The organism is Klebsiella sp. KTE92, from assembly GCF_000398905.1.
Taxonomy (GTDB): Bacteria; Pseudomonadota; Gammaproteobacteria; order Enterobacterales; family Enterobacteriaceae; genus Klebsiella; species Klebsiella variicola.
Window position 1 is genome coordinate 1,154,979 of sequence record NZ_KB976100.1, and the last position, 56,450, is coordinate 1,211,428.

52 protein-coding genes, 1 tRNA gene and 2 pseudogenes (2 of these 55 cut by a window edge) are annotated in these 56,450 nt (G+C 57.6%); 36 read left to right on the forward strand and 19 right to left on the reverse strand.

Annotation, left to right across the window (positions count from 1 at the left end; genetic code table 11):
- On the forward strand, positions 1-506 hold the 3' end of the coding sequence (cysS, locus tag A1WC_RS19645) for a cysteine--tRNA ligase (protein WP_004143010.1). The gene continues 880 nt to the left of window position 1, outside the view; the window shows 506 of its 1,386 coding nt (coding positions 881-1,386); the start codon falls outside the window, past its left edge; the stop codon is at positions 504-506.
- Between the two features lie 45 nt (positions 507-551).
- On the opposite strand, the gene ybcJ is transcribed toward cysS, so the two are convergent.
- Positions 552-764: a ribosome-associated protein YbcJ gene (gene ybcJ, locus A1WC_RS19640; RefSeq protein WP_004143016.1), complete on the reverse strand. Its 213-nt coding sequence runs from the start codon at positions 762-764 to the stop codon at positions 552-554.
- A gap of 1 nt (position 765) precedes the next feature.
- Entirely contained in the window at positions 766-1,632 is an 867-nt protein-coding gene (folD, locus tag A1WC_RS19635; protein ID WP_004143017.1) for a bifunctional methylenetetrahydrofolate dehydrogenase/methenyltetrahydrofolate cyclohydrolase FolD, read from the reverse strand.
- Positions 1,633-1,971: 339 nt separating this feature from the next.
- Here folD and A1WC_RS19630 point away from each other — a divergent pair.
- From A1WC_RS19630 to A1WC_RS19620, 4 genes are all read left to right on the forward strand, one after another.
- Positions 1,972-2,048 (forward strand) — tRNA-Arg (locus A1WC_RS19630).
- Positions 2,049-2,334: 286 nt separating this feature from the next.
- Positions 2,335-3,447 (forward strand): ShlB/FhaC/HecB family hemolysin secretion/activation protein, encoded by a 1,113-nt coding sequence (locus A1WC_RS28505; RefSeq protein ID WP_016160411.1) that lies wholly within the window; start codon positions 2,335-2,337, stop codon positions 3,445-3,447.
- On the forward strand, positions 3,437-3,682 hold the full coding sequence (locus tag A1WC_RS27410) for a hypothetical protein (protein ID WP_100040860.1): 246 nt from the start codon (positions 3,437-3,439) through the stop codon (positions 3,680-3,682). Before A1WC_RS28505 ends, A1WC_RS27410 begins: the two co-directional genes overlap by 11 nt.
- A gap of 26 nt (positions 3,683-3,708) precedes the next feature.
- The gene (locus tag A1WC_RS19620) at positions 3,709-4,275 is read left to right on the forward strand and encodes a hypothetical protein (protein ID WP_016160412.1); all 567 of its coding nucleotides are present in this window, start codon (positions 3,709-3,711) and stop codon (positions 4,273-4,275) included.
- Between the two features lie 284 nt (positions 4,276-4,559).
- Here the strand turns inward: A1WC_RS19620 and A1WC_RS19615 are convergent, their stop codons facing one another.
- The gene (locus A1WC_RS19615) at positions 4,560-5,099 is read right to left on the reverse strand and encodes a hypothetical protein (protein WP_012968793.1); all 540 of its coding nucleotides are present in this window, start codon (positions 5,097-5,099) and stop codon (positions 4,560-4,562) included.
- A 371-nt stretch (positions 5,100-5,470) separates the two neighbouring features.
- Between A1WC_RS19615 and uraH the strand changes: the two genes are divergently transcribed.
- Positions 5,471-5,872: a hydroxyisourate hydrolase gene (gene uraH, locus A1WC_RS19610; RefSeq protein WP_008805473.1), complete on the forward strand. Its 402-nt coding sequence runs from the start codon at positions 5,471-5,473 to the stop codon at positions 5,870-5,872.
- Between the two features lie 78 nt (positions 5,873-5,950).
- Here the strand turns inward: uraH and A1WC_RS19605 are convergent, their stop codons facing one another.
- Entirely contained in the window at positions 5,951-6,121 is a 171-nt protein-coding gene (locus A1WC_RS19605; RefSeq protein ID WP_002892370.1) for a hypothetical protein, read from the reverse strand.
- Between the two features lie 324 nt (positions 6,122-6,445).
- Here A1WC_RS19605 and A1WC_RS27830 point away from each other — a divergent pair.
- Both A1WC_RS27830 and A1WC_RS19600 read left to right on the forward strand, forming a co-directional pair.
- A pseudogene (locus A1WC_RS27830) lies at positions 6,446-6,586 on the forward strand (hypothetical protein).
- 45 nt (positions 6,587-6,631) lie between these two features.
- Positions 6,632-7,936, forward strand: coding sequence for a citrate synthase (locus A1WC_RS19600; RefSeq protein ID WP_012542569.1), 1,305 nt, complete (start codon positions 6,632-6,634; stop codon positions 7,934-7,936).
- 51 nt (positions 7,937-7,987) lie between these two features.
- Here the strand turns inward: A1WC_RS19600 and A1WC_RS19595 are convergent, their stop codons facing one another.
- Both A1WC_RS19595 and A1WC_RS19590 read right to left on the reverse strand, forming a co-directional pair.
- Positions 7,988-8,293 carry a hypothetical protein gene (locus A1WC_RS19595; protein ID WP_016160414.1) on the reverse strand — a complete coding sequence of 102 codons (306 nt, stop codon included), beginning with the start codon at positions 8,291-8,293 and terminating at the stop codon, positions 7,988-7,990.
- A complete protein-coding gene (locus tag A1WC_RS19590) occupies positions 8,271-8,933 on the reverse strand; it encodes a hypothetical protein (RefSeq protein ID WP_016160415.1) in 663 nt (220 codons plus the stop codon). Before A1WC_RS19590 ends, A1WC_RS19595 begins: the two co-directional genes overlap by 23 nt.
- A 471-nt stretch (positions 8,934-9,404) precedes the next feature.
- On the opposite strand from A1WC_RS19590, the gene A1WC_RS19585 reads away from it, so the two are divergent.
- From A1WC_RS19585 to A1WC_RS19570, 4 genes are read left to right on the forward strand one after another with little or no spacing between them, the layout of a single operon-like run.
- Positions 9,405-9,965: a fimbrial protein gene (locus A1WC_RS19585; protein ID WP_012542568.1), complete on the forward strand. Its 561-nt coding sequence runs from the start codon at positions 9,405-9,407 to the stop codon at positions 9,963-9,965.
- A gap of 58 nt (positions 9,966-10,023) precedes the next feature.
- On the forward strand, positions 10,024-10,719 hold the full coding sequence (locus tag A1WC_RS19580; RefSeq protein ID WP_008805478.1) for a molecular chaperone: 696 nt from the start codon (positions 10,024-10,026) through the stop codon (positions 10,717-10,719).
- Positions 10,720-10,729: 10 nt separating this feature from the next.
- The gene (locus A1WC_RS19575) at positions 10,730-13,165 is read left to right on the forward strand and encodes a fimbria/pilus outer membrane usher protein (RefSeq protein ID WP_016160416.1); all 2,436 of its coding nucleotides are present in this window, start codon (positions 10,730-10,732) and stop codon (positions 13,163-13,165) included.
- Between the two features lies 1 nt (position 13,166).
- Entirely contained in the window at positions 13,167-14,192 is a 1,026-nt protein-coding gene (locus A1WC_RS19570) for a fimbrial protein (protein WP_008805480.1), read from the forward strand.
- 22 nt (positions 14,193-14,214) lie between these two features.
- Here the strand turns inward: A1WC_RS19570 and A1WC_RS19565 are convergent, their stop codons facing one another.
- Complete coding sequence (locus A1WC_RS19565) at positions 14,215-15,081, reverse strand: GNAT family N-acetyltransferase (RefSeq protein WP_016160417.1); 867 nt, start codon at positions 15,079-15,081, stop codon at positions 14,215-14,217.
- A 510-nt stretch (positions 15,082-15,591) separates the two neighbouring features.
- On the opposite strand from A1WC_RS19565, the gene A1WC_RS19560 reads away from it, so the two are divergent.
- The 8 genes from A1WC_RS19560 (at position 15,592) to A1WC_RS19525 (ending at position 26,663) form a co-directional block, all read left to right on the forward strand.
- Entirely contained in the window at positions 15,592-16,512 is a 921-nt protein-coding gene (locus A1WC_RS19560; protein WP_008805482.1) for a Kdo(2)-lipid IV(A) acyltransferase, read from the forward strand.
- Between the two features lie 100 nt (positions 16,513-16,612).
- Entirely contained in the window at positions 16,613-16,885 is a 273-nt protein-coding gene (locus A1WC_RS19555; RefSeq protein ID WP_002892402.1) for a DUF1471 domain-containing protein, read from the forward strand.
- 293 nt (positions 16,886-17,178) lie between these two features.
- Complete coding sequence (gene cadC, locus A1WC_RS19550) at positions 17,179-18,759, forward strand: lysine decarboxylation/transport transcriptional activator CadC (protein WP_016160418.1); 1,581 nt, start codon at positions 17,179-17,181, stop codon at positions 18,757-18,759.
- Positions 18,760-19,124: 365 nt separating this feature from the next.
- Positions 19,125-20,459 carry a cadaverine/lysine antiporter gene (gene cadB, locus A1WC_RS19545; protein WP_008805484.1) on the forward strand — a complete coding sequence of 445 codons (1,335 nt, stop codon included), beginning with the start codon at positions 19,125-19,127 and terminating at the stop codon, positions 20,457-20,459.
- Positions 20,460-20,541: 82 nt separating this feature from the next.
- Positions 20,542-22,689, forward strand: coding sequence for a lysine decarboxylase CadA (gene cadA / locus A1WC_RS19540; protein ID WP_012968785.1), 2,148 nt, complete (start codon positions 20,542-20,544; stop codon positions 22,687-22,689).
- A gap of 60 nt (positions 22,690-22,749) precedes the next feature.
- Positions 22,750-24,225, forward strand: coding sequence for a dipeptide permease DtpD (gene dtpD / locus A1WC_RS19535; RefSeq protein WP_016160419.1), 1,476 nt, complete (start codon positions 22,750-22,752; stop codon positions 24,223-24,225).
- 331 nt (positions 24,226-24,556) lie between these two features.
- The gene (gene lysS / locus A1WC_RS19530; protein WP_004202393.1) at positions 24,557-26,074 is read left to right on the forward strand and encodes a lysine--tRNA ligase; all 1,518 of its coding nucleotides are present in this window, start codon (positions 24,557-24,559) and stop codon (positions 26,072-26,074) included.
- Between the two features lie 157 nt (positions 26,075-26,231).
- Entirely contained in the window at positions 26,232-26,663 is a 432-nt protein-coding gene (locus tag A1WC_RS19525; RefSeq protein ID WP_012968783.1) for a cell envelope integrity TolA C-terminal domain-containing protein, read from the forward strand.
- A gap of 44 nt (positions 26,664-26,707) precedes the next feature.
- Here the strand turns inward: A1WC_RS19525 and A1WC_RS19520 are convergent, their stop codons facing one another.
- Positions 26,708-27,133: a hypothetical protein gene (locus tag A1WC_RS19520; protein ID WP_032691343.1), complete on the reverse strand. Its 426-nt coding sequence runs from the start codon at positions 27,131-27,133 to the stop codon at positions 26,708-26,710.
- Between the two features lie 571 nt (positions 27,134-27,704).
- Between A1WC_RS19520 and iolE the strand changes: the two genes are divergently transcribed.
- The 3 genes from iolE to A1WC_RS19505 are packed head-to-tail and all read left to right on the forward strand — an operon-like array spanning position 27,705 to position 30,835.
- Positions 27,705-28,625: a myo-inosose-2 dehydratase gene (gene iolE / locus A1WC_RS19515; protein WP_008805488.1), complete on the forward strand. Its 921-nt coding sequence runs from the start codon at positions 27,705-27,707 to the stop codon at positions 28,623-28,625.
- Positions 28,622-29,794 (forward strand): Gfo/Idh/MocA family protein, encoded by a 1,173-nt coding sequence (locus A1WC_RS19510; RefSeq protein ID WP_008805489.1) that lies wholly within the window; start codon positions 28,622-28,624, stop codon positions 29,792-29,794. The genes iolE and A1WC_RS19510 overlap by 4 nt, the downstream gene beginning before the upstream one ends.
- Positions 29,795-29,803: 9 nt before the next feature.
- Positions 29,804-30,835, forward strand: coding sequence for a Gfo/Idh/MocA family protein (locus tag A1WC_RS19505; RefSeq protein ID WP_008805490.1), 1,032 nt, complete (start codon positions 29,804-29,806; stop codon positions 30,833-30,835).
- A 243-nt stretch (positions 30,836-31,078) separates the two neighbouring features.
- Here the strand turns inward: A1WC_RS19505 and A1WC_RS19500 are convergent, their stop codons facing one another.
- On the reverse strand, positions 31,079-32,086 hold the full coding sequence (locus A1WC_RS19500; RefSeq protein ID WP_012542555.1) for a Gfo/Idh/MocA family oxidoreductase: 1,008 nt from the start codon (positions 32,084-32,086) through the stop codon (positions 31,079-31,081).
- Between the two features lie 101 nt (positions 32,087-32,187).
- Between A1WC_RS19500 and A1WC_RS19495 the strand changes: the two genes are divergently transcribed.
- The 5 genes and pseudogenes from A1WC_RS19495 to A1WC_RS19475 all read left to right on the forward strand — a co-directional run bounded on the left by A1WC_RS19495 (position 32,188) and on the right by A1WC_RS19475 (position 37,906).
- Positions 32,188-33,207, forward strand: coding sequence for a LacI family DNA-binding transcriptional regulator (locus tag A1WC_RS19495; protein WP_032691136.1), 1,020 nt, complete (start codon positions 32,188-32,190; stop codon positions 33,205-33,207).
- Positions 33,208-33,637: 430 nt separating this feature from the next.
- On the forward strand, positions 33,638-34,561 hold the full coding sequence (locus tag A1WC_RS19490) for a sugar ABC transporter substrate-binding protein (RefSeq protein WP_016160421.1): 924 nt from the start codon (positions 33,638-33,640) through the stop codon (positions 34,559-34,561).
- A gap of 32 nt (positions 34,562-34,593) precedes the next feature.
- Positions 34,594-36,078: a sugar ABC transporter ATP-binding protein gene (locus A1WC_RS19485; protein ID WP_016160422.1), complete on the forward strand. Its 1,485-nt coding sequence runs from the start codon at positions 34,594-34,596 to the stop codon at positions 36,076-36,078.
- 19 nt (positions 36,079-36,097) lie between these two features.
- A complete protein-coding gene (locus tag A1WC_RS19480) occupies positions 36,098-37,120 on the forward strand; it encodes an ABC transporter permease (RefSeq protein ID WP_004152946.1) in 1,023 nt (340 codons plus the stop codon).
- Between the two features lie 176 nt (positions 37,121-37,296).
- Positions 37,297-37,906, forward strand: a pseudogene (locus A1WC_RS19475) (hypothetical protein).
- Between the two features lie 47 nt (positions 37,907-37,953).
- Here the strand turns inward: A1WC_RS19475 and A1WC_RS19470 are convergent.
- From A1WC_RS19470 to A1WC_RS19450, 5 genes are all read right to left on the reverse strand, one after another.
- A complete protein-coding gene (locus A1WC_RS19470) occupies positions 37,954-38,964 on the reverse strand; it encodes a LacI family DNA-binding transcriptional regulator (protein ID WP_162542748.1) in 1,011 nt (336 codons plus the stop codon).
- A 23-nt stretch (positions 38,965-38,987) separates the two neighbouring features.
- The gene (locus A1WC_RS19465; protein WP_012968776.1) at positions 38,988-40,388 is read right to left on the reverse strand and encodes a sucrose-6-phosphate hydrolase; all 1,401 of its coding nucleotides are present in this window, start codon (positions 40,386-40,388) and stop codon (positions 38,988-38,990) included.
- Positions 40,388-41,758, reverse strand: a complete 1,371-nt coding sequence (locus A1WC_RS19460; protein WP_008805497.1) for a sucrose-specific PTS transporter subunit IIBC — start codon at positions 41,756-41,758, stop codon at positions 40,388-40,390. The genes A1WC_RS19465 and A1WC_RS19460 overlap by 1 nt, the downstream gene beginning before the upstream one ends.
- A gap of 104 nt (positions 41,759-41,862) precedes the next feature.
- Entirely contained in the window at positions 41,863-43,380 is a 1,518-nt protein-coding gene (locus tag A1WC_RS19455; RefSeq protein ID WP_012968775.1) for a carbohydrate porin, read from the reverse strand.
- A gap of 166 nt (positions 43,381-43,546) precedes the next feature.
- Entirely contained in the window at positions 43,547-44,470 is a 924-nt protein-coding gene (locus A1WC_RS19450; RefSeq protein ID WP_008805499.1) for an aminoimidazole riboside kinase, read from the reverse strand.
- Between the two features lie 238 nt (positions 44,471-44,708).
- Between A1WC_RS19450 and A1WC_RS19445 the strand changes: the two genes are divergently transcribed.
- The 3 genes from A1WC_RS19445 (at position 44,709) to A1WC_RS19435 (ending at position 46,971) form a co-directional block, all read left to right on the forward strand.
- The gene (locus A1WC_RS19445) at positions 44,709-45,350 is read left to right on the forward strand and encodes a helix-turn-helix domain-containing protein (RefSeq protein WP_072121882.1); all 642 of its coding nucleotides are present in this window, start codon (positions 44,709-44,711) and stop codon (positions 45,348-45,350) included.
- Positions 45,351-45,484: 134 nt separating this feature from the next.
- Entirely contained in the window at positions 45,485-45,829 is a 345-nt protein-coding gene (locus A1WC_RS19440) for a DUF3302 domain-containing protein (RefSeq protein WP_008805501.1), read from the forward strand.
- Positions 45,829-46,971, forward strand: coding sequence for an HlyD family secretion protein (locus A1WC_RS19435; RefSeq protein WP_012542548.1), 1,143 nt, complete (start codon positions 45,829-45,831; stop codon positions 46,969-46,971). Before A1WC_RS19440 ends, A1WC_RS19435 begins: the two co-directional genes overlap by 1 nt.
- Positions 46,972-47,011: 40 nt before the next feature.
- Here the strand turns inward: A1WC_RS19435 and A1WC_RS19430 are convergent, their stop codons facing one another.
- Genes A1WC_RS19430 through A1WC_RS19420 form a run of 3 tightly spaced genes read right to left on the reverse strand, consistent with a single transcriptional unit; the run spans position 47,012 to position 50,013 of the window.
- Positions 47,012-47,809, reverse strand: a complete 798-nt coding sequence (locus A1WC_RS19430; RefSeq protein ID WP_008805503.1) for an ABC transporter ATP-binding protein — start codon at positions 47,807-47,809, stop codon at positions 47,012-47,014.
- The gene (locus A1WC_RS19425) at positions 47,806-48,834 is read right to left on the reverse strand and encodes a FecCD family ABC transporter permease (RefSeq protein ID WP_162494475.1); all 1,029 of its coding nucleotides are present in this window, start codon (positions 48,832-48,834) and stop codon (positions 47,806-47,808) included. The genes A1WC_RS19430 and A1WC_RS19425 overlap by 4 nt, the downstream gene beginning before the upstream one ends.
- A 60-nt stretch (positions 48,835-48,894) precedes the next feature.
- Positions 48,895-50,013 (reverse strand): ABC transporter substrate-binding protein, encoded by a 1,119-nt coding sequence (locus A1WC_RS19420; protein ID WP_012968773.1) that lies wholly within the window; start codon positions 50,011-50,013, stop codon positions 48,895-48,897.
- A gap of 271 nt (positions 50,014-50,284) precedes the next feature.
- Here A1WC_RS19420 and A1WC_RS19415 point away from each other — a divergent pair, with 271 nt between their 5' ends.
- Positions 50,285-50,674 (forward strand): hypothetical protein, encoded by a 390-nt coding sequence (locus tag A1WC_RS19415; protein ID WP_002892699.1) that lies wholly within the window; start codon positions 50,285-50,287, stop codon positions 50,672-50,674.
- Positions 50,675-50,842: 168 nt separating this feature from the next.
- A complete protein-coding gene (locus A1WC_RS19410) occupies positions 50,843-51,298 on the forward strand; it encodes an RcnB family protein (RefSeq protein ID WP_016160424.1) in 456 nt (151 codons plus the stop codon).
- Positions 51,299-51,362: 64 nt separating this feature from the next.
- Here the strand turns inward: A1WC_RS19410 and A1WC_RS28415 are convergent, their stop codons facing one another.
- Positions 51,363-51,950 carry a YSC84-related protein gene (locus A1WC_RS28415; protein WP_008805508.1) on the reverse strand — a complete coding sequence of 196 codons (588 nt, stop codon included), beginning with the start codon at positions 51,948-51,950 and terminating at the stop codon, positions 51,363-51,365.
- Positions 51,951-52,184: 234 nt separating this feature from the next.
- Between A1WC_RS28415 and A1WC_RS19400 the strand changes: the two genes are divergently transcribed.
- From A1WC_RS19400 to A1WC_RS19390, 3 genes are all read left to right on the forward strand, one after another.
- A complete protein-coding gene (locus A1WC_RS19400) occupies positions 52,185-53,363 on the forward strand; it encodes a M20 aminoacylase family protein (protein ID WP_012542544.1) in 1,179 nt (392 codons plus the stop codon).
- A gap of 19 nt (positions 53,364-53,382) precedes the next feature.
- A complete protein-coding gene (locus A1WC_RS19395) occupies positions 53,383-54,159 on the forward strand; it encodes an ABC transporter substrate-binding protein (RefSeq protein WP_002892707.1) in 777 nt (258 codons plus the stop codon).
- Between the two features lie 127 nt (positions 54,160-54,286).
- On the forward strand, positions 54,287-55,240 hold the full coding sequence (locus tag A1WC_RS19390; protein WP_008805510.1) for an aldo/keto reductase: 954 nt from the start codon (positions 54,287-54,289) through the stop codon (positions 55,238-55,240).
- A 551-nt stretch (positions 55,241-55,791) separates the two neighbouring features.
- On the opposite strand, the gene A1WC_RS19385 is transcribed toward A1WC_RS19390, so the two are convergent.
- Positions 55,792-56,450, reverse strand: the 3' portion of a protein-coding gene (locus A1WC_RS19385) for a MoaF C-terminal domain-containing protein (RefSeq protein WP_008805511.1). It continues 133 nt past the right edge of the window; the window shows 659 of its 792 coding nt (coding positions 134-792); its start codon lies beyond the right edge, outside the window; it ends in the stop codon at positions 55,792-55,794.

Sequence of the window (56,450 nt, forward strand, 5' to 3'; positions counted from 1 at the left end):
TGTCCGGCCACTATCGCAGCCAGCTGAACTACAGCGAAGAGAACCTCAAGCAGGCGCGTTCGGCGCTGGAGCGTCTGTACACTGCGCTGCGCGGGACGGACAAATCCGTCGACGCGGCGGGGGGCGAAGCCTTCGAAGCACGCTTTATCGAGGCGATGGACGACGACTTCAACACCCCGGAAGCCTACTCAGTGCTGTTCGATATGGCGCGTGAAGTGAACCGTCTGAAAACCGAGGACGCGGCCGCGGCGAACGCCATGGCGGCCCACCTGCGTAAGCTTGCTGCGGTGCTGGGTCTGCTGGAGCAGGAGCCGGAGGCGTTCCTGCAGAGCGGCGCGCAGGTTGACGACGCGGAAGTGGCGGAGATCGAATCGCTCATCCAGCAGCGTCTGGACGCGCGTAAAGCGAAAGACTGGGCGGCGGCGGATGCGGCGCGCGACCGTCTCAACGAGATGGGCATTGTGCTGGAAGATGGCCCGCAGGGCACCACCTGGCGCCGGAAGTAAGCCATAAAAAAACGCCCGCAAAAGCGGGCGTTTTTCTTTTCGTTGTCAGGCCGTGACGGTGACGCTCTGGCCTTCAAAGCTCACCGTCTGACCGGCGACGATTTTGCAGCGTTTGCGGGTTTCCACCGCGCCGTCAACTTTCACCAGCCCGTCAGCGATAGCGATTTTCGCCTGGGCGCCGCTTTCGCTCCAGCCTTCCAGCTTCAGCAGATCGCACAGCTCAACGTGCGGGTGTTTACCTAAGGAAAATGTCGCCATCTCAGGCCTCCTCAACGTCGTGATACTCTTCGCACGCCTGCAGCGTGTTCTGAATCAGGGTGGCGACGGTCATCGGGCCAACGCCGCCGGGAACCGGGGTGATGTAGGACGCGCGTTCGGCGGCATCTTCATACACCACGTCGCCGACCACTTTGCCGCTTTCCAGACGGTTAATGCCGACATCGACCACAATCGCCCCTTCTTTAATCCACTCGCCAGGAATAAAGCCCGGTTTACCTACTGCAACGATCAGCAGGTCGGCGTTTTCGACGTGATGGCGCAGGTTTTTGGTAAAGCGGTGGGTCACGGTGGTGGTGCAGCCGGCCAGCAGCAGCTCCATGCTCATCGGGCGACCGACGATATTGGACGCGCCAATGACCACCGCATTGAGGCCGTAGGTGTCGATATTGTAGCGTTCCAGCAAGGTCACGATACCGCGCGGAGTGCACGGACGCAGGCGCGGCGCCCGCTGGCACAGGCGGCCAACGTTGTAGGGATGGAAGCCGTCGACGTCTTTATCCGGCGCGATGCGCTCGAGTACTTTGACGTTGTCGATCCCTGCGGGGAGGGGCAGCTGAACCAGAATACCGTCGATGGTCTTATCGGCATTCAGGGTGTCGATAAGCTCCAGCAGCTCGGCTTCGCTGGTGGTTTCCGGGAGATCGTAAGAGCGGGAGACGAAGCCCACTTCTTCACATGCTTTGCGCTTGCTGCCGACATAAATCTGCGAGGCCGGGTTGCTACCGACCAGCACGACGGCCAGCCCAGGGGCGCGTTTTCCGGCCGCAACGCGAGCCTTCACTTTTTCCGCAACCTCAGAGCGTACCTGCTGCGCAATCGTTTTACCGTCAATAATTTTTGCTGCCATCAGAGAGAGGATTCCATCTGTATCTTTACGAAAGGGGGATGAGGATATTTTGTCAGAAGCGGGCCTCGCTGTCAGTCCTCGTTTGCTGTTTTATCCTGTCTGCGGTGAATTTAGCCTGTTTTGACCCTGTTAAGTCCAGGGTCATTGGTGTGTTGCGCCTGGCCACTAAGTGAATTTTCGCGCGCATGAGCCCCGGTGGTATGCTTCTTGTACAGTTGCTGAGGGATATTTCGCCAGCATCGTATAAGCCCCGCAGTTTCCTGGCAAAATGGATTGACTCAACGGACGTGGACCGTATAATTCCAGGCGTTTCACTCCGCGAAGCACTCGCTTCTCAGGGCGCCCTTAGCTCAGCTGGATAGAGCAACGGCCTTCTAAGCCGTAGGTCACAGGTTCGAATCCTGTAGGGCGTGCCATTCAATATCAGCTTCTTATCCTCTTGCTGCTTTTTCGTACCGGACACCATTTTCCCTATCCTGTAACCTGGCTGTGCTATTGCGGTTGAAAAACATATTTCAACTACGCGTTAATACATTCGTTATTTTCCCCTGCCGTCTATTTTGCTGCGCAAAAGTCATTATCCTAAAAACGATCCTCATTCATTATTTCATGTTCACATACCGTAAGTTTCATGCTTAAATCCGCGCAACATATAATGGAATATGTTTTTGCACTGCACGTTAAGTAATAACGAGAACACGGATGAAATCTCTGTATTTGGCTCTGGGACTAATGACGCTGAGTCTGACCACCCACGCCGCTTTTTTATCGCCAACCGATCGCGACAGCGTTGAGCAACAGCAGCAACAATTACTGCGTCAGAACCAGCAGCAACGTGAATCGCTGGAGCGCGCCACGCCAAGCCTTCACGCGGCGATGCCTGCGCAGGCTGAAGCCTCTGATGGCCCCTGTTTTTCTATCCATCGCATCGCGTTAGATGGCGCGACGCTTATTGATCCGCGTCAGCAGCAAAAAATAGTCCGGCCCTGGCTTGGGCAATGCATGGATATTGCGCGTATTACTAAACTCGTAAATATTATTTCCGACTGGTATATCAGTCGGGGATATATTACCAGCCGCGCTTTTCTGACCGAGCAGGATTTACGTTCCGGGGTATTACATCTGACTATTCTTGAAGGAAAGCTCGAAAAAATCACCATGGAAGGGGCGGCTAAACGTGAGTTAACAATGGCGTTTCCAGGGCTGGAAGGCCATATTCTTAACCTGCGTGATATCGAACAGGGGATGGAGCAGATTAACCGCACGCGCGCGACGCCTGTGCAAATTGAAATCCAGCCGGGCGAAAAACCTGGCGGCTCCATCGTTAACCTGACGGCGACAGCGGAGCGCCCACTTTTGTTGTCGATGAGCGTCGACAACAGCGGCCAGAAGAGTACAGGTAACTCTGTTGTTGCTGGCTGGATAAACGTTGCAAGCATAGGGAATGGCTTATGGGGAACAGTGGGCTGGAATGCAGCCGGTGGCGCGCTAACCAATCAGATCAACGGTGACAATCCTTTAACAGGAGCAATTACTAATGGTCTGGGTTCTGCTGGCGGTTACTGGGGAGGCAAACTAATCTCTTCAGGCACAAATGCGGCTGGTAAATGGCTAACCGGCGGCTGGGATCCTAAGTTTAATCCTGACCTGCTGAAATATACCGAAATTAAAGGTCAACTGGGGATCTCTAAGGAGATGTTGCCTGGTAAGCTTCCAGGCAATATGGGTAATATTGGAGCTTCAGTAATATCAGAGGGAGGCGGTAAAGGAGCTGAGCAGGTAATAAAAAAAATAGGAGATAAAAATGAAAAATGATCTCCGAGTTAGATGTGTTCAGTCTCTATTTCTCTTAGCTGCTACGATTTTATTCATGATCGCATTATCTGTATGCGGAAAGATTTTTTTTTCGTTGTTACTGTGGCTGCTTGGCGATGGTTTTAATACAACTTGGCAAGATGTTTTGCACGGAGCAAAATTAGGACTTTATGGTGGAAGCATTGGAGGCATTGGACTCGCATTATTCCGCCTTTTTAAAGTAAAGGGATTTTAATCTATGTCGAAAAGATCCCAGCCTTTGTGGTTGGGATTGTTATTGAGACTAACTCGCTGAGTCTGCCAAAAGGGATGACGGAAACCGGACAGGCAGCCACATCCTGGGTGAAGTATGCGCAGGACAACAATCTTTCGCCGGAGCAGGTACAGGCCGGGTTAAAGGATATCGTACGCGGCGACTTGCCGGAAAGCGCGGATATTATCAAAACCATCCTGAGTAATAACCCGGGCTCGGATACGGTAATGGCGTTGCTGACAGCGGAAGAGGCGAAGGATTACGCGCTGGCTCTGCTGACGTCAATCCCGGCAGAAAAAGCGTTATCGTTAGTGGGTAAAGCAGCCGGTATTATTGATAACACAATACTGATTAGAGCAGCGGAGAAGATCTCGACGGCTAAGCCGGGTAAACAATTTACAGCGCCGAGGGATTTGAATGAGCAAACGTTCTGGAAACAGGTTGAATCAAATCCTTCACAAGGCAATAAGTTGCGGGATATGAATAATGATCCCAGATTTCCTGCTTCTGCTGGATTTCAGAAAATGGAGGCGACGCATTATCTGCCTGGTGATAACCAGCCTGCGGTGCAATGACCACTACGACAACACGCAGAACAGCCTCAGTGGTGGCCTGGGCTACACCTTCGGCGCCGGGTCGTGGTCAGGGGAGCCTAATTGTCAGCCGCGACAAAATGACCAGTGATAACCAGAAGCAGGACGTAGCTGGCCTAAGCCGTGATGCGGAACACACCAGCGGCAGTTTAAGCCCAGTCTCCGACAAGGAGAAAGCGTAGCGGCGCCTGATATAAATCCAGGTGATCGGTGATTTTGCCGCTATCCCATTCTTTCAACATCTACAAACTGAGCGCTGATATACCTTACGTATTTGAAGGTATCGGATACTTCAGCTCGATCTGCGGCGCATCGCTTAGCCGCCGGCCAGATTTTGCCATCAGGTATCCGGCGATTTCTTCAGGCGTCAAATCGACATGAAGCATGTCTTTATCCTGAAACCATTCATCTGGCCAGTAGATAAGGTCGGATGGATTGGCATCAAAGTTTTTCTCCAGCACTCCCAGCGCGTAGCTTTGTTCAGATTCCTTACCTTCGGCCTGACACACAAACTGGATGATCTGAATCAGCTCATCCCAGGTTAAATCCGCCACATATTTTTCTTGATTAAATGCCATCCGGGTGAAGTCTTTTGCACTGGTCCATGAAGAGAAGTCCCGGAAATCAGAGAATGCATATGGGTTAATGACCTGACTATTCCAGCTATCTATCAACATTTTCAATCCGGCATCTTCTTCCTTGGCCCCATTATCAATTTGCGACAGTATCTCTTCGGCCATGTCCGCTAGCTGTTGCAGTTTCTGGCGGTTTACTTTGGCTGGTTGCAGACGATCGGGTAATGGCATCGGGTTAGTCCTTGTAAAATTGAGCGTATTAGTGACAAGCTATGAGCCCATCCTGGTCAAACATTTATCCAAAGTCTATATACAATCAATCCCTCTTCTGACAACGATCGGCTCACGGTATAAGCATCAGCGACAGGTCCCGGACGTTCGTTACCCGCCGTCCGGAAAAGGTCTGCTTTTCAAGATGAAAAGATCATATCTGTTAGCCGACTTTCCCTGTGCAGAAGGCCGTTTATGGCCTGTTTCAGCGCACATCCAGTTGCGCCTTTCCCCGCCGAATAACCGCAATCTGATAACAAAAAGTTTAATTTTTTTCCCCGCCGCGCTGACTATAGTTAGGGCACTTTCACTTGCCCAATAAGGTCACGATTATGAAATTAGTTATCGCCTCCGTAATTTCTCTGCTCAGCTTCAGCGCGCTGGCGGCGCCAGAGGGGACGCTCAGCGTACACATTCTTAATCAGCAAACCGGGCTCCCTTCACCGGGGGTGCAGATTGAGCTGGATAAACAGCAGGGGGAGAGCTGGCAGCATATCGCCACCGGTAAAACGGATGCCGATGGGCGGATTAAATCGCTCTATCCGCAGGCGGAGAATATGGAGCCGGGGGTTTATAAAGTGACGTTTAAAACCGGTGACTATTTTAAAAGCCAAAACATGAATACGTTCTTCCCGGTGGTTCCGGTTATTTTCAATGTTACAAAGCAAAATCAAAAACTGCATATCCCGCTGCTGCTCAGTCAGTACGGATACTCTACCTACCGCGGCAGCTGATGACGCAAGCTGCTATCCAGCCAACGCCTGCGCCTCTTCCGCAGGCGTCACGCTTTCCTCGCACCACGATGTCCACGCCTAACGCTCGGTCTCTTTCTCTTTAAAGTGTTTAACAGCTTCGTCGTACATCGCCAGCAGGCCGGAAATTTCGCCTTCATATTGCGGCACGCGCTGGGCGCGAACGAGCTCAATCAGCAGCGCATAGGCTGCTTCTTCCGGGGCCGCATGTGGATTGATCAGTCCAGACATATCACCTCCTTAACAGTGGGCTTTTAGCCTACCCCTCGGCGGGAAAACGCAACAGCCTGATATGCAACCAGTACTTCTTATATGGCTCTTGTGAAACCTCAGAGGCGAAGACCTCGGCGGAAATCAATTGAAGGAGGGGTTATCCAGACCACTGGCGTGGCGGTTAGCGGTGCATCTACACCGGCAGCAGGCTCATCATCAGCCAGGCGATGGTAATGCAGATGAGGGTCATCGACAGCACAAAATTCATGGTAGCTCTTCTTCATCCTTTCTTTACTCAGCGTAAATTTTGACAGCGATGATCGCCTTTATCCTTGGCGATTTGTGCCGCTATCCGGCGGTGGGCTGGGGAAAGACGGCCTGTTTCCCCGTGAAGGCCAGTAAAATATCCTCTTTGTCAGGGTTATAGTGATGACATCAATGAATAAGCGGCATCACATTGGTTATGTTGGTCTTTCCGCCTGAAGAATGACTTCAGGTCGCTGATAAGCTTGCTGGGGGACTAACAGGATGAGCACTACACCGTTAACGCTTTCTTTTGCCGGGCAACAACCGCCCATCGCCCTGCCGCAGGTGCCGGGAACGCGGGGGCCGGTGGGAGTCGACATGCGCGGGCTAAATCAGTCCGGATTCTGCAGCTATGACCCCGGCTTCGCCAATACCGCCGGATGCCAGTCGGCGATCTCGTGGATCGATACAGAAAACAGCGTGCTGCTGCACCGCGGCTATCCGGTAGATCAGCTGGCTCGCCAGTGCGATTTTCTCGAAGTGGCCTACATCATGCTGAACGGTGACGCGCCGGATGAGGCCAGCTATCAAACCTTTCGCGAGACCATCACCCGCCATACTCTGGTCCACGAGCAGATAGCCCGCATGTGCAGCGGCTTTCGTCGCGATTCGCACCCGATGGCGCTGATGTGCGCCCTGGTGGGGGCGCTGGCGGCGTTCTATCATGATGTCCTGGATGTGGAAAATCCGCAGCACCGGGCGCTGGCCGCCACCCGGCTGCTGTCGAAAATGCCCACTATCGCCGCCATGAGCTACAAGTACACCATTGAACAACCCGCCGCGTATCCGCGCAACGATCTCTCCTATGCCGGAAATTTCCTGCAGATGCTGTTTGCTATCCCGGCGGAGAAATATGTTCTGAATCCGGTCATCGAGCAGGCGATGAACCAGATCCTGGTGCTCCATGCCGATCACGGGCAGTGCGCCTCGACCACCACGGTGCGTGCGGCGGGCTCCTCCGGGGCGAATTTATTCGCCTGCGTCGCCGCCGGGCTGGCGTCGCTGTGGGGGCCAATGCACGGTGGCGCCAATGAATCGAGCATGCGAATGCTGGAGGAGATTGAAAGCGTCGATCAGGTTCCGGCGTTTCTGCGCCAGGCGAAGCGCGATCCGCAGGCATTTCGCCGGCTGGGTTTTGGCAACTCGCGCTACCGTCACCGCGATCCGCGCGCCGGGATCCTGCGTGAAACCAGCCATCGGGTACTGGCGGAGGTAGGCATGTCCGACCGTTTGCTGCAGGTGGCGATGGCCCTTGAGGACGTGGCGCTGACCGACCCCTATTTTGTGGACAATGGCCTGTCGCCGAGCGTGGATTTCTATACCGCGGTGATCCTCAAGGCGATGAATCTGCCTTCGTCGATGTTTGCGGTGGTCACCGCGGTCGGTCGGACGGTCGGTTGGGTGGCGCACTGGAACGAGATGCACCAGGCGCCGCTGACCATCTACCGGCCACGGCAGATTTACGTTGGCGAGGGCTATCGGGATTACGTCTCCCGACGCGGCGAGCAGTCTGTTGACCCAAGGTAATGCGTACGGGCAGGAGGCGCGCGGCGTCTTCCTGCCCAGGCGGGGTGCTACTTAGAGATGCCGGGAGAGCAGATAGTGCTCGACGGCGGTATATTCGGTTAACCGGGTATACAGCGCCAACAGGGCGCTGAGAAAAGCGCCTACCTCACAGGTTTGCGGCCCGGGCGTGGCGAGTAATGGCTGTAGCGTAGCTTTCAGTTGATCAAGGTCAGACTTCAGCACATACGGTATATGCAGGGTGCTGAGGATGGCTTCAGTCTGCTGGAAATCGTGACGAGATGGCAACGCCTCGTCTGCGCTTAGCCAGCTCAGGATAATCAACATGAGGCGATTTTTAGCGTAGAGATACGATTTCATGGCCTGTCTCCTGTCGGTAGTGGCGCAACACCATCCCCTGAACTTTGTTCATCAGTTCCACGTTATTTTTCACCGCCAGCTTGCTAAGGACGCGTGAACGGTAGTAGTAGACCCGTTTGATCGTGAGCTGCATGGTGCTGGCCATGTGACACAACGGCATTCCCCCCATCAACAGGCTGATTAAAAAAGTTTCCTTACGGGTCAGGTTATAGCTGTCAGGTATGGCGATATAGAGCTTGTCGGCGGGGGGCGACGTCCAGCGCGGAGCGCGGGCAAGGGCCGTACTGAGCCCGGCAAAACTGGTGATGAACTCTGCGCCAAGCACAATGGCGAGGCTGCTTTCGAGCTCGCTCAACGGGTAGCCTGATTTGGCAAAAATAAAGATCCGGATCAGGGGATTAAACGATTTTAAACTGAGCGCGACCTGCAGTACTTCGATGCTGACGCTGCTGTAATCAATAAGGATGGTGCTTAACCGGGCTCCGGCATCGGTCGCAAAAAAAGTATAGAACATCTCACTCTGTCCGCTAAACGGGTAACAGAGCATTTCTTTAATATCCAGAGGCTTGCTGTTTGGTTCATTAATATACGCCTTCAGCGCAATATTAAAATATTCTGAATCCGCAATGCAGATCAACATAATGACCTCCTGGCATAAATACGCTGTGCATGCTGTCCTGCCTGATTCGACAATTTACTGTAGAGAATACCCGTCTGAAATAACATACTCCCTGCGCTTTCAATCGAGGGAGGAGAACGTGGGAGGAGGTGGTTAATAATGAGGATGAGATATTTAGATCGCATTTTGCGAATGTTGTATGGAAAACAAAAAATAAAAATTATCATTTATTTACAATGAGTTATGTTTTTAATGTGGGTTTCTTTTATTTCTTTTTCAGAATGGAGTTAAGACTTTTCTATAAAAAGTAGAAATGGTCCTGGTGGCGAATTTGAATAATAAACAATGAAGTGAGTAGGATGTCAGTGCAGGGAAGGGGTTAAAAGATAACAGGTTAATCCAATGGACTGAACATTAATAAATTGTACGTATAAAGTACGCCAGGGGTATTTCCTGAACGATTCTCCATAAGCGTGGTGATGAGGAGTGAATATGAAAAAATACAGCAGAGGAATGGCATCTTTCGTGGTGATGATGATGCTTTCTCCGGTAGCGGCACAGGCTGCTGATGGCAAAGTCACCTTTAATGGTGAAGTCATCGAAAATACTTGTACGGTAGTGAATAAAGACAAGACGGTGACCCTGCCGACGGTCCAGCGTTCAGCGCTCAGCAGCGCGGGTGAGACGGCGGGCGTGGTTCCCTTCACTATCGATCTGACGAGCTGCACCCCAGGGGCTGATGTCTCGGTGTACTTCGAGAAAGATCAATACGTTTCCACGGAGGGCCGACTAAAAAATACCCTGTCTGACGGCACGGAAGCAGAAAACGTCGATGTGGAACTGCTGAACACCCGGTTTACGCCGATTAACCTCGCGGAGAGCCCGGCGGTCGCTGCAGACGGCACCATTGCTCGCCCGGACGTGATCCCGGTGGCGGTGGCTGAGCAGGATGGTTCCGCCTCGCTGCCTTTCTATGCCCGCTACTATGCGACCGACGCCGCTACGGCTGGAAAAGTCGCTACCTACGTCAACTTTACGGTGGTCTATCCGTAAACCCTGTCCACGGCCCCGCTCAGGGGCCGTTTATCCACCCGGCAAGGAGGAGGTGAATATGCGGCGTATGGTTCTGGCATGGCTGCTGTCCTGCATTTTACCCTCGGCGGACGCCAGCATGGTTATTGACGGCACACGGATTATTTTTCCCGGCGACAAAAAAGAGATCGCCGTCCGGGCCACCAATATGGGGGAGACCCCCTCTCTGACGCAGGTCTGGGTCGACGATGGCCGCGTGCAAAATCAACCGGAAAAAGATTCGGCGCCGTTTATTGTGCTGCCGCCGATTGTGCGTATCGAGCCGGGAAAGGGCCAGAGTTGGCGCCTGGTGTTCAACGGCAGCCGTCTGCCGCAGGATCGGGAGTCGCTGTTCTGGTTTAATCTGCTGGACATCCCGCCTGAGCCGAAAAACGGCACGGCAATCAATTACCTCCAGCTCGCGATACGGTCGCGTATCAAGCTGTTTTACCGTCCGGCAGGCGTGGCGGCGGAAAAAATGGCGCCGGAGAATGCCCTGCGCTGGGCGCTGGCTCCCACGGGCAATGGGCTGCGGGTGAGCAATGCCTCATCGCGCTATATCACCATCGACAGCATCACCCTTAACGGACAAAAACAGTCCGCTGGCATGGTCGCCCCTTTTTCCTCGCTGGAGATCGCGCTTAAAGGGGTCGCGCTGCGTACGCTGCCGGAGAAATTCAGCTTCACCACCATCAATGATTACGGCGCGGTAGTGAATCATAATTATCCTCAGTAAGGACATTATTATGAAACTCAGGGAGATCAAGTTTGGGTTGATGCTGCTCCTTCCCTGGCAGGAGGCATGGGCGGCAGAGGCGTTTAGTTTTAACCGCGCCCATTTGCACGGCGCCGCGCAGGTTGATCTCCAGAAATATCAATACGGTAATCCGCTGCACGCCGGACAGTATCGCAGCACGCTCTCGGTGAATGGCCGGGACCTGGCGGAAGAAACGTTTGTTATCCAGGAACACGATGGCCAGCTTGAGCCCTGCATCTCGCCCTCGCTGTTCGACGCCCTGCAGCTGAAGGATGCCCAGTGGCCGGCGGCGGCCACCTGCCTGCGCTTTTCGCAGATCAATAAGGCGATCGGCTGGGAGTATGACAGCGGGGAAAACGTCCTGCGGGTGAATATGCCCCAGGCGCTACTGCAACCCCATTATCGGGGGGCGGTGAACCTGAAGAAGGTGGATAGCGGCGTGCCCGCCGCAGTGCTGCGCTATCAGGCCAACAGCTATCAGAGCATCGTCGACGGGGATAGCAGCAGCCATCATTATCTCGGGCTGGATGCCAGCCTGCGCGCCTTTGGCTGGCGTTTACATCACCAGTCCAGCTACCAGGCGCAGGAGGTGAATACACACTGGGATAGCATTGCCACCTGGGCTGAGAGAAGTGTAGTGAACTGGGCGTCCACGTTACGGCTGGGTCAGGGATGGACCGACGGAACCTTCTTTGACAGCGTCAGTTTTATCGGCGGCAGGCTGGCTACCGATGTGCGCATGCTGCCGGGCTCCCGCCGCGGCTTTGCGCCGTCGGTTAGCGGCGTGGCGCGCACCAATGCCCGCGTGACGGTCACCCAGAACGGCGCCCTGTTGTACGAGGCCACGGTTCCGCCGGGCAAATTCACCTTTGACGATCTCTATCCCACCAACGCCGGCGGCGATTTACAGGTAACGATCCATGAGGCGGACGGCAGTCAGGAGACCTTTACCGTGCCGTACGCCGCGCTGCCTGGCCTGGTGCGGGCAGGCGCGGTCTACTATGACCTGTCGCTGGGCTATCTGGATGAGGACGGGATCGCCGGGCGGCCGGGATTTGGCGAAGCCACGGCGCAGTACGGCTTCAATGACTATGTCAGCGGCTATTCCGGCGCCAACGCGACGACGGATTATTACTCGACGCTGGTCGGCAGCGCCTTCAATACCTACTGGGGGGCGCTGGCGGTCGATCTTTCCCGTTCTGCGGCGAAGGGCAGGGAACGCGGCTGGCAGGAGGGGTATCGCTGGCGGGTATCCGCATCAAAATCCTTCGCGTCCGATACGCGGATGCTGGTCTCGATGAGCCACAGCAACGACGGCAACTATCGTTCCATTCGCGACGCCGTCCGGGAGCACGACCGTTACCCCAACGACTGGCGGGAGATGACCCGCTACAGCGCGACGTTGTCTCAGCAGGCCGGCAGCGGCAGCCTGTCGTTTAACGGAATCTGGAGCGAGGATGTCCACCACCACCGCTGGCGCTCCTATCAGTTGGGGTACGCCAACCGCTATGGCCAGCTCAATTACTACCTGTACGCCCAGCAGAGTCAGGATATTCATCACCGCAATAATCAGGTGGTGGGCGTCTCCTTTTCGCTGCCGTTCGGGCAGGCGGGCAGCCTGACTACCCGCTTTAACCATGATAAGAACTACGGCAGCCAGCTGCAGTCCAGCTATACCGGCAGCGCTGGCGAGAAAAATGCCTTTAGCTATGGCCTGACCGCCAGCTACGACATGCCGCGGGAGAACCCGCACGAGGCCAGCGTTGGGGGCAACGGTAGCCTGCGTACGGATTATGCGTACCTGAATGCCAGCGCCAGCGCCGGTCGCCACCAGCAGCAGTACTCGCTGGGGGCATCGGGCGCCCTGGTGGCGCATCAGGGCGGAATGACCGCCACCCCCGAACTGGGGGAAACTTTCGCCATTGTGGAAGCGCCCGGCGCGGCGGGCGCTCGGGTGGCAAACCGCCTCGGACAGCCAATAAACCGCCAGGGTTTTACGATCATCCCTTACCTCGATCCCTTTACCGATAACTGGCTGGATCTCGATCCGCAGGGTCTGAACGACCATGTGGAGATTGTCTCCAGCAGCACGACGGTGGTGCCCGATTCGGGCGCGGCGGTGAAGGTCAAATTTGTCACGCGTACCGGCTATCCCTGGTTTGCCCATGTCACGCTGCCGGATGGCGCGGCGCCCCCGCTGGGCGCGGAGGTGTTTGACGACAGCGGTCGGGCGGTTGGCGCCGTCGGTCAGGGCGGGCTGCTGTATGCCCGGGTGCCGCAGGCCGACGGCAGCGTCTCGGTAGTATGGGGCGAACGCAGCGGGCAACACTGCCGGTTGGCCTATGCCATCCGCGGCGACGCGGCGCAACAGGTTAGCCGCGGTACGCCGCATCAGGTCTGCCGGCCGGGAATAAAGGAGAAGTAATATGAAAAAAATCATCGCATCAGGGGTACCGCTTCTGCTGGCCGGCGGATACTGCGCCTCGCTGTCGGCAGCGTGCCAGATGGTCAGTGGCAAAACTATCGAGTATTCAGTGAACGTCAGCCAGGCCAGTATCAACCTTGACGTCAGCAATCGTCCCATCGGCTCCCTGCTATACAGCTACGGAGGGATGATTATCACTAATAACGAACGCTGGGAGATCGCCTGCAGCGGCAGCGAGCCCGGCGGGTTTCAGAGCATCGGCGGCTCACGGGTCGGCCCGGCGGGAGACGGCAAGCCCGGGGATATCTACAGCATCGACCGCCTGCCGGGCATTGGTTACAGCTTCCAGATGGGGGAACAGGATGGCATTAATTTCGATCCCCTGTTCACGGCCTGGCCCTCAGCGCCGGTATTTTCCGGCCAGCGCGCATTTCAGGCGGAAAATAAAAAACCGACCATCTATTTCTGGCGGATTGCCGATAACGGCGGTCTACCGCCGCCGGGCGAGTATTGCCTTAACGATTACCTTGGCGATATTTATCTTGGCGGAGTACAGGCGATGCGCTTTAGCGTCAGTGGGCTCTGTATTCAGGTCAAATCACCCACCTGCAAGATTACTGACGACAGTAAAAACATTAACGTCTTCCTCGGGCGGCATAACAAAACCGCGTTTACCGGGCTCAACAGCACCACCGCCCCGGTTCCTTTTAACATCAACCTGACGAACTGTGAAAATGTCGGCAGCGTGTTTATGCAGTTTAACGCGACGGTGGACAGCGCTGTCGCCGCCAACGAGGTGATTAAAATCGATGACCAACCTGAAGGCGCATCCGGACTTGGCGTGCAAATCCTCAGCGCCGGCGGCGCGCTGGTGCCGCTAAACCAGGTGAGCCAGGTCTGGTCCGGGAATAAAGGCAGTCAGACGAACTATCGTTTATCCTATCAGGCCCGCTATATCCAGACGCAGCCCGCAGTGACTGCGGGCGAGGCGAACGCCAGCGCGACCTTCGTGGTGACTTATAACTGATCGGCCTGACGGCGTGGCGTCGTCAGGCATGCGCCAGTAAAGGAAACATCAACTTCCTGTCTTTAAACAGGTTTTCCTTCTGGTCATAGACGAAGAGGATATCTTCTCCCTCTATTTTCTCATACTCGCCGAGCCGGTCTTCATTAGGGGTAAAACCGAGGATGGCCTGGTAAACATGGTCATCGGCCAGTTCGTTGACCAGCGTCGACAGGCTCTTACCCTCCTTGCAGAAGAGGTCAAAGCAGATCAGCACCGGACCGTTTTGCATGGCGATGACCACTGCCTCATTTTTTGCCGAGTAATAAACAAAATGCTTCATAAAGGCTGAGCAGTAAAACATCAGCAGGCCAAAGTTATGCTCCACCCGCAGCGGTGAGAACGGGTTGGATTTTTCATAGTAATGGCGGAGCAGGGCGACATCGTCAGCGCTGTCCATATCCAGTTTACGAAAATCACCGGCTCGCGGGGAAACCGGCATAATATATTGATGCTCTTCGCTGCGGGTGAAGCCAAATTTGGGGTAAAAATCCACCGTGGTGGGATTGGCGAATAAAAAGAAGGCGTCCGCCTCCTGCTGCCAGTCCTGCAGGATGTGATGGATAAGCTGGCCGGCTAATCCCTTATTACGGTGGTCCGGTTCGGTCATCACGGTGCCAATCTGAATATAACGCCGGGGCTCGCCCTGCCAGCGCAGGTCGATGATATTGGCCGAGGCGTTAGCGATAACTTTATTGCGTTCGACAAAGGCGTAGGGGATATAGGCGTCGGTCCAGTAACCTTGCTGATACCACTCTTCAAAAGACAGATCAAAAGTCTTAACGGCAAGGTCAATGAAGCTTTTTCTTAATGGGCTATTTTCTCTGACTTGCTTCACTAATTGATAATTCATTGTCATAGTTCCTTCTCACTATGGCTTCTGAAAGCGGCGACGTCGGCAAAGGCACTTGCGTCGAATGAGCGCTGTAAACGTAGCATATCTGGGAAAAGGATCCGCAATGTCGATGCTTAACCTTTGCCCCAGTCACAAATAACCGCATGCTGGCCATATCAGACCGGGCTGAACGGCCTGTTTGCGTTTGCTATCGCCATAATAGAGCGTGAGTAAACGAGGCACTGGTCGAGAGGCTGAGGCAAATGTACTGGCGATTTTATCGACAATCGGCCGCGCCGTAGAGGTTAGGTTTATTTATTTATGCATTAAACAGGAAATTTTACGCGATCTGCCTAATAATAGAGTAGCCGTCATCGCAAGGGCTGAAATTACTCAAGGAGCGACGTATAATAACGCCCTTTGTGTCTGAGTATTACCGCACGAATTGGAAAAATATAACATGCAGGATCCGCTACTTTATTTCGCGGTTTTTGCTCAGCTATTATTGAGTGAATTAACAGGATTACTATGTCAAATTTACCCAAATTTTCCCGCGCGCTTTTGCACCCGCGTTACTGGCTGTTGTGGCTGGGAATTGGCTTTTTGTGGCTGCTGGTGCAATTACCGTATCCGGTGATCTACCGTCTGGGAACGGCGCTTGGGCGGCTGGCAATGCGGGTGATGAAAAGCCGCGCGCGGATTGCCAGACGTAATCTCGAACTCTGCTTTCCCGAGATGAGCGCCGCCGACCGCGAGGCGCTGCTGGTGAAAAACTTTGAATCGCTGGGCATGGGGCTGATGGAGACCGGCATGGCCTGGTTCTGGCCGACGCACCGGGTGGCGCGCTGGACCGAGACCAGCGGCGTTAACGAGGTGGTGGAGCTTCTGGAACAAAAGCAGGGCATCTTACTGATCGGTATTCATTTTCTGACCCTCGAAATGGGGGCGCGAATGTATGGCATGTTTACCCCGGGCATTGGCGTCTACCGGCCCAATGATAACCCGCTGATTGACTGGCTGCAGACCTGGGGACGCTTGCGTTCGAACAAGACCATGCTGGATCGAAAAAATCTGAAAGGGATGGTCAGGGCGCTGAAAGAGGGGGAGATCCTCTGGTACGCGCCAGATCACGATTACGGCCCGGCCAGCAGCGTTTTTGCCCCGCTGTTTGCCGTCGAGCAGGCGGCGACCACCACCGGCACCTGGATGCTGGCGAAAATGTCCGGGGCGACGATTGTGCCGTTTGTTCCGCGGCGCAAGCCCAACGGCATGGGGTATGAATTGATCTCTCTGACGCCAGAGCGCACGCCGCCGCTGGCGAGCGCCGAGGTCACGGCGGCCTGGATGAATCAGATTATCGAACAGTGCATCCTGATGGCGCCCGAGCAATATATGTGGCTGCACCGGCGTTTTAAGACTCGCCCGGAAGGGGTACCGCCGCGTTACTGAACGCTTCGGCCGAAAAATAAGCGCATCGGTAGCACGCTCAGTAAATCGCCGTCTATACTGAAAGAGCCTGACTGAAGGCTAATTCCAAGGAGATTGCAGGATGAAAAAAGTGATAGTCGCGTTAGCCCTTTCCGCCGTTGCATTTGGCGCGTCCGCCGCACAGTTGATCACCAAAGAAGAAGTGAAACACTTCAAACTGACCAAGGTTGGACCGATCTCGGTAGGGCCGTCCGGTGGCGAGTTCTCTTCACCTTCCGATCTGCACGATCAGCTCTCTAAGCTGGCCGATGAGAAAGGCGGAAAATATTACGTGATTACCGCCGCGCGCGAGCATGGTCCAAACTTCGAAGCCACAGCGGAAGTGTATAAATAACCTTTTTAAAAGCGTGCCGTAGCGGCGCGCGACGCATTGAGCCTGGAGCGCGTTAAGCCTCCGGGCTCATTTTTTTTCTGCCATCGGAATTGCCTTAGGCAATTGCGGCAGCGGAAATGCGTTTTTATCGCTATATATAAATTTCATGATCACGATGTTAATGAATTATTGCTTTTTATTGTTGATAAAAAGCCAATTCTGACCTAATGCCTGAGGGAGTGACCCCTGGCAAAAATAGGTAGGACAAATGTGTTATCATCGCGCCTTTCCCTTTTTGTCTGGGGCTTTCTTGTATGCTACAACCTGTTGTTCGCGTCGGTGAATGGCTGGTAACCCCCTCTGTAAACCAAATCAGCAGGAAGGGGCGCCAGCTTACCCTTGAACCGCGTTTAATCGATCTTCTGGTCTTTTTTGCCCGCCATCCGGGGGAAGTGCTTAGCCGGGACGAGCTTATCGAAAACGTCTGGACCCGGAACGTTGTGACCAGCCACGTCGTCACGCAGAGTATTTCCGAACTGCGCAAGTCGCTCAAAGACGGCGACGACGTTAGCCTTGAGTACATCGCGACGGTACCCAAACGGGGGTATAAGCTCACGGTGCCGGTGATCTGGTGCACCGAGGAGGGGGAGGAACTCGCCCCGCAGGTGGAGGCGCTGGCGCCTTCGTCGTCGACCGCTATTCCCGTGCCACCGGCTGCCGGTGGGCCGCCAGAAGCCCCCGACTCCTCCGCCGATCTTACCGCGCCGGTGACAGCGCCAGCGGCGGCTCCCGCTGTCGCCAGCGCGCCATCGGCCCGCAAACGCCTCACCACCGCCCTGGTGTGGGGGCTGTTCCTGTTGGCGCTGGGCACCTGTGTGGCGCTGGTGGCGCTGTCGAGCATGGAGTCGCGGCCGCCGGTCAACAAGGCGCGCCTGCTGCTCAATCCGCGCGATATCGATATCCACCTGGTCAATGGTAACTCCTGCACCAACTGGTCGTCGCAGCACTCCTACGCGGTCGGCCTGGCCAGCCTGATCACCACCTCGCTGAACACCTTCTCGACCTTTATGGTGCATGACAAAACGGACTACAACATCAATGAGCCGAGCAGCTCCGGGAAAACGCTGACCATTGAGTTCGTCAATCAGCGCCACTATCGGGCGCAGCAGTGCTTTATGTCGGTCCAGCTGGTGGATAACGCCGACAGCTCGACGATGCTGGATAAACGCTACTTTGTGACCAACGACAACCAGCTGACCATTCAGAACGATCTGATGAACAGCCTGTCGGATGCCCTGACGCAACCGTGGCCGGCGCGGATGCAGGCGATGCTCAGGCAATATCAGCCCTCGCAGAGCGTGGCGTTAACCTATTTCTACCAGTCGCATCAGCTGTTAATGAAGGGCGATGTTGATTCATTAAGTAAAGCCAGTAGCCTGCTGGATGATGTGATTAAGCGGGCGCCGGATTTTATTTACGCCTATGCCGAAAAAACGCTGGTGGATGTATTACGCCATTCGCAGCAGCCGCTGGACGATAAACAGCTAGCTGCCCTCTACAGTGAAGTTGAGCGGGTAGGGGAGATGCCGGGTATTAAAGACATGGCGATTTATTATCAAATAAAAGCGGTAGATTCGTTGGGTAAGGGTAAAGTCGACGAAGCGAATACCGCGATTAACAGTGCGATTGATTTAGAGATGTCGTGGCTGAATTATGTGCTGTTAGGCAAAGTCTATGAGATGAAAGGAGAGAACCGACTGGCTGCCGATTCTTACATCACCGCGTTTAATTTACGGCCCGGCGGGGATACCCTGTACTGGATTGAAAACGGTGTTTTCCAGACATCAGTTAATCGGGTGGTACCGTATCTCGACAATTTCCTCTCTTCAGAATAAGTAAACCCTCATCATGCGCAAGGTTTTGGGCATGGTGAGGTTAAATTTATGTTTCTCATGAAGCCTCTGGTTGTTATTTGTATTTAGCATTCAGGAGGCTTTCAATAACACTTCAGTAACACTCACATCCCACTCTAACTCCATGTAACTAAACGATTTTTATCTTTTTCTGACACCCTGTTGTCATGTTTATATGTTAAGCGAAAAAGGTCAAAATATCATTTGTCTGATGTTTGTTGTTATTTCACTTTATCTTTAGGACTTATCTCGTACAAATCAGTAATCTTGTTGGCAGTTGGTCGGGTCAATTAATGGTTCTGTATCATGATCTGTACCTCCCAAATAAACTTAGGAGAAAAACAACCATGAGTTCTGCCAAGAAGATCGGGCTATTTGCCTGTACCGGTGTCGTCGCCGGTAATATGATGGGGAGCGGTATTGCATTATTACCTGCGAACCTGGCCAGCATCGGTGGTATTGCCATTTGGGGCTGGGTAATTTCAATTATTGGTGCGATGTCTCTGGCTTATGTTTATGCCCGACTGGCCACTAAGAACCCGCAACAGGGTGGTCCAATTGCCTACGCCGGGGAAATATCTCCCGCATTCGGTTTCCAGACCGGTGTGCTTTATTATCATGCAAACTGGATTGGTAACCTGGCCATCGGGATTACCGCAGTTTCTTATCTCTCTACGTTCTTCCCAATTTTAAATAACCCGGTGCCAGCAGGTATTGCCTGTATTGCCATCGTGTGGATCTTTACTTTCGTTAATATGCTCGGCGGGACCTGGGTCAGCCGTCTGACCACTATTGGTCTGGTACTGGTGCTTATTCCAGTGGTCATGACCGCGGTTGTCGGCTGGCACTGGTTTGATGTCGCCACCTATCAGGCGAACTGGAACACCTCCAGCACCACCGATAGCCACGCGGTCATTAAAAGTATCCTGCTCTGCCTGTGGGCCTTCGTTGGCGTCGAATCCGCCGCCGTGAGTACCGGGATGGTAAAAAACCCGAAACGTACCGTCCCGCTGGCTACCATGCTGGGTACTGCGATGGCCGGTATCGTCTATATCGCCGCGACTCAGGTTATCGCCGGTATGTATCCTGCTTCTCAGATGGCCGCGTCCGGTGCGCCGTTCGCGATTAGCGCCTCTACCATTCTCGGCGGCTGGGCTGCTCCGATGGTTTCCGCTTTCACTGCCTTCGCTTGCCTGACTTCTCTGGGCTCGTGGATGATGCTGGTTGGCCAGGCCGGTGTACGTGCCGCCAACGACGGTAACTTCCCGAAAGTGTATGGCGAAGTCGATAGCAACGGTATCCCGAAAAAAGGCCTGCTGCTGGCGGCGGTGAAAATGACCGCGCTGATGGTGCTGATCACCCTGATGAACTCCGCCGGTGGTAAAGCTTCTGACCTGTTCGGCGAACTGACCGGTATCGCGGTACTGCTGACCATGCTGCCTTACTTCTACTCCTGTGTTGACCTGATTCGTTTCGAAGGCATCAACATTCGTAACTTCGTTAGCCTGATTTGTTCGGTACTGGGTTGCGTGTTCTGCTTCATCGCGCTGATGGGCGCAAGCTCCTTCGAACTGGCCGGCACCTTTATCGTTAGCCTGATTATCCTGATGTTCTACGGTCGCAAAATGCACCAGCGCCAGAACAACGCAACGGATAACAACAGCCCCGCTAACGCGCACTAATCAGTAACCCTTTTTCCTGAGGCTCCTTCCATCACCTGTCACATCGAGACGGGAGGGGCTTTCTACATCTGGAGATTTGACTATGAACGTTATTGCAATCATGAATCACATGGGTGTTTACTTCAAAGAAGAACCCATCCGTGAACTGCATCGTGCTCTCGAACGCCTGGACTTCCGTATTGTCTACCCGAACGACCGTGACGACTTATTAAAACTTATCGAAAACAACTCTCGTCTGTGCGGCGTGATCTTCGACTGGGATAAATACAATCTCGAACTGTGCGAAGAAATCAGCAAAATGAACGAGTACATGCCGCTGTACGCGTTCGCTAACACCTACTCGACTCTGGACGTTAGCCTGAACGATCTGCGCATGCAGGTTCGCTTCTTCGAATATGCGCTGGGCGCTGCGGAAGATATCGCGAACAAAATCAAACAGAACACTGATGAATACATCGATACCATTCTGCCGCCGCTGACCAAAGCGCTGTTCAAATATGTACGTGAAGGTAAATACACCTTCTGCACCCCAGGCCACATGGGCGGTACCGCGTTCCAGAAAAGCCCGGTAGGCAGCATCTTCTATGATTTCTTTGGCCCGAATACCATGAAATCCGATATCTCCATTTCGGTTTCTGAACTGGGTTCTCTGCTGGACCACAGCGGCCCGCACAAAGAAGCGGAAGAGTATATCGCTCGCGTCTTTAACGCTGAACGCAGCTACATGGTGACCAACGGTACCTCTACTGCTAACAAAATCGTCGGCATGTACTCCGCGCCGGCCGGCAGCACCGTGCTGATTGACCGTAACTGCCACAAATCGCTGACTCACCTGATGATGATGAGCGACATTACGCCGATCTACTTCCGTCCGACCCGTAACGCCTACGGTATCCTCGGCGGTATCCCGCAGAGCGAATTCCAGCACGCGACTATCGCCAAGCGTGTGAAAGAGACGCCGAATGCGACCTGGCCGGTACACGCGGTGATCACCAACTCAACCTATGATGGTCTGCTGTATAACACCGACTTCATCAAGAAAACCCTGGATGTGAAATCCATCCACTTTGACTCCGCATGGGTCCCTTACACCAACTTCTCGCCGATCTATGAAGGCAAATGCGGGATGAGCGGCGGCCGCGTCGAAGGGAAAGTGATCTACGAAACCCAGTCCACGCACAAACTGCTGGCGGCATTCTCCCAGGCGTCGATGATCCACGTGAAAGGCGACGTAAACGAAGAGACCTTCAACGAAGCCTACATGATGCACACCACCACTTCCCCGCACTACGGGATCGTGGCGTCCACCGAAACCGCGGCGGCGATGATGAAGGGTAACGCCGGTAAGCGTCTGATCGACGGCTCTATTGAACGTTCCATCAAGTTCCGTAAAGAGATCAAACGTCTGAAAGGCGAGTCTGACGGCTGGTTCTTCGACGTCTGGCAGCCGGAGCATATCGATGGTCCTGAATGCTGGCCGCTGCGTTCCGACAGTGCATGGCACGGTTTCAAAAACATCGATAACGAGCACATGTACCTCGACCCGATCAAAGTCACGCTGCTGACGCCGGGGATGAAGAAAGACGGCACCATGGATGACTTCGGTATTCCGGCGAGCATCGTGGCGAAATATCTCGACGAACACGGCATCGTGGTTGAGAAAACCGGTCCGTACAACCTGCTGTTCCTGTTCAGCATCGGTATCGACAAAACCAAAGCGCTGAGCCTGCTGCGTGCGCTGACCGACTTCAAACGCGCGTTCGACCTGAACCTGCGGGTGAAAAACATGCTGCCGTCGCTGTACCGTGAAGATCCTGAATTCTATGAAAACATGCGTATTCAGGACCTGGCGCAGAACATTCACAAACTGATTGAGCATCACAACCTGCCGGACCTGATGTTCCGCGCATTCGAAGTGCTGCCATCGATGGTGATGACCCCGTATGCCGCGTTCCAGAAAGAGCTGCACGGTCAGACTGAAGAGGTTTATCTCGAAGAGATGGTCGGCCGCGTCAACGCCAACATGATCCTGCCGTATCCTCCGGGAGTGCCGCTGGTGATGCCGGGTGAAATGATCACCGAAGAAAGCCGCCCGGTGCTGGAGTTCCTGCAGATGCTGTGCGAAATCGGCGCCCACTACCCGGGCTTCGAAACCGATATCCACGGCGCCTATCGTCAGGCGGATGGTCGTTACACCGTTAAAGTGCTGAAAGAAGAAAACAACAAGTAATAGACGCACACCAGGGAAGTGGCTTGCCACTTCCCTTTTTTCACGCTGCAAGGAGAACCTATGAAAACACCCTCACAGCCGCGCGCGATTTACTACATCGTTGCGATCCAGATCTGGGAGTACTTCAGCTTTTACGGCATGCGTGCCTTACTCATCCTTTATCTCACCCACCAGCTTGGCTTTGACGACAGCCATGCCATCAGTCTGTTCAGCGCCTACGCATCTTTAGTTTACGTTACCCCTATTCTCGGCGGCTGGCTTGCCGACCGCCTGCTCGGCAACCGCACGGCGGTGATTGCCGGGGCGCTGTTAATGACCCTCGGCCACGTGGTGCTGGGCGTCGAGTCGACCTCCGCATGGAGTCTGTACGTCGCGCTGGCGATCATCATCTGCGGCTACGGCCTGTTCAAATCCAATATCAGCTGCCTGCTCGGCGAACTGTACGCTCACGACGACCCGCGTCGCGACGGCGGTTTCTCGCTGCTGTACGCCGCCGGCAACGTCGGGTCGATCGCCGCGCCCATCGCCTGCGGACTGGCGGCGCAGTGGTACGGCTGGCATATCGGCTTTGCGCTGGCGGGGATCGGCATGTTTATCGGCCTGATGATTTTCTTAAGCGGCAGCCGCCATTTCCGGCATACCCGCGGCGTCGATAAACCGGCGCTGCGGGCAGTGAAATTTGTGCTGCCGACCTGGGGCTGGCTGCTGGTGATGCTGTGCCTGGCGCCGGTGTTCTTCACGCTGCTGCTGCAAAACAACTGGTCCGGCTATCTGCTGGCGATCGTCTGCCTGTTCGCCACCCAGATGGTGGCGCGGATCATGATCAAAGCCCCGGAGCATCGTCGCGCGCTGTGGCAGATCGTCCTGCTGATGCTCGCCGGAACGCTGTTCTGGGTGCTGGCGCAGCAGGGCGGGAGCTCGATTAGCCTGTTTATCGACCACTTCGTCAATCGTCGCCTGCTGAACTGGGACGTGCCAACCGCGCTGTTCCAGTCGGTCAACGCGGTGGCGGTGATGGCGGCCGGCGTGGTGCTGGCGTGGCTGATGCGCCCGGAAGGCAGCGTGCGTTCGGTGCTGCGCGTCTGGCTGAAATTCGCTTTCGGCCTGCTGCTGATGGGCGGCGGCTTTATGCTGCTGGCGCTCAATGCCCGCCACGGCGCGGCTGACGGCCAGGCCTCGATGGGCATGATGGTCGCCGGGCTGGCGATGATGGGCTTTGCCGAACTGTTTATCGACCCGGTGGCGATGGCGCAAATCACCCGTCTGAACATGCCCGGCGTCACCGGGGTGTTGACCGGGATCTATATGCTGGCCACTGGCGCGGTGGCCAACTGGCTGGCGGGCGTGGTGGCGCAGCAAACCACCGAATCGCAAATTAGCGACACGGCGATTGCCGCCTATCAGCATTTCTTCTCGCAGATGGGTGAATGGACCCTCGGCTGCGTGGTGGTGATGGTCGTTATCGCCTTTGCCGCGGCCTGTAGTGTGGGCAAACGCCGTGCGGCTGCCGGTGAAGTTACCGGCGGCGGCGCCTGACGCTCGTCCCGGCTGGTGGCGTAAACGCCTTATCCGGGCCGCGATTCGTAGCCCCGGTAAGCGCGGCGCGACCGGGGGTATTACATCAACAGCGGAGCGCGAAGTCGCTCCTTGCACAGCTTAGTGAACAGGAGGAGGATATTCTGGCATGCGCGGAGGCCAACGATAAAAAATACCGTTACTGAAGCCATAGCTGAGTGAGATCAGCTTGGAGTGAATCCAGGATCGTTAAGATTGTGCTCTGGTGTCTTCCCAGAGACAGGCCGCGCGGAAGGGTGACCTGGTTCAATTTATCGAAGCTAGTTTGAAAGCAAGGTTATGAGGAATCCATATGTCTGAACAACAAGCACAAGGTGCCGATGAGGCCATTGACCTTAATAATGAACTGAAAACTCGTCGCGAAAAACTGGCTGCACTGCGTGAGCAGGGCGTAGCCTTCCCCAACGACTTCCGTCGCGATCATACCTCTGACCAATTGCATGCTGAATTCGATGCGAAGGATAACGATGAACTCGCTTCCCTGAACGTTGAAGTTGCGGTGGCTGGCCGGATGATGACCCGCCGCGTGATGGGCAAAGCCTCTTTCGTCACTCTTCAGGACGTCGGCGGCCGCATTCAGCTGTACGTGGCGCGCGATGACCTGCCGGAAGGCGTCTACAACGAACAGTTTAAAAAATGGGACCTCGGCGATATCATCGCCGCCCGCGGCAAGCTGTTCAAAACGCAAACCGGCGAACTCTCTATTCACTGCACCGAGCTGCGTCTGCTGACCAAAGCCCTGCGCCCGCTGCCGGATAAATTCCACGGCCTGCAGGATCAGGAAGTCCGCTATCGCCAGCGCTATCTGGATCTGATCGCCAACGAAGAGTCACGTCATACGTTCCGTATCCGCTCGCAGATCCTCGCGACCATGCGCCAGTTCATGGTGGCTCGCGGCTTTATGGAAGTCGAAACCCCGATGATGCAGGTGATCCCTGGCGGGGCGTCCGCCCGTCCGTTCATCACCCATCACAACGCGCTGGATCTGGATATGTACCTGCGCATCGCGCCGGAACTGTATCTGAAACGTCTGGTGGTCGGCGGTTTTGAACGCGTGTTTGAAATCAACCGCAACTTCCGTAATGAAGGGATCTCGGTACGCCATAACCCAGAGTTCACCATGATGGAACTGTATATGGCGTATGCGGACTACAAAGACCTGATCGAACTGACCGAGTCGTTGTTCCGCACCCTGGCGCAGACGGTGCTGGGCAAAACCGAAGTGCCATATGGCGACCAGGTGTTTGATTTCGGTAAGCCGTTTGAAAAACTGACCATGCGCGAAGCAATCAAGAAACACCGTCCGGAAACCAACATGGCGGATCTGGATAACTTCGACGCGGCGAAAGCGCTGGCGGAATCTCTCGGTATTCAGGTAGAGAAAAGCTGGGGTCTGGGACGTATCGTCACCGAAATCTTTGACGAAGTGGCGGAAGCGCATCTGATTCAGCCAACCTTCATCACCGAATACCCGGCGGAAGTTTCCCCGCTGGCGCGCCGTAACGACGTCAACCCGGAAATCACTGACCGCTTTGAATTCTTCATTGGCGGCCGCGAAATCGGTAACGGTTTCAGTGAGCTGAACGATGCCGAAGATCAGGCGCAGCGCTTCCAGGATCAGGTGAACGCCAAAGCGGCGGGCGATGACGAAGCGATGTTCTATGACGAAGACTACGTCACCGCCCTGGAGTATGGTTTACCGCCGACCGCGGGTCTGGGTATCGGTATCGACCGCATGGTGATGCTGTTTACCAACAGCCATACCATCCGCGACGTGATCCTCTTCCCGGCCATGCGTCCGCAGAAGTAATCCGTTGCACTCCCTCCCGGCCTGCGCCGGGAGGTCCTCCCTGCATTATCCCCATCCTGTCTTTTGCCCTGCTTTATGAACCGCTAACCGCTATTTATCGGGATGTTTTGCCGTGGCCAGACGCGCGACAATAGTGACCATTTCGCAAGGAGACGCTATGAGCAAATTTGGTATTGCCCTCATGACCGCGGCGGCTATTAGCCTGCTGAGCGGCTGCCAGGCGGCGAAGGAGAAGCATCCGACGCAGGAGGAACTGATCCGCCAGATGCAGCAGCGGGCCGCGGCCCCGGATACGCACACACTGCCGCCGGGCAAAGCCACGCAGGATCAACTGATGCGCTACGCCTTCACGCTCAGAGAGGCGGTTATGGTTCAATTGCCCAACAGCGCACGCTACCAGGGGAAAATATGCTCCGTGCGGCTGTCGCTTAACCGCAGTGCAAAACTGACCGGACTGCAGCAGGAGGGGGGCGATCCGGCGTTCTGCGCGGTAGTGACCGATGCGGTACTGCGCACGACCTTCCCGCCCTTTGCCAGCGAAGGGGTCTACCAGATCTTTAACCATCCGCTACTGGATTTTAAGCCTTAGCGCACCCGGCTTTCCGCCCCCGCCGGATGGCAGGGGCGGGGAGATTACTGCACTTTTTGCAGGGAGCCGCGCTGGCTGCCGTTTGTCCAGCTGCCGTTAAAGGCGTTGTTGAGGGTAAAGGCTGAGCTTTTCACCCGGAAAGTCAGTTTACCCTGGCTGGCTTTCGCCGCCTCGACCAGATGACCATGGGTTTTCACCGTTTTAGCGGTGACGGTAATCTCATCAATTTTATCGCCATACTCCGTATAAACATACCAGGTGCCCACCCAGGGGCCGAAGCCGCTGCTGGCCTGCTGCGCGGCGGCGGCATTCTCGGCTTTGGTTTTATGAATATCGCAGGTGGTCCCGTCGGTCATCTGCGTGCAGCCGGAACGTTCAAGCTGTTCCCGGTATTTCGCGCTAATGGCGTGGGCCGGCGCGGCGGCGACCAGCGCCAGGGTGAGGGTGGTGAAAAGCCAGGTCTTATTCATCTTATTGTTTCTCATCGCGATAGCGGCGTGCATGGTCATAAAGGTTGATACACATTGGTGCATTCTCCCGGTGCGTCAGAATAAATATAACCGCAGCCATTCCTGATAAATAACTAGCAGGAAGGAGATGGGTTATTTATTGGTAAAACATCATTACCCTGATTTTATTTATCACTGTACCTTCCCGCTGCATGTCATATTATTGCAGAGAGAATGTTAAGTAATTGATGTTTTAAAAGTGACTATTTGTCACTTACGCAAATAACAGCAGGCCCGGCCTGGGCGCGCGGCTAAAGCCCGCGCCGGTGCGGTGTTGAGTTTTTTTCATATTGCTATCATCATATTTCGAATGAAAGGGATAACCTCTGAAGCGGGTTATTAAGCCAGTAATTTTTAGCCGCAAAATAAGCCGGCGGCAAGCATTATTTCCATTTATTTTTCAGGGTTACCTGAAATAGCGGATATATCGCCAGCGCAATGATGGATTTCCATCATTTCTCCGTTTTCATCGTCGGTCGTCGCCTGCTTATAGTGACGCCAGACAAGACCACAGGGTGAAAAGGAGAACAAGATGGCGACAGAGCATCTGCAGTGGGGCGTGAGCCCCCTGTGCTGGACCAACGATGTGCTGGAGGATTTAGGCGGCGATATCCCCCTGGATACCTGCCTGCGCGAGGCGCGGGAGGCGGGCTATCAGGGCATTGAGTTAGGACGGAAATTTCCCCGCCAGGCAGAGACGCTGGGCCCGCTGCTGGCGGCGGCTGACCTGCGCCTGGCGTCCGGCTGGTACAGCGGCTTGCTGGCCGAGCGCAGCGTGGAAGCGGAGCTGGAGGCGGTGCGGGAGCACGCGCAGCTCCTCCGGCAGCTCGGCGCGAGGGTGATGGTTTACGGCGAGTGCGGGCAACTGCCGGGTGAAACCCCGCTTGATGAGCCTATTTCACTCTCGCCGCCGTTAAGCCGTGTCAGCCTGGCGGCGTATTGCCACAAGCTAAATACCTTTGCCGACCTGCTGCTGCGCGACTATGGCCTCCAGCTGGCCTATCACCATCATCTGATGATGCTGGTGGAGCACGATGACGAGCTGGAGCGGTTTCTGTCCCATACCCATGACAACGTCGGGCTGGCGTTTGATACCGGACACGCCTTTGTCGCCGGGGTCGAGATCCCGCGCGTGCTGCAAAAATATGGCCACCGTATCCGCCATCTGCATCTGAAAGACGTCCGTCCGCAGGTGCTGGGGCGTCTGTATCGTGAAAACCTGAGCTTTAACGAGGCGGTGCGCGCCGGGCTGTTTACCATCCCCGGCGACGGCTGCATCGACTATGCGCCGATCCTCGACTTCGTCCGGCGCAGTGACTACCGCGGCTGGCTGATTATCGAAGCCGAGCAGGACCCGGCGATGGCGCCGCCGCTGGCCACCGCCCGCCGCGCCTATGCCTGGCTGGCGCACCATTTATCTTCCCCTTCACCGTCAGAGGAGCACGCAGCATGAGCGCGCGGTTAAATATCGGTCTTATCGGCTCGGGTTTTATGGGGCAGGCACACGCTGACGCGTACCGTCGCGCGGCCATGTTCTATCCCGATCTGCCGAAGCGCCCGCATCTCTACGCGCTGGCGGATCAGGATCAGTCGCTGGCTGAACGCCATGCGGCGAAACTGGGGGCGGAAAAGGCCTACGGCGACTGGCGCGAGCTGGTAAACGATCCGCAGGTTGATGTGGTGGATATCACCTCGCCGAACCATCTGCACTACACAATGGCGATGGCGGCGATCGCGGCGGGTAAACATGTCTATTGCGAGAAGCCGCTGGCGGTCAACGAGCAGCAGGCGCAGGAGATGGCGCAGGCGGCACGGCGCGCGGGGGTGAAGACCATGGTGGCCTTTAACAACATCAAAACGCCGGCGGCACTGCTGGCAAAGCAGATTATCGCCCGGGGCGATATTGGCGAACCGGTGCGCTTTCGCGGCACCTTTGATCAGGGGTTTTATAACGACCCTAACCTGCCCTGGTCCTGGCGCTGCTCGAAAACCCTCGGCGGCAGCGGGGCGCTTGGCGACCTTGGCGCCCATACCCTGTCGGTCGCCCAGTTTTTGCTGGGCGGGATCCGCGAAGTGACCGCCAGCGCGCAAACCTGCCTGCGCCAGCGTCCGGTGCCGCAGCGCGATGCCGGGTATGCCAGCCGGGTCGCGGCCGATGCCGAGTGGCGGGAAGTAGAAAATGACGATCAGGTTCAGTGCCTGGTCAATTTCGACAGCGGCGCGGCGGGAGTGATTGAGGCCTCGCGCATCGCCGCCGGGCGGATCTTCGGCGTGTTCTGGGAGGTTTCCGGCACCGAAGGCACGCTGTATATGGACGGGGAGCGCTTTAACGAACTGCAGGTATATCGCTTCAACGATGATAAACACGACCGCGGCTTTAAGACGCTGTATGCCGGGAGCCAGATCCCGGCCTATGCCGGCTTCTTCGGCTTCGATTTTGGCGGCGGTGGGCTGGGCTATTTTGACGTCAAGGTGATCGAAGTGCATGACCTGGTGCAGGGGATTTGCGGGGAGGGCGACTGCTATCCCAACTTCGAATTTGGTTTGCAGAATCAGCGCGTGCTGTCGGCGATTGAAGCCTCGATGGTCAGCCGCCGCTGGGTGAACGTGGTTAAAGACTAAGGAGCCGCTATGTTTCCCTCACACTTACCGATCCCGCGCCGCCCGGCGGCGCAGAGCATTCCCTCCCTGCGCTGGGGCATTATCGGTCCTGGCTGGATCGCCGAGCGCTTTGTTCATGCATTGAAAACCTACAGCCGACAGCAGGTGGTGGCGGTGGCCTCCCGCAGCCAGGCGAAGGCCGAGCGGGTGGCCGCGGAATGGGGGATCCCCCAGGCTTACGGCCAGGTGGAGGAGATGCTGGCGCGCCCGGATATTGATGCGGTGTACATTGCGACGCCGCACAACCATCACTTTCCTGACGGCATGCAGGCGCTGAAGGCGGGTAAACACGTGCTGATTGAGAAGCCCTTCGCGCTCAACCTCGGCGAAGGGCGTGAGCTGCAGGCCGAAGCCGCCCGCCAGGGGAAGCTGGCGCTGGAGGCAATGTGGTGCGATTACGCGCCGAAATATGATGTGATCCGCCAGCTGCTGGAGGATGGGGCGCTCGGCGACCTGCATACCCTGCTGGCCGATCACGGCGAGTATTTCACCTCCGACCACCGCATCTTCAATGCCGACCTTGCCGGCGGGCCGATGATGGACCTCGGCAGCTATTTGACCTCGTTTGCGCTGATGGTGGGCGGCATGCCGCAGGAGATTGTCGCCCGCGGCAGCGCCACGGCGGAGGGGCTTAACGGTCAGACGTCGATGCTGTTTAGCTGGCAGAACGGGATGCAGGGGTTGTTAAACACGACGTTGTTCAGCAACACGCCGGGCGGGGCGGTGGTGGCCGGACGCCAGGCGACCCTGACGATCGACGGTCAGTTTTACGCCCCTGGCGGCTTCACACTCGCCGCCAGCCAGGGCGGGCAGGCGCTGCGCTGGGAAGAGCCGCGCAATCGCTACGACCAGCTGTTCTGGCAGGCGGAGCATTTTGCCTGGTGCATCGGGCAGGGGCTGCGGGACTCGCCGCTGCGGCCGCTCAGTCGGGTGCTGCAGAATCTGCAGGTGATGGATGAGGTGCGGCGCCAGGTGGGCGCGGTGTTTAACGAAGAACGCTAAGGAGCCGGCCGGGCTTTGGTTTGCAGATAGCGCGAGCGTATCTGCCATTGCCCGGCAAAAGGACGCGTACGATGCCTGATGTCTGTTGCCCGGCGGCGCTGCGCTTGCGCGGGCCTACGATTTTACTTCAACAGTTTGATATTAAAGCATATTAATGCCAGTGTTATGTAGGCCGGGCAAGGCATCGCCGCCGCCCGGCATAAAGGCTGGTACAGCGCCTGATGGCGGTTGCCACGCAACCACTCAGCGACAGTCGTCGACGGCGACAAACTGGCCATGCTGCAGGGACTGAACCGCCGCTTCGGCAATGGCCTGCGCCTGCAGGCCGTCCAGCAGGCCGGGCAGATCGGCCACGGTTTCACCATTCAGGGCGCGAATAAAGGCGTCAAGATGCTGGTAATAAGATCCCTGTACCCGGCTGAACCAGTCCGGCCACAGGCCAGGCTCAATGCGCTGATTGCCGCGCCACAGGGTAGGGCCCGCCGGCGACTGGCTACCGGACTCCAGCGCGCCTTCGGCGCCCAGCAGCGTGATCCGTTCATCATACCCGTGACCGGTGCGGCGGGTGTTGTCCAGCTGCGCCAGCGCGCCGCCGCGCATCTGCATCATCAGGATGGAGGTGTCGACATCGCCAAATTCGGCAATGTCCGGCAGGGCCAGCGCCGCGCCCATCGCCGCCACGGTACGCACTTCATCGCCAGTGAGAAAGCGCAGGAGATCGAAGAAGTGGATCGCCTGATCGCGCATCTGGCCGCCGGAGCTGCGCAGATAGTCGAGCGGCGGCATGGTGGAGGCGCGGCAGACCATCTGCACCAGCTCGACCCGGCCGATCAGCCCTTGCTCCAGCTGGCGGCGGAGCTGCTGATGGCTGCTGTCGAAGCGCCGGTTAAAGCCGACAGTCACCGGCACGTTCAGGGGGAGCACCCGCTCCACCACCTCACGGGCGCGCGCCAGGGAGAGGTCGATCGGTTTTTCGCAATAGACCGCCTTGCCCGCCCGGGCGGCGGCTTCCAGCAGTTCGGCATGCGACGGGGTTGAACTGGCGATCAGCACCGCGTCGATGGCGTCGCTATGGATCGCCTCGCTCACTGTCACCGCCCGGGCGCCATAGCGGGCGGCCAGCGCCTGGGCGCGCTCCGGGGCGGCATCGGCCACCATCGTCAGCGCACTTCCTTCATGACGGGCAAGACTGGCGGCATGAACCTGACCGATAAAACCACTGCCTACCAGGGCAAAACGTTTGCAGATCATTTTTTTCTCCAGAATGGCGAGGGGACGTTGCCACCATAATCGGTTTGCTAAACTCACTGACACTGCCGTTTTGATGGATTTCCATCATGAAGAGAGGGGCGATGAAAAACATTTCACTGGCGGTGCTGGCCAGACAGATTGGCGTCGGCGTGGCCACCGTTGACCGGGTGCTGAACGAACGCGGCGGCGTATCGCCGCAGACCACCCGCAAAGTGCTGCAGGCGGCGCGCGAGGCGGGGCTGAAGCGGATCCTGCCGGAGGAGCACCGCTTTCCCTGGCAGGTTGAGGTCTTTCTCAGCAGCAATGACTCGTTCTTCTTTCCCCAGCTGGCGCAGGATTTTGCCGCCGTGGCGGATAGCCTCGGCTATCGCCGTCTGACCCTGCACCGCACCTTTGTCCCGGAGTCGCAGCCGACGACCCTGGCCCGGCGCATTGTGCGCAGCTGCCAGCAGCGTCAGGGGATCATCGTCTTCGGCAATGACCATCCCGCAGTGCACGACGCGCTGCGCCGCTGCCGGGAGGCGGGCGTCCCGGCGATCACCCTGGCGACGGACCTGCCCGGCGCCGACCGACTCTGCCACGTGGGGATCAATCAGCTGCAGGCTGGCCGCACGGCGGGGTTAATGCTGGGGAGGATGACGCCGCGGCCCGGCGAGGTGCTGATGGTCAGCGGCCGGCAAGATTACAGCGCGCATCGCCTGCGCATTCAGGGGTTTCGCGAGGTGCTGAGCCAGCGCTTTCCCCACCTGCAGCTCAGCGACGTGCTGGCGGGTGAGGAGCGGCGGGAGCAGATCACCCGCCTGCTGGAACAAGCCCTGTGCCGCAGCCGGAATATTGTTGGGATCTATAACACCGGGCTTGGCAATACCCAGATTGCCGAGGCGCTGGCCCGCCACCGCCGCGAAGGCGACGTCTGCTGGATCACCCATGAGCGTTACAACACCACCCGGCAGCAGCTGGCGAAGGGGAGTCTGGCGTTAACGCTCGATCAGAACACCCGCCAACACGCCCAGCTGGCGATCGACCTGATGCTGCGCCATCTGGAGTCCGGCTACCAGCCGCAAACCTATGCCGACGGTAAAGTCGACTTTATCCTCTACAGCGCCGAAAACGTCGACTGAGTCGGTCGGCGTATCCCCTCCTGACCGCATGACTATCCCTGGCGGGTAAATACCCGCCTGGCGGGGAAGCGATCGCGTCAAAGCGTTGTCTGCCTCTCATTTTTCGCTCATTTATGCGGCAATGTTAGATGTCTGTCAAAATTCTGTTACTGCATAGTTTTAAAATTTTCATTTCAGTTATTTACTTATAAAAGTTTCAAATGTCTTGTTAATGAAATAAATGGTCTGAAATCCAGGTTGCGGCGTAAATGGACTAACGTTTCAAAAAAGTGATGAAAAAACAGCCGTAATTTGTGATTTAGATCACGATGGAGTGCGAGAGGTGCCGCAGCGTCGTCGATATCACAGCAGACATTTGCCGCAACGTAACTGAAATTAATTTTTCATTTTGTTTCATTCACCGGCGTACCTACAAAATCAAGGATCAACTATGAATATTAAGAAAACGATTGTTGCCTCTTTGTTAGCCTGCATGCTGCCTGCGGTGGTTATGGCAAAAGACGTCTCTATTGGCGTCTCCATGGCGCTGTTTGACGATAACTTCCTGACGATCCTGCGGACCTCGATGCAAAAAGAGATGAAAAAAGACGGCGTTAAATCGCAGATCGAGGACGCAAAAGGGGATGTCTCCCAGCAGCTGCAGCAGGTGCAAAACTTTATCGGTCAGGGGGTGGACGCCATTATCGTCAACCCGGTGGATACCAATGCGGTGAAACCGATTATGGATCAGGCCAGCAAAGCCGGGATCCCGCTGGTGTTTGTGAACCGCCGTCCGCAGGCGGAGCTGACCGACAAGATGGCCTATGTGGGGTCGGATTCCATTCTCGCCGGCCGTCTGCAGATGGAAGCGCTGGCGAAAGCGATGAACGGTAAGGGCAATGTGGCGATCCTGCTCGGCGACCTGGCGAATGAGTCCACCCGCGATCGTACCAAAGGGGTGGAAGAGGTGGTGGCGAAATACCCGAACATCAAAATCGTCCAGAAGCAGACCGCGAAATTTACCCGCAATGACGCGGTGGACGTGGTCAGCAACTGGATGACCAGCGGTGAGGATATCCAGGCCATCGCCTCCAACAACGATGAAATGGCGATCGGCGCCCTGCAGGCACTGGGCAAAAACCCGAACCATATTCTCATCGCTGGCGTGGATGGCACTCCGGATGCCCTGCAGATGCTGAAGAGCGGCAAAATGATCGCCACCATCTTCCAGGATGCGAAAGGCCAGGGTGAAGGCGCAGTCGACGCGGCCATCAAGCTGGCGAACGGCGAGAAAGTGGAAAAAATCATCGACGTGCCGTATCAGCTGATCACCAAAGAGAACATGGCTGAATTTACCAACCGTAATCAGAAATAGTCCTGGCCAACCCGTGGTACGGAGGTGGATGTATGAACGCTTTTGCACTTGAAGCCGAAGGTATCAGTAAGTTCTTCCCCGGCGTGAAGGCGCTCGATAATGTCTCATTGCGCGTGCGTCCGGGAACGGTGCATGCCCTGATGGGCGAGAACGGCGCCGGTAAATCCACGCTGATGAAGTGCCTGATCGGTATCTATCGCCCCGATAAAGGGTCGATTCGCGTGAAAGGGGAGCCGGTGGAGTTTACCGACACCATGGATGCGTTGCGCTCGGGGATCTCGATGATCCACCAGGAGCTCAATCTGGTGCCGCATATGACGGTGGCGGAGAATATCTGGCTGGGGCGCGAGCCGATGAAGTACGGCTTTGTCGACCACGGCCAGCTGACCCGCCAGACCCAGGCGCTGCTGGACAAGCTTAATATCCGCTTAACCGCCGACCGGCTGGTGGGCGAGCTGAGCATCGCCGCCCAGCAGATGGTGGAGATTGCCAAAGCAGTCTCGTGGAACGCGGATATCGTGATCATGGATGAGCCCACTTCGGCGCTGACCGAAGGCGAGGTGGCTCACCTGTTCACCATCATCCGCGACCTGCGCGCCCAGGGTAAAGCGATCATCTATATCAGTCACAAAATGGATGAGATCTTTGCCATTACCGATGAGATCAGCGTGTTTCGCGACGGCACCTGGGTGGGGAGCAAAAACACCACCGAATTTACCCGGCAGTCGCTGATCACCCAGATGGTGGGCCGCGAATTAACCCAGCTGTTTCCGAAATTTAATAACACCATCGGCGAAGAGGTGCTGACGGTGCGCAACCTGACGCGCCAGGGCGTGTTCCATGACGTCAGCTTTACTGTACGCCGCGGTGAAATCCTTGGCGTGGCCGGGCTGGTGGGCGCCGGGCGCAGCGAGGTGATGGAAAGCCTGTTCGGTATGGAGCGCTTCGACAGCGGCGAAGTGCTGATCGACGGGGCACCGGTGACCATTGATTCCCCCTCCGTGGCGATTGAAAAGGGGATGGCGTTATTAACCGAAGACCGCAAAAAGTCGGGCCTGTTTCTGGTGCTGTCGGTGCTGGAAAATATGAGTATCGTCAAAATGCCGGAATATATCGGCAAGAGCGGTTTTGTCCAGCACGTGAAAATGGCCGAAGACTGCATGGAGCAAATTCGCCGGCTCAATATTAAAACGCCGACGATGGATCAAATTATTAATAACCTCAGCGGGGGGAATCAGCAAAAAGTCCTGATTGCGCGCTGGCTGTTAGCGCAACCGAAAATCTTAATTCTCGATGAGCCGACCCGCGGTATCGACGTCGGGGCGAAGGCGGAGATTTATCATCTGATCAGTGAACTGGCGAATCGGGGGGTGGCGGTCATTATGGTCTCCTCTGAGCTGCCGGAAATCCTTGGCATGAGTGATCGGGTTATGGTGATGCATGAAGGCCGTATCACCGGCATCCTGGAAAAAGACGAAGCCGACCAGGAAACCATTTTGTCGTTGGCATCCCATTGAGGCACAGAGAATGAGTAATATGAAATTAACGGCGGCTCCGGCCAGCGAGGGTTCCTCCTTCTTCGCTAATTTGCGGCATAAAATGCCGAAAGATACCGGCATCTTTGTGGTGATGCTGGTGATTGCCCTGACTTTTGAAATTGCCGGCTGGTATGTTCGCGACCAGTCGTTCCTGCTCAATACCAACCGCCTGGTGCTGATTGTGCTGCAGGTGGCGATCATCGGCATCATCGCCGTCGGCGTCACCCAGGTGATCATCACCACCGGGATTGACCTCTCCTCCGGCTCGGTTATCGCCCTTGCGGCGGTGGTGGCGGCGAGCCTGGCGCAAACTTCCGACAGCCTGTCGCCGATGTTCCCGGCGCTGGTCAACCTGCCGGCGGTGATCCCCATTTGCGCGGGGATCGGCGTCGGCCTGCTGTGCGGGCTGACCAACGGTTTTCTGGTGACGCGGACCGGTATTCCGCCGTTTATCGCCACCCTCGGGATGATGGTTTCGGCGCGCGGTCTGGCGCAGTATTACACCCAGGGCAACCCGATCAGCTTCCTCTCCGACAGCTTTACGGCGATAGGTCAGGGGGCGATGCCGGTGATTATCTTCTTCGTGATCGCCGCCGTGTTTCACATTGCGCTGAAGCATACCCGTTATGGCAAATATGTGTATGCCATCGGCGGCAACATGACCTCGGCCAAAGTGTCCGGCATCAACGTGAATAAGTACCTGGTGATTGTCTACACCATCGCCGGGGCGCTCTCCGGGCTGGCGGGGGTGGTGCTGGCAGCGCGCGTCAGCAGCGGCCAGTCGAGCATGGGGATGTCCTACGAGCTGGACGCGATTGCCGCCGCGGTGATCGGCGGCAGCAGCTTAATGGGCGGGGTGGGGCGCATTACCGGCACCCTGATTGGCGCGATGATCCTTGGTCTGATCAAAAGCGGTTTTACCTTTGTCGGCGTCGATGCCTACGTGCAGGATATTATTAAGGGCATCATTATCGTCGCCGCGGTGACCATCGACATGCGTCGCAACCGGAAAAAACACTAATCTTATCAACGGGCGGCTGCGGCGAAGGATGTCGTTGCCGCCCGTCCTGTCCAGAAATAAACAAAATACGCCCCGCCAGGCGCGGCCTGTCTGTTTTGCCCACGCGGCTCATCCTGTACAGTTTTGCCACCTATTCGTCAGGGGGCCCATGCGTGGCCTCCGGTTTCTGGAGTCGTATGAATACACCATCCGTCGTCAAATCCTCGCCGCTCTGGCGACCGGCAAGCAGGGGCATTATCGTCACGCTGATCGCCGGACTGGCGATCCTGGCGCTCGGTCGGGGCGTGAATTTGCCGGCCAGAGAGGTTTACCGTGAGATGCAGACCCGCCAGCTGGAGGAAGATGCGCAGTGGGTGGCGCAACGCCTTGAGCGGCGAATGAACACGCCGGCGCCGCAGCGGGAAGCCGCCTGGCCGTTGGCGGCGATGCGCGCCGAACTTCATACCCTCGCCCGGCAGCGGCATTATCAACTGCTGCTGGTGAATGGCGACGGGCATCTGCTGGCGGCGTCGCATGCGCTGCCGGCCAGCGTACTGGCCCAGGTGCAGGCGCAGTTCCCCAGGGAGATGCAGCCGCCGCTGTTCGGCAGCCACTACCAGACTATCCAGCCTTTCGCCCCGCACCAGCGGATGTTAACCCGCGCGCTGAACGGCGAGGCGGGGCTAACGGGCTGGAATCTGGTGGTGCTGGCGCCGGACGGCGGATTGCCCTCGTTACTGATGGCTTACCGCTGGCCGGTGACGATCGGCCTGGGCATGCTGTTTGCCGGTGCGCTGCTGGCGGTGAGGCAGGCAGCGCGCGCCCGGCGAAAACGCTAATTGCCGACGGCACCGTCAGGGATGGCGAAACTGCAGGGTGGCGGGGAGGTAGCGCTGGAGCGGCTCCGGCGCCTGGCCGTCGATCAGCTGGCTGAGCAGATCGTAGCAGTGCCAGGCCAGCTGGCGATTATCCTGCTGCACGGTATCAATGCGCAGGGAAAGCGAATCATACAGGTAGTGATCGTCGAAGCTGGCGAGATGAATATTGGAGTCCAGCAGATGATGCTGGCTCATGTAGCGCAGGACCCCTTCGAGCAGTCCGCAGGCCGCGGTAAATAAGGCCTTCGGCGGACGTCCCAGCCGCGCGCAGAGCGCCGCGAACATCTCATACCCGGAGCTGGGGTGGTAGTTACCGTTGATCACCCACTCAGGGCGCAGCGTGACCCCCACCTGAGCCAGGCCTTGCGTGAATCCCGCCAGCCGGTCGCGCGACGGCGACAGCCGCGGCTGGCCGCCGAGAAACCAGAATTCGTCCGCATGCTGAGGCGCAATGCGGGAGATCAGCTCGGCGGTTGGCGTCACCGAGTCGGTCATCACCAGCGGCAGGGCGCTGTCGCTGGGGGAGCGGTCAAAAAGCACCACCGGCAGCTGTTCGCTGAGCTTCAGGTAGTCGGCATCGCTGTGCATGCACGAGGCGACGATCAGCCCGTCGACCTGGCGGGCAATCATATTATTGACCACCACGCTCTCCTGGCCGGGGTTTTCGTCGGTGCAGGAGATAAGCAGCTGCACGCCAGCTTCCCGGCAGAGCGTCTCAAGCTCATGGGAGAAAACGGCAAACCCGTAGTTGGTGATCTCCGGTACCACCAGGCCAATGGTATGGCTGCGGTTATCGCGCAGCGAGCGCGCATGAATGCTGGGCTGATAGTGCTGCTCGCGGGCGATCGCCAGCACGCGCTCGCGCGTCTCTTGCGCCACGCGCAGCTCTTTGCCACGGCCGTTGAGCACCAGACTGGCGGTCGCTTTGGAGACGCCCGCCAGTTCGGCGATATCTTTGATAGTTACGCGTTTGGTTTTCATCACCACTCAGGAGCCTGAAAGCAAAACGCTTATACTACCATGCATGGCCGCAGCAGCCAGCGGCAGAATGCCACCGGCGTCGCACCGCTGAAGATTAACTGCCCCGGATAGCCCGGGAAGAAGCGGCTGCTCATCACCCCTTCGCCATCGTTGATGAAAATTTCCACGCTGGAGCGGTCGATAAAGATCCGCAGGCGCCGCGCTTCGCCGCGCCAGTAGCGGTGATGCATCTCGGCGGTCTGCAGCCCGCGGCGCGACAGACGCAGGCCGTCACGGTTGACGGTAAGCTGCAGGGCGCCGGCAAAGTCCAGCCCCAGCGTGCTGTTGGGGGCGATGTCAAAGGCCAGCTCCATCGGGGCGAGGGGCAGGGTCTGCCCGCGCCAGCCCTGGGCTTCCTCGCGCAGAGCGGCCAGCTCGCGCAGCGGGCGCTGATACAGGGTGCCCGCCTGCCACTCCAGCTCGCGCACGCAGGTCATCTGGTGGATCCATCCCTGTGCGCGGGTGGGTTGATGCATCTCTTCCCCGTCCGGGACGCCCATCCAGCCGACCAGCAGACGGCGGCCATCCTCGGCCAGCATGGTCTGCGGCGCGTAGAACTCAAACCCGCTGTCCAGCTCGTGCAGCGGGCCGTGGTCGAAGGTGCCGCGTTCGGCGTCGAAGCGGCCTGCCATCCACACCGCCGGATAGGTATTGAGAAAGCGCTGCGCTTCACGGGCCAGCCCCTGCGGGCAGCAGATCAGCAGGTGGGTATCCGCCAGCGGAAAGAGATCCGGGCACTCCCACATATAGCCGCCGTTCGCCAGACCGTTAACGCCATGTCCGGCGATCTCGCCCACCAGGCGCCACTCCCGCAGATCGCTGGCGGTGAACAGCAGCACTTTACCGTGCTGTTGCAAATCCTGCGCGCCGAGGACCATGTACCAGCACCCGTCCTGCTGCCACACCTTGGGGTCGCGTACATGGCCGGTGTAACCGTCAGGGAGCGGCAGCACCGGCCCCAGCTTGCGGAAGGTGCCATCGGCATTCTCTGTCGCCAGGCACTGCCAGGCGGTACGCCCGCCGTCGGGGAATTTCACGTTGCCGGTGTAGCACAGGGTCAGGGCGCCCTCGAACTCGACCGCGCTGCCGGAGTAGCAGCCGTTGCGGTCATACTCTTCGTCCGGCATCAGGGCGATAGGTTCATGCCGCCAGTGCAGCAGATCGGCTGAACTCCAGTGTCCCCAGCACTTATAGGTATGGTCACAGGCGAGCGGGTTCCACTGATAAAACAGGTGGTAACGCCCGGCGACCTGGCAAAAGCCGTTGGGATCGTTCAGCAGTCCGCTGACCGGCGCCAGATGCCATTGCGGATAATGGCTGTCGGCCAGCGCCTGCGGCTGGCCCTGCATAACGGCCTGCAGGATCGCAGGCAGGCGTGACGGTAATGACATTATTCAGCGTCCGTTTTGTATTTCAGCGTCAGAGAGAGCATGAAGGCCACGGCGAAGGCGATCGCCATTCCGATAATGTAGTTCAGCAGCGAGCTGGCCTGCACGATGGCCATCCCCGGGATCGCCGTCAGGCCCACCGCGGTCATATAGACGTGCATTGACACCACCCAGGCGCCGCCGGCGGCACCACCGACCAGCGCGGCGATGAACGGCTTCACAAAGCGCAGGTTAATCCCGAAGATTGCCGCTTCCGTGATCCCCAGCATCGCCGAAAACGCCGACGGCAGGGTGATGGCTTTGATTTTGGCATCTTTGGTTTTAAACCACACCGCAAAGCAGGCGCCGCCCTGAGCGACGTTGGCCATCGCCCAGATCGGCAACAGGAAGTTGACGCCAATCGATGGGTTGCCCAGCAGACCCGCCTCGATGGCATGGAAGCTGTGATGGATACCGGTAATGACGATCACCGAGTAGAGGCCGCCGAACAGCAGGCCCGCCAGCCAGCCGGCGTGGCTGATAAGCGTGCTGAGGATAAACGAAATACCGTCGCCGAGCGCGCGACCGGCCGGGCCGATCAGCAGCAGGGCGATAAAGCCGGAGATAATCACCGTCAGGAACGGGGTGAGGATCAGGTCCAGCGCGTCAGGGATAACGCGGCGCAGCCGTTTCTCGACCATGCTCATAAACCACACCGCCAGCAGCACCGGGAAGACGGTACCCTGGTAGCCGATCATCGCCACTTCGATGCCGAAGAAATTCATGGTGTGGAAGCCGGCGGCGACGCCCCAGGCGTTGGTCAGCGCCGGGTGGGTGAGGATCCCGCCAAGGGTCGCGCCCAGATAAGGGTTACCGCCAAATTCGCGGGCGGCGGTAAAGCCGATCAGGATCGGCAGAATGATAAACGCTGCCGAGCTGCACATATCCAGCATGATATAGATAGCATTGCTCGGGTCGACCCAGCCGTAGGTTTTCACCATCCCCAGCAGGCCCATCAGCAGGCCGGAGGCGACGATGGCGGGAATGATCGGTACGAAAATGTTGGACAGCAGGCGGGCGATGCGCTGGAACGGGTTCAGCTTTTTCGCGGCCAGGTCGGCGGCTTCGGATTTGCTTGATTCGCTGATGCCTGCGGCCTGGATAAAGGCGGCATAGACTTTATTGACCACCCCGGTGCCGAAGATGATCTGCATCTGTCCGGCATTGCGAAAGCAGCCTTTCACCCCGTCGATTTTGCCAATGGCCTGTTGGTCGGCGAGCGCGTCGTCGACCAGCACCAGCCGCAGGCGGGTGGCGCAGTGCGCGGCGCTGGCGATATTTTCCTTGCCGCCCAACAGGGGAAGCAGTGAGCGGGAAATCTGATCAAAATCCATAGTACCCTCTGAATGCATGATGATATGGCGTGGGCGGTGCCGGCCGTGGCAGGCACCGCGAACCTTATATTTATGTGTTACTTACCCTGTCGTCCGGGTTACCGTCAGAACCAGGTCTCCATTTGCATACCGAACGACCATTCGCCGCCCGATTTGAACCCGTTGCTGCCTAATGCATCATCGTTGGCGTAGTTATCCAGTTTTTTGCTCCAGTCCATCCACGATGTATAGAAGCGGATCTCCGGACGCGAGAAGAAGTCGCCGATGCTGCCCACCTTGAAGGTTGGGGCGAAGGTCAGCTTGTAGAAGCTGCCGTTCACCGCGTGGCGATCGTTGTAGCCTTCAGGCTGCAGATCCATGTACTGATAGCTGCCCTCCCAGGCTAGGGCGAAATTCTGCGTCACTTCCTGAATCAGACGCAGGTTGAGAGTGGCCCACTGATAGCTGTCGCCATCGACATAACGATCTTTACTGCTCTGCGCCAGCACGGCCGGGGCAATAAACCAGCGATCGCTCAGCGGCGTCGTGCCGTAGCTGGCGAAGCGCCAGGTATTGGCCCCCGGGCGCAGCGCACCGTCGGAGCCGATGCCTTTAACCTCGGCGCCCAGCCCGTGGCCGTACAGCAGGGCCGTTTTGCTGGTCCCGTCGCGCAGGCCATAGAAGCTCTCATTGTGCAGGCCCAGCAGAGCATGGACCCCGGTGTTAGCGGCATCGCCTTTCACCAGATTGCCGTTCGTGTCCTGGCGTTCGTCATTATCTTTCGCCCGCATCCCGCTGACCATCATCTGCACCGGGCCGGCAAAGTTATTCATGCTGACGATATAGTTCTGCACGCTGTTACTGCTGTCAGCGATATCGCCAAAGTTGCGGCCGTATAACGAGAAGTTGCTGCGCAGGCTGTCGTTCCATTTCACGTCGTAGATCCCGCCGCCGGTCCCGGCGAGGAACACCACATCCGAGTCAATCCAGTGGATGTCGAAGTTGTCACGGTCAAAGCGTTTCCCGGCCCACAGGGTTGCGCCTTTGAACGGGCCTTCGAAGGTGGGCAGGTTGCCCAGCTCGACAAACGCCTGGCGCACGTTCAGGTCGCTGCTGCTTGCCGTCCAGTCGTTATAGGTGGTTTGCCCGTCGGCCACCATCACTTTGAAACGGGTGGTCGCCCCGTTGTCCAGCGTCTGTTTATGTTCGAGGTTCATTTCCACATAGGTGTCGGCCTGGTTGCCCAGACGACCAATGGCGCCACCGGTCTCCCCGGCGGGGGTCATATAAGCGCCGGATTTGGTGCTGGCGGCCGAGTCGTTCATGATCACGCCGGAACGGGCATAGCCGTGGAACTCAAAGCCGCCAGGCCGTTCGGCTTTTTCTTCCAGCTGAGTGGTGCGCTTGGCCACCTGCTGGGTGGTGACCTGGGTTTGCTGCTGCTGCTGGGTTAACTGCTGAACTTTCTGCTCCGCCGAGGCGGCACGGCTTTCGGCAGTGCTGGCGCGGGTTTCGGCGTCCTGCAGGCGTTTTTCCAGGGCGGCGAGACGCGCTTCAATGCTGTTCAGGTCTGTCTGCCCATGGGCGGCGGCGGTGCCGGTTAGCAAAGCAATAAGAATGGCTAACTTCCGTTTTTTATACATGCTGTTGACATCCAAAGGTGAAAATCAGTGAGTGTGCTAACTTTTGCTAAACCGGTTTAGTTAATATGGTAAACATGTCAGTAACGCGGTGAAAATAAAAATTGCTAAACCGGTTTAAGAATTGTGATGTCGCCAGCAAAGTGGGCCGTTAGCCGGCCCAACGGGATCACAGCGAGCGCTGAAGATCGTCCCTGTAGGGCAGGGCGGTCATGGCGCCTTTGGCGGTGGTGGCCAGCGCGCCGCAGGTTTGCGCCAGCGTAAGGTCGGGAGCCAGCGCGGCGAGGTTGTCAGGGATACCGTGAGCGGCGAGGCCGGCGAGCAGCCCGGCGACAAAGGCATCGCCGGCGCCGGTGGTATCAACGGCCACCACCGGGCGAGCGGGGAAGTGGCTAACCTGCCCGCGCAGGGCGGCCTGGACCCCCGCTTTGCCCTGGGTCACCAGCAGCAGCGTCGGCTGGAAGCGGGCGTTCAGCCGGGCGATGCCGCTGACGATGTCGTCGCTGCCGCTGACAAAGGCCAGCTCCTCTTCCGAGAGTTTTATGGCGTCGGCGAGGGCCAGCGCCCGGTCGAGACAGTCACGCAGGTCCTGCGGATCCTGCCACAGGTCGCTGCGGATATTGGGGTCGAAGCTGACATAGCCCCCGGCGCGTTTTATCGCCTCCATTGCCGCGAATGCCGTGCTGCGGCTCGGCTCGGCGCTGAGAGCGATGGAGCAGACGTGCAGCCACTGGCCGGCGGCAAACGGCGGGAGATCCTCGGGCTGAAGGAACAGGTCGGCGCTCGGACGGACCATAAAGGTAAAGGTGCGCTCCCCGTGCTGATCGAGATCGACCACCACCGTGGAGGTGCGCTGCGCGGCGTCGAGGCGCATATAATTCACATCGACCTGCTCCTGCGCCAGGGTGTGACGCATAAAGCGGCCGAAGGGATCGTCGCCGACGCGGCCAATAAACCCGCTGTCGCCGCCGAGCCGCGCCACGCCGACCGCGACGTTGGCCGGTGCGCCGCCGGGGCATTGCAGCAGGCGGCCCTCGCCATCGGGCAGGAGATCAACGACCGCATCGCCGAGTACCCAGATTTTTCCATTCATTCGACAAATTCCTCTTAGCTAAACTATGTTAAACCGGTTTAGCTAATTAAAGCATAGCCCACCGGTAAGCGGAACGATCGGGTCACGAAACAGGGAGGCGAGGGTAAAAAATGTGAGCCAGGCGGAATATTTCGCCACTCCAGATCTGGACTTTTCCTTCCCCACCCGCTTAGGTATAGTTCAACAGGTCGCGGTTAGCCCCGCCGCGGTGGCCAAAGGTAAAGGAGTGCGCAGCGCGATGAACCCCAGTTTTGGCGATATTTACGATCGGTACCAGAATCTGACGCTGACCACGCATCTGCCGGCGGTGATCGCCTGCAGTGAAACGCTGAGTTTGGGCAAAGACCAGGGCTTTATTCCGCAGCCGGGCTATCTCTACTTTCTGCTGCAGGGGCAAATGACGTTGGCCTTTGGCGATGAGCAGAACCTGGTCGGGATTGTTATCGCGCATATGCCGTTAGGATTACTGGAACATTATTGTCCGTCGGTCGCGCTCTATTATCGGTGTCTGGGCGAGTGCCAGCTGGCGAAAATAACCGCCAGCGATTTTGAGCGAATATTCTTTCATTCGTCGCCGGGCTATATGCAAGAGCTGACCACGATCCTGGCCTATATGGGCATATTTGCCCTTGATGCCCACTATGAACGTGGCAGCCAGACCAGTTTTCAGACCATTAAATCGATGCTGTCGCGCTATCTATATCGCAGCGAAATCGATGGTGGTCAGCATGAGAGCCTGTCGGCATTTATTATTAAACGAACCAATCTCTCGCGCAGCTATGTGTACCAGGTGCTGGCCGCGCTGCGCGAGGGGGGATATATCACGGTGAAAAAAGGCAAGCTGATCTCCATCGACCGTCATATTCCTGAGAAATTCTGAACCCGATTCGGCAGATTCACGCCATCACGTTGCTATCACCGCCAGGGAAAGCGCTAAGCGCGCTTTTTCCCCGGCCCCGTTACGTCTGAATCTGGCTGTTTTATTAAGTTAACCTTTCACTCTGGAGTTATTTTATGACCCTGGATTATGTTGCGCTGGCCATTCTGATCGCCGTGGCCTTAATACTGTTTTATGGCGTGATTGTTATTCACGATATTCCTTATGAAATTGCCAAAGAGCGGCGCCATCCTCATCAGGATGCGATTCATTATGCCGGCTGGGTTAGCTTATTTACCTTGCACGCCCTGTGGCCTTTGTTATGGATCTGGGCAACGCTGTGGCGCGAAGATCGCGGGTGGGGAATGCGCCACATTGCCGACGATCAGCAGGCGCTGCATCAGCGTCTGGAAACGGTGGTCCAGCAACTGGAACAGGTCCAGCGCGAGGTGGCTGCGCTGAAAGCGGAGGAGGCAAACTAATGGAAACGTTAATGTTACTGACCTACGCCGCGCTGTGCATCGTGGTGTTTAAAGTATTCCGCATCCCGCTCAATAAGTGGACCGTACCGACGGCGGTGCTCGGCGGTATCGCCCTGATTGGCGCGGTGATCTTCGGGATGAACTACAACTTCCCGTATACCGACGTTGGTAACCAGGTATTTCGTACCGTGCCGATTGTGTCGCAGGTGCGCGGCCGGGTGCAGAGCGTACCGGTGAAGCCTAACCAGATGCTGCATAAGGGCGATGTGCTGTTTACCCTCGACCCGACGCCGTTCCAGGCAAAAGTAGACGATCTGCAGGCGCAGATAAAAGCGGCCAGTCAGGATGCGCTCTCCTTAAACGCGGCGTTAAGCCAGGCGCAGGCCGAGCTGAGCAGAGCGGTGGCCCAGCGCGACCAGTCGCGGCGGGAATATGCCCGCTATCGGGAGGGTCATGCCCAGGGTGCCTTCTCCGATCAAATGGTTGATACCCGTCTGCAGACGTGGAAGGCCGATGAAGCCAGCGTCAGCGCGGCTCAGGCAAAGGTGGTGCAGGCGCGCAACGCGCTGGACTCGGTGGTGAAGGGCAAAAATACCACCGTGGCCTCCCTGCTGGCGCAGCTGCAAAAGGCGCAGTTTCAGCTGGAGAACACCGTCGTCCGTGCCCCGGAGGATGGCTATGTCAGTACCGTCGGCTTACGGCCGGGCACCATGTCCACTGCCCTGGGGATGATCCCGCTGATGACCTTTGTGCCGGTGGAGGGCGCCGCCTCGCGGGAGTACGTCGCGGCATTTCGCCAGAACGCCCTGCAGCGTCTGCACAAAGGCGAGCCCGCGGAGCTGATGTTTCCGGCCATCCCGGGCACCGTCTTTCGCGGAGAAGTGGCCGACGTGCTGCCGGCGATTGGCGAGAGTCAGTTTCAGGGGCAGGGCAAATTGCTGACCACAGACGCGCTCAATACCCATGGCCGGGCGCTGGTGGTGCTGAAGGTGACCGATCCGCGATTTGCCGAATACGCTCTGCCGCAGGGGGCCACCCTTGAGGCGGCGGTCTACTCGGATCACCTGAAAGAGCTGTCGCTGATCAGGAAGATCCTGATCCGCATGAAAAGCTGGGAAAACTACCTCTATCTCGATCACTAAGCCGGCGGGCGCAGGGCGGACGTGCCGCCCCGCGCCGCAGTCAGGCCTCGCTGTCCACCAGGCCGTCAATAATGACCTGCCGCACCCCCTGCGAACAGGGTTCAATACGCCCGCGCACCCCATAGACGGCCGCCAGGGTCTCGGGGGTGATGACCGCGGCCGGGGTGCCGTCGCCGAGCAACTGGCCCGCCTTGAGCATCAGCACGTGGTCGGCATGACGCAGGGCAATATTGATATCGTGCACCACCACCAGGGTTACGATGTTGCGCCGTCGGGTCTCCCGGCGTACCAGATCCATCACGTGAAACTGGTAGTTGAGGTCAAGGGCGCTGAGCGGTTCGTCGAGCAGCAGCAGGCGCGGCTGGCGGATCAGCGACTGAGCGAGACCCACCAGCTGCTTTTGCCCGCCGGAGAGCTGATCGAGGTAGCTCATCGCCAGATGGGCAATCCCCAGTTGCCGCAGCAGCGCCATCACCTCCTCCTGGTGCTGCGGACTGTGGCGTCCTCCGGCGGCGCGCTGGGCAACGATAATCGACTCCAGCACATGCAGATGCACGCCGGCGGGCAGCGTCTGCGGAAGATAGACCACCTGCTCTGCGCGACGTGAGAACGGCTGCGTCAGCAGATTTTCCCCCTCCAGCAGCAGCTCGCCGCGGCAGGGTCCCAGACCCGCCATCGCCCGCATTAACGTTGATTTACCGCTGCCGTTTGGCCCCAGCAGCGCGGTGATTTTCCCTCGCGGCAGATGGGGAACCGTCAGGTTCTCGATCACCTTGCGTCTGGGGTAGCCGGCGCTGAAGTAAGACAGCGACAGCCCGGATAACGTCTGGTCGCTCATGCCTGCCCCCGATGACGTAAAATAATGCTCAAAAAGAACGGGACCCCGACCAGGGAAGTGACGATCCCCACCGGAATAATGGCCCCCGGGATCAGGTTCTTCGAGGCGATGGAGGCCAGGGAGAGCACCAGAGCGCCGATCAGCGCGCTGGCGGGCAGATAAAAGCGATGGTCTTCGCCGAAGAGCATCCGCGCAATATGCGGCGCCACCAGGCCGATAAAGCCGATTGGCCCGACAAAGGCCACCGAAAGCGCCGACAGAATGCTGATCCGCAGCAGCGTGGTCAGGCGCAGGCGGCGAACGTTAATACCAAAACTGATGGCCCGGTCCTCGCCCAGCCGCAGGGCGGTCAGCTTCCACGCGCTGCGCAGCGACAGGGGCATCACCAGCGCCAGGGCGACCAGCAGGATGGCGACTTTGCTCCAGGAGGCGCGGTCGATGCTGCCCATGGTCCAGAACACCAGCCCCTGCAGCGTGTCTTCGTTGGCGATGAACTGCAGCATCGAGACCAGGGCGTTAAAGGTAAAGACCAGCGCAATGCCGAACAGGATGACCCCGGAGGTGGCCACCTGGGTCCAGCGGGTGATGCCGTCCAGCAGCAGGGCCGCCAGCAGGGCGAAGATAAAGGCGTTGGCCGAGATAAACCACTGGCCGGGAATACCGGGCAGGCCAATACCCAGCACAATCGCCAGCGCGGCGCCAAACGCCGCAGCCGAGGAGACGCCAAGGGTAAACGGACTGGCCAGAGGGTTATTGAGGATGGTCTGCATTTCGGCGCCGGCCAGTCCCAGCGCCAGGCCGACGATAATCGCCATCACCGCATAGGGCAGACGGATATCCCAGACGATGGCGCGCGTGCCCGGATCGGCGCTGGCCGGATCGGTTAACGTCTGCCACAGGCTCTGCAGCGGCAGACCGGAGGGGCCGAGCATAAAATCGAGCAGCAGCGACGCGACAATCAACAGCGCCAGCAGGAGCATCAGCAGCAGACGGCGACGCACGATACGGCGATAGTCATCTATCACGCCAGAGGTCCCGGCGGGCAGCCCGTCGAGCACGGAGTCGGAGGTTAAACGCATGCCGGATTACTCGCTCTGCTGCCAGGAGAAGACGAACGGCTGGTCCGGCAGGTCGGTGAAATGGCGCACGATATAATGGTAAGTCTCATCCGGGTTGAGATCGCCGAAGGCCTGCGGGTAGATATCTTTCGCCAGGTATTCCATGCCGACAATATTCCACGGGTGGTTATAGAAGTGGTGATAGACGCCATAGGTCCGCTTTGCCTGTACCGCCGGGATCTGGCTGACCCCAGGTCGCGCCAGCAGGATCTGCGCCTGGGCCTTCACCGCCTCCGGCTTAACCTCATAACCCAGGGGCAGCACCTGGCTGTTGCCGCGCTTCGAGCCGGTCATGATCCAGGCGTCGGGCTTCATGCTGATGATTTTCTCCAGCGAGACGAACCCGGAGGCGCCCGGCAGCAGCTGCGAACCGATATTGTTCGCCCCGACCGCCTCCACCAGCCCGCCCCAGCCGCTGTGGCCGTGGGTAAAGCAGCAGGCGTCGCTGTTGCCGGCCAGCGCTTCCACGAAGACGTTGGCCTTCGGCGTGATGGCCGCGGTTTTCTGGCGAATCGTCTGCAGCTGCTGACGATAGTAATCGGTAAAGGCTTTGGCCTGGCTCTCGCGGTTAAGGACTTTGCCCAGCAGGTCGATGCTGGGGGCGGTATCTTTCGCCGGGTCTATCTCATAGTCGACAAACAGCACCGGAACGTGCAGGGCGCTGAGCTTGTCGATGACGCCGCTCTCCATCAGCGCTGGCCTGGCGCGCAGCTGGGCGATCATCAGATCCGGCTGACGGGCGATGACGCTTTCAAGATCGACGTTCCCTTTGTCGCTGAAGCCCATGTCAAGGATCGTGGCCGACTGCGGCCACGTCGTTTTCAGCATCTGCCAGGTGGCAACATCCTGCTTTTTCGCCAGATTATTCCATGCCACCAGCCGTTTAAACGGATTGTCCCGGTCCAGCAGGGCGAGGGTCATAATGTCGCGGCCATCCTGCAAAATAATACGCTGCGGCTCTTTGGCCAGGGTGACCTGCCGGCCGTCGAGGTCAGTGACCGTCAGGGGATATTGGGTTGCATAGCTGAAGAGGGGCGTCGCGATCAGCGCAGTAAGTAACAGCGATCTTACTGATTTTCTTGCCATAAAAGGAGTTCCGTTTGCCAATTTATAAATATAATGATTCTGAGAATTATTCTCGAACAAACATCAACGGCAAGTATATCAAGGACAAATTTCATAAAATGTAACAAACATGTTGGAAATTATGCCAACGCCGACAGGGCGCGCACGGCGGCAGCATTTTCTGCCATGGCTGGAGGTCGAAGACGTTTTTCAGGCTAATTCCTAATGTCATCCCCGGTTCGTTGTGCCATCCTGAATGCGACTCATAACACGACACGTGAGAGAGGATATTATGAAAAAAGCAATGATTGCGTTATCGGCTATTCTGGTTGCAGCTCCGGTTTTTGCTGCGACAACACATGCAACAGATGATACCGTCGCGGCGGCGAATGCCAATGCCAACACCGCCAAAGAGAAGCTGCACCAGGCCCAGCATGAGGGCGAAGAGCAGCAGCTGAAGGCGAAACATGCTGCCGAAGGCAAGCAGGACAGCGTTGGCAGCCAGGTGAGCGAAGGCGCGCAGAAAACCTGGAACAAGACCAAAGAAGGCACCGAGAAGGGGTGGGATAAGACCAAAGAGGTCAGTGAAAAAGGCTGGAATGCCACCAAATCCGGTGCGGAAAAGGGCTGGGATAAAACCAAAACCGGCGCCGAAGAGTTAAAAAATAAAGTGACTGAATAAGTCCTTTTACCTGTCTGAATCAAGGTCGCGAAAGCGGCCTTTTTTATTGCCCCGCCATCAGCACAACCTCTTCCCGACAGCCGATGCCAGGAATCGTCCTGGTTAACCAGTTACTCACTCTTTCTTCACATTTGCCCGGTACAAAGGAGCTGAATCAGGAGGTGTACCATGAAAAAGATGATTTCTCTGGCAGTAATTTTATCGTGTGTGCTGAGCGTCCCGGCCTTTGCCGATGGCCCGAACGACGGCCATCGCCCGGGGCAGCCAACGGTGTGGCAGAACGGTCCGGACCATGATGGGCATGCGCCGCAGGGCGGACCTGACGCGCATCATCAGGGTGACCATGACCAGCGTGGCCCGGATCGCGACGGTCATGACAAACGCGATCAGGCACGTCATGAGCAGGACCATTTCGCCTGGCGCGGGAACGATTTCCGCAAAGGCCACCCGGCTCCGGCGCCGTTCCGTGGCGATGAATATCGCGTCCGCGACTGGAGCGACCGCGGCCTGCCGCCCCCGCCGGAAGGCCATCACTGGTCCTATATCGACGGTAACTATGTGCTGATCGCTGCGGCGACCGGGATCATCACCTCGATTCTGGTGAGCGGCGCCCTCGACCACTAAATGCGCTGCTCCGCGACGCCGGGTCAGGGAAAGCCTGATCCGGCGATGGCGCACTCGCGGAAAGCTACGGGTTCAGCGCAGCATCCGGCCAGTATTTATAACCATTGATCATTGCCTGGGCGGCCAGCCCTTTTTCGGTCAGGTCGTAGACGTTGACCTTCGAGGGCAGGGAGGCGGTATCTGACGCCACGCCGCTGGTGGAGGCGGCGATCGGCGCGATGCCTTTGTCATCATATTTTGCGGCGGCATTCGCATCGGCGCCAACCATGTATCCCTGGCGAATAAAGGTCTCCAGGGCCGCTTTATCATGGAAAACCAGCACCGTGCGCTGCTGCTTAATCCCCATCCCCAGGCCGGCGCCGCCCTGGGCCATTTTCATATAGGTATCCTTCCCGGTGGCCTTATTCCGCACCACGCCGTAACCGCTGCCAAACCCGAACAGCAGGATCTTGCTGCTGTTATTGGCAAACACCGCATACCCCTTCGCATGCTGAATATCACTGCGGGCCTCAGGCTGCAGGGCGTAAAGCTTGTTGAGGGTTTCGCTGCGCATCTTCTGAATGCTGGCCCGCTGCTGGCTGGCGGTATCGCCCTGCGCGCTGCAGCCCGCTAGCATGACGATGGCGGCGAGGGAAAGCGTCTGTAATTTCATACACGTTTATTTTATTTAAATCTGAATATGGTCGGGAATGGTAGGTTAAATAACGGTAAATCCTCCATAAAATAAACGTTTATTTTTAAATTTCACTATTTTGATTATTTATTACTCTGTAATGTGCGGATTATTAAATAAGATGAGTTCATTCCAGGTATTAGAAATGCTGCTTGCATAAAGTTTCCACCACGTTACCGTGTTAAGTCCTTAATTTATTTCCCGGAGAACGGCATGAGTGATTATGTAATCCCCGAAATTAAAGCGACGGAAGATGAAATGATTTCTATCCGTCATTATTTACATGCCAATCCGGAATTAAGTCTGGAAGAGTTTAATACCAGTGAGCTGGTGGCTGGCAAACTGGCGGAGTGGGGCTATCAGGTCACCCGCGGCCTCGGTAAAACCGGCGTCGTCGGCAGCCTGAGCAAGGGCGACTCGCCGCGTACTATTGGCCTGCGCGCCGATATGGACGCGCTGCCGATCCATGAAACTACTGATTTGCCCTGGGCCAGTACGGTACCCGGAAAAATGCACGCCTGCGGCCATGACGGCCATACCACCATTCTGCTGGCGGCGGCGAAATACATCGCCTCGCCGGCCTGCCAGTTTAACGGCACGGTGCATCTGATTTTTCAGCCGGCGGAAGAGGCTATCGGCGGCGCCGATTTAATGATTAAAGACGGGCTGTTCGAGCAGTTCCCCTGCGAACGCATCTTTGGCTTGCACAACATGCCGGGGCTACCGGTGGGCAAGCTGGGCTTCTACGCCGGCAACTTTATGGCCTCGGCGGACACCGTCAAAATTACGATTACCGGCTACGGCGGCCACGGCGCCCATCCGGAGCGTACCGTCGACCCGATCGTCGCCGGCGCAGCGCTGGTGATGGCCCTGCAGAGCATCGTGGCGCGCAACGTGCCGCCGGGGGAAACGGCAGTGGTCAGCGTCGGCACCTTCCAGGCCGGTATCGCCTCCAACGTCATTCCGGAGAGCGTGGTGATGGAGCTGAGCGTGCGGGCGATGAAGCCGGACATTCGCGATCTGCTGATCAAGCGTATTCACGAGCTCGCTGATTTTACCGCCAAAAGCTATGGCGCCAGCAGCGTAGTGGAGGTGTACGACTCCTACCCGGTATTAACCAACAGCCCTGAAGAGACCGATTTCGCCCGGGCGCTGGCGCTGGAAGTGTTTGGCCGCGAAGGGGTACTGGAGTCGGTCTCGCCGATGAACGCCAGCGAGGATTTCGCTTTTATGCTGCGCGAACGCCCAGGGAGCTACTTCCTGCTCGGCAACGGTGAGAAAGGGGAGAAGGGCGGTTGCATGGTGCACAACCCCGGCTACGACTTTAACGATGACATTATCACCACCGGCGCGACGCTGTTCGCCCGCCTGGTGGAAAAGCACTGTCGCTAATCTCTGGAGAAGAACGCGAATGAAAAAATCACTGTTGCTATGGCTGGCATTAATGGCGTCGACGTCGGCGCTGGCCGAAGGGGGAAAGGAGATCCGCTTCGGCGTCGACCCGACTTTCGCGCCGTTTGAATGGAAAGATCCGCAGGGCAAGCTGGCGGGGTTTGATATCGATTTAGGCAACGCCATTTGCCAGCAGCTGCAGGCGAAATGCGTGTGGGTGGAAAGCAATTTCGACGGCATTATCCCGGCGCTGAAGGCGCGTAAATTCGACGCGATCCTTTCCGGGATGTACATGACCGAGAAGCGCAAAGCGCAGATTGCCTTTAGCGACAAGCTATATAACGGGCCGGTGTTCCTCGTGGCGCGTAAAAATACCCTGCAGGGCAATACGCCGGAACAGCTGAAGGGCAAAACCATCGGCGTGGAGCAGGGCTCGGCGCAGGAGACTTATGTTAACCAGCACTGGCGGCCGCAGGGGATTAACATTGTGGCCTACCAGGGGGCCGATAGCGTGGTGCGTGACCTGGAGTCCGGGCGCATCGACGGCGCAGTGCTCTCCGGGATGATGGCCGACTACAGCTTCCTGCAGCAGCCGCAGGGTAAGGAATTCGCCTTTGTCGGCGGCCATCTGCAGGACGATACGCTGTTTGGCGCCGGGGCGGCGATCGGCTTGCGTAAAGACGATGAGGCACTGCGTCAGGAAATTAACGGTGCCATTGCGAAGATTCTTGCCGACGGCACCTATAAAAAATTAGCCGGCAAATATTTTAGCTTTGATGTTTATTCCGGGACATAATGTCTGAGTGTACCTGCGGGCGTGGAGCGCCCGCCGTAAGATTCCTTTTCTGATTATCCAATCACCTCCTCTCCTGACCCCTGCGGTTACCTGAGGGAAGCAGAATATAAGCTAAGGAGTACTCGGCATGATGACACGTCCATTGGGTAAAACCGGATTTTCCATCGCCCCATTAGTCTTTGGCGGCAACGTCTTTGGCTGGACCATCGATGAAAAAACCAGTTTTGCTCTTCTTGATGCTTTTGTTGACCACGGTTTTGACGCTATCGATACGGCGGATGTTTATTCCCGCTGGGCGGAAGGCAACCAGGGCGGCGAATCCGAAACCATCATCGGTCGTTGGCTGCAGGCGCGCCCCGGCATGCGCGATAAGGTCAAAATCTTCACCAAAGTCGGCTCCGATTTAGGCCTACCCGGCCATAAAGGGCTCAGCAAAGCCTGGATCCAACAGGCGGTAGATGACTCCTTACGCCGCCTCAATACCGACTACATTGATCTCTACTTCTCCCACTGGCCGGATCCGCAAACCCCGGTGGCGGAAACGCTGGAGGCTTTCCACAGCCTGCAGCAGGCCGGAAAAATCCGCGCCATGGGGGCCTCTAACCTGGATGCGATGCAGCTGGCGGGGGCGCTGGAGGTAGCGCGTAAAGGCGGCTTGCCTGCCTGGCAGGTGCTGCAGCCGGAATATAACCTCTACCACCGCTCCGCGTTTGAAGGCGCGCTGTGCGATCTCTGCGTCAGCCGCGACATCGGAGTGGTGACCTACTACAGCCTGGCCTCCGGTTTCTTAACCGGTAAGTACCGCCAGCCGTCGGATCTGGCCCAGAGCCAGCGCGGAGGGGGGATTGGTAAGTACCTGAATCCGCGCGGGATGCGGATTATCGATACCCTGGTGGCGGTCGCGGACGAGCAGGGGGCGAAGCCGGCTGAGGTGGCCCTGGCGTGGCTGATCGGCCGCGAAGGCGTGACCGCGCCGATCGCCAGCGCCACCAGCGTGGCTCAGGTGGAGAGTTTTGCCCGCGCGGCGGCGCTGAGCCTGAGCGCGGAGCAAGTGGCGCGACTGGACAGCGCCAGCGCCTGAGTCACTCCCTCTCCCCGGCGGGGAGAGGGAGAAGGGCTATACATGACGCGGACCGTAGGCCGGTTAAGGCGCCAGCCGCCACCCGGCGAAATGACGGCGCAACCGGAAATGCCCCTGCTCGCGCTGCGCTTAGCAGGGCTACCACTCCTGTGCTATTTCCGGGCTGATTGCGCTCCCGATATTTTTTCTGCGTTATGTCACTCATGGCACAGGGAGCGCACAGGGGGCGGCCAGTCGCCGCCGCCCCCTGTACCCCCGGGCTCCGGCCAGCAAAATCGCCACTGCGTGGTACCTTCGACTTTTCCCTGCAGGCTTCGGGTCGGGCCGAGGCAGCGTCCGTGCAAAACACGGCCCTCAGCCCGCATCCATGCGGGCTGCCCCGGCCTTCCGGGAACGTCTCAGCGATTTTGAGGCCGTCAGCACCGGCAGTTTCAGTCGCACAAGTGGGTAAATTAATGACTGGCTGCTCGGACCGTAGGCCGGGTCAGGCGCAGCCGCCACCCGGCGAAATGACGGGTGTGGTGCCTGAAAGCGTGCCCGGCGGCGCCCCTTTATTCCTGATGGCGGGTGACGTTGAGGATCTTCGCGCTGGCGCCGACCGGGAAATTGCTGAGGGCGCCGAAATCGCTGCCCTGATAGCCCATGATCTTGCCGTCGGTGCGCATCTGCTGCAGATCGATCAGGATCACCCCCAGCGTGGGAATGATTTTCTCCCGCCAGACGAACAGATAGAGATCCTCAGCCACCTGCACATAGTGGCAGCGATCGACATCCGCCAGCCCCTTTTCCACACCGTCCAGACACTGCCAGGTGTAAAAATTGTCGTTGAGATAGATGTGCTCATAGCGCTCGGTCGGGCTGTAGGTGTACTGATTGCGCATGCCAATGAGCGCATCGGTAAAGTCCGGCAGCGGCCCCGACTGCTCATCCAGGCGGGCAAAAACAAACCGTGCCTCTACCGCGGTCAGCGGCAGGCCTTGCTCCACCCGGCTGAAGGCGTCCAGCCGCGCGGCGGCTTCGTCCGGCAGCTGGCCGTAGACCAGGGTGGCGTTGCGCTGTGTCAGGTTGCATACCGCGCTAATGCTGGCGTTATCCCGCTCCGGGTCAAGGAAGTCGATAAACAGAATGTCCGGGCGCAGGGCGGTTGCCCGCCAGGGCGCGCGCTTGTCGTTCCAGCTGAGCGTCTGGTCATCTTCGATAACCAACTGCT

Bases quoted from the DNA above. Each gene is read 5' to 3' on its own strand.
- A1WC_RS19415 (WP_002892699.1), top strand. From the start codon at position 50,285: ATGAAAAAAGCAATGATTGCGTTATCGGCTATTCTGGTTGCAGCTCCG.
- A1WC_RS19605 (WP_002892370.1), bottom strand. From the start codon at position 6,121: ATGTCTGGACTGATCAATCCACATGCGGCCCCGGAAGAAGCAGCCTAT.
- A1WC_RS19485 (WP_016160422.1), top strand. From the start codon at position 34,594: ATGAACGCTTTTGCACTTGAAGCCGAAGGTATCAGTAAGTTCTTCCCC.
- cadB (WP_008805484.1), top strand. From the start codon at position 19,125: ATGAGTTCTGCCAAGAAGATCGGGCTATTTGCCTGTACCGGTGTCGTC.
- A1WC_RS19590 (WP_016160415.1), bottom strand. From the start codon at position 8,933: ATGTTGATCTGCATTGCGGATTCAGAATATTTTAATATTGCGCTGAAG.
- A1WC_RS19460 (WP_008805497.1), bottom strand. From the start codon at position 41,758: ATGGATTTTGATCAGATTTCCCGCTCACTGCTTCCCCTGTTGGGCGGC.
- A1WC_RS19595 (WP_016160414.1), bottom strand. From the start codon at position 8,293: ATGAAATCGTATCTCTACGCTAAAAATCGCCTCATGTTGATTATCCTG.
- A1WC_RS19570 (WP_008805480.1), top strand. From the start codon at position 13,167: ATGAAAAAAATCATCGCATCAGGGGTACCGCTTCTGCTGGCCGGCGGA.
- A1WC_RS28415 (WP_008805508.1), bottom strand. From the start codon at position 51,950: ATGAAATTACAGACGCTTTCCCTCGCCGCCATCGTCATGCTAGCGGGC.
- A1WC_RS19580 (WP_008805478.1), top strand. From the start codon at position 10,024: ATGCGGCGTATGGTTCTGGCATGGCTGCTGTCCTGCATTTTACCCTCG.
- cadA (WP_012968785.1), top strand. From the start codon at position 20,542: ATGAACGTTATTGCAATCATGAATCACATGGGTGTTTACTTCAAAGAA.
- A1WC_RS19455 (WP_012968775.1), bottom strand. From the start codon at position 43,380: ATGTATAAAAAACGGAAGTTAGCCATTCTTATTGCTTTGCTAACCGGC.
- A1WC_RS19505 (WP_008805490.1), top strand. From the start codon at position 29,804: ATGTTTCCCTCACACTTACCGATCCCGCGCCGCCCGGCGGCGCAGAGC.
- cadC (WP_016160418.1), top strand. From the start codon at position 17,179: ATGCTACAACCTGTTGTTCGCGTCGGTGAATGGCTGGTAACCCCCTCT.
- lysS (WP_004202393.1), top strand. From the start codon at position 24,557: ATGTCTGAACAACAAGCACAAGGTGCCGATGAGGCCATTGACCTTAAT.
- iolE (WP_008805488.1), top strand. From the start codon at position 27,705: ATGGCGACAGAGCATCTGCAGTGGGGCGTGAGCCCCCTGTGCTGGACC.
- dtpD (WP_016160419.1), top strand. From the start codon at position 22,750: ATGAAAACACCCTCACAGCCGCGCGCGATTTACTACATCGTTGCGATC.
- A1WC_RS28505 (WP_016160411.1), top strand. From the start codon at position 2,335: ATGAAATCTCTGTATTTGGCTCTGGGACTAATGACGCTGAGTCTGACC.
- A1WC_RS19565 (WP_016160417.1), bottom strand. From the start codon at position 15,081: ATGAATTATCAATTAGTGAAGCAAGTCAGAGAAAATAGCCCATTAAGA.
- A1WC_RS19400 (WP_012542544.1), top strand. From the start codon at position 52,185: ATGAGTGATTATGTAATCCCCGAAATTAAAGCGACGGAAGATGAAATG.
- folD (WP_004143017.1), bottom strand. From the start codon at position 1,632: ATGGCAGCAAAAATTATTGACGGTAAAACGATTGCGCAGCAGGTACGC.
- A1WC_RS19560 (WP_008805482.1), top strand. From the start codon at position 15,592: ATGTCAAATTTACCCAAATTTTCCCGCGCGCTTTTGCACCCGCGTTAC.
- A1WC_RS19435 (WP_012542548.1), top strand. From the start codon at position 45,829: ATGGAAACGTTAATGTTACTGACCTACGCCGCGCTGTGCATCGTGGTG.
- A1WC_RS19575 (WP_016160416.1), top strand. From the start codon at position 10,730: ATGAAACTCAGGGAGATCAAGTTTGGGTTGATGCTGCTCCTTCCCTGG.
- A1WC_RS19430 (WP_008805503.1), bottom strand. From the start codon at position 47,809: ATGAGCGACCAGACGTTATCCGGGCTGTCGCTGTCTTACTTCAGCGCC.
- A1WC_RS19420 (WP_012968773.1), bottom strand. From the start codon at position 50,013: ATGGCAAGAAAATCAGTAAGATCGCTGTTACTTACTGCGCTGATCGCG.
- A1WC_RS19490 (WP_016160421.1), top strand. From the start codon at position 33,638: ATGAATATTAAGAAAACGATTGTTGCCTCTTTGTTAGCCTGCATGCTG.
- A1WC_RS19510 (WP_008805489.1), top strand. From the start codon at position 28,622: ATGAGCGCGCGGTTAAATATCGGTCTTATCGGCTCGGGTTTTATGGGG.
- A1WC_RS19600 (WP_012542569.1), top strand. From the start codon at position 6,632: ATGAGCACTACACCGTTAACGCTTTCTTTTGCCGGGCAACAACCGCCC.
- uraH (WP_008805473.1), top strand. From the start codon at position 5,471: ATGAAATTAGTTATCGCCTCCGTAATTTCTCTGCTCAGCTTCAGCGCG.
- A1WC_RS19520 (WP_032691343.1), bottom strand. From the start codon at position 27,133: ATGAATAAGACCTGGCTTTTCACCACCCTCACCCTGGCGCTGGTCGCC.
- A1WC_RS19390 (WP_008805510.1), top strand. From the start codon at position 54,287: ATGATGACACGTCCATTGGGTAAAACCGGATTTTCCATCGCCCCATTA.
- A1WC_RS19525 (WP_012968783.1), top strand. From the start codon at position 26,232: ATGAGCAAATTTGGTATTGCCCTCATGACCGCGGCGGCTATTAGCCTG.
- A1WC_RS19465 (WP_012968776.1), bottom strand. From the start codon at position 40,388: ATGTCATTACCGTCACGCCTGCCTGCGATCCTGCAGGCCGTTATGCAG.
- A1WC_RS19585 (WP_012542568.1), top strand. From the start codon at position 9,405: ATGAAAAAATACAGCAGAGGAATGGCATCTTTCGTGGTGATGATGATG.
- A1WC_RS19410 (WP_016160424.1), top strand. From the start codon at position 50,843: ATGAAAAAGATGATTTCTCTGGCAGTAATTTTATCGTGTGTGCTGAGC.
- A1WC_RS19445 (WP_072121882.1), top strand. From the start codon at position 44,709: ATGAACCCCAGTTTTGGCGATATTTACGATCGGTACCAGAATCTGACG.
- A1WC_RS19615 (WP_012968793.1), bottom strand. From the start codon at position 5,099: ATGCCATTACCCGATCGTCTGCAACCAGCCAAAGTAAACCGCCAGAAA.
- A1WC_RS19480 (WP_004152946.1), top strand. From the start codon at position 36,098: ATGAAATTAACGGCGGCTCCGGCCAGCGAGGGTTCCTCCTTCTTCGCT.
- ybcJ (WP_004143016.1), bottom strand. From the start codon at position 764: ATGGCGACATTTTCCTTAGGTAAACACCCGCACGTTGAGCTGTGCGAT.
- A1WC_RS19495 (WP_032691136.1), top strand. From the start codon at position 32,188: ATGAAAAACATTTCACTGGCGGTGCTGGCCAGACAGATTGGCGTCGGC.
- A1WC_RS27410 (WP_100040860.1), top strand. From the start codon at position 3,437: ATGAAAAATGATCTCCGAGTTAGATGTGTTCAGTCTCTATTTCTCTTA.
- A1WC_RS19500 (WP_012542555.1), bottom strand. From the start codon at position 32,086: ATGATCTGCAAACGTTTTGCCCTGGTAGGCAGTGGTTTTATCGGTCAG.
- A1WC_RS19450 (WP_008805499.1), bottom strand. From the start codon at position 44,470: ATGAATGGAAAAATCTGGGTACTCGGCGATGCGGTCGTTGATCTCCTG.
- A1WC_RS19395 (WP_002892707.1), top strand. From the start codon at position 53,383: ATGAAAAAATCACTGTTGCTATGGCTGGCATTAATGGCGTCGACGTCG.
- A1WC_RS19555 (WP_002892402.1), top strand. From the start codon at position 16,613: ATGAAAAAAGTGATAGTCGCGTTAGCCCTTTCCGCCGTTGCATTTGGC.
- A1WC_RS19440 (WP_008805501.1), top strand. From the start codon at position 45,485: ATGACCCTGGATTATGTTGCGCTGGCCATTCTGATCGCCGTGGCCTTA.